34 protein-coding genes, 3 tRNA genes and 1 pseudogene (1 of these 38 running past the window's edge) are annotated in these 46,619 nt (G+C 57.6%); 11 read left to right on the top strand and 27 right to left on the bottom strand.

The genetic code is table 11. From position 1 onward, the window contains the following. The 4 genes from ACO5Z0_RS06465 to ACO5Z0_RS06450 form a co-directional block, all read right to left on the bottom strand. A partial coding sequence (locus ACO5Z0_RS06465) for a YDG domain-containing protein (RefSeq protein ID WP_485649623.1) occupies positions 1 to 3,431 on the bottom strand: 3,431 nt, incomplete at its 3' end. 105 nt (positions 3,432 to 3,536) lie between these two features. Beyond that, positions 3,537 to 8,153: a YDG domain-containing protein gene (locus ACO5Z0_RS06460; protein WP_485649622.1), complete on the bottom strand. Its 4,617-nt coding sequence runs from the start codon at positions 8,151 to 8,153 to the stop codon at positions 3,537 to 3,539. A 269-nt stretch (positions 8,154 to 8,422) separates the two neighbouring features. After that, the gene (locus tag ACO5Z0_RS06455) at positions 8,423 to 13,360 is read right to left on the bottom strand and encodes a YDG domain-containing protein (protein ID WP_485649621.1); all 4,938 of its coding nucleotides are present in this window, start codon (positions 13,358 to 13,360) and stop codon (positions 8,423 to 8,425) included. 807 nt (positions 13,361 to 14,167) lie between these two features. Beyond that, a complete protein-coding gene (locus ACO5Z0_RS06450; RefSeq protein WP_485649620.1) occupies positions 14,168 to 14,974 on the bottom strand; it encodes an ion transporter in 807 nt (268 codons plus the stop codon). Positions 14,975 to 15,035: 61 nt separating this feature from the next. Between ACO5Z0_RS06450 and ACO5Z0_RS06445 the strand changes: the two genes are divergently transcribed. From ACO5Z0_RS06445 to ACO5Z0_RS06435, 3 genes are read left to right on the top strand one after another with little or no spacing between them, the layout of a single operon-like run. Then, the gene (locus ACO5Z0_RS06445; RefSeq protein WP_485649619.1) at positions 15,036 to 15,341 is read left to right on the top strand and encodes a hypothetical protein; all 306 of its coding nucleotides are present in this window, start codon (positions 15,036 to 15,038) and stop codon (positions 15,339 to 15,341) included. Between the two features lie 11 nt (positions 15,342 to 15,352). After that, positions 15,353 to 17,101, top strand: a complete 1,749-nt coding sequence (locus ACO5Z0_RS06440; protein ID WP_485649618.1) for an ABC transporter ATP-binding protein — start codon at positions 15,353 to 15,355, stop codon at positions 17,099 to 17,101. Continuing rightward, the gene (locus ACO5Z0_RS06435) at positions 17,082 to 18,854 is read left to right on the top strand and encodes an ABC transporter ATP-binding protein (protein WP_485649617.1); all 1,773 of its coding nucleotides are present in this window, start codon (positions 17,082 to 17,084) and stop codon (positions 18,852 to 18,854) included. The genes ACO5Z0_RS06440 and ACO5Z0_RS06435 overlap by 20 nt, the downstream gene beginning before the upstream one ends. 97 nt (positions 18,855 to 18,951) lie before the next feature. On the opposite strand, the gene ACO5Z0_RS06430 is transcribed toward ACO5Z0_RS06435, so the two are convergent. From ACO5Z0_RS06430 to ACO5Z0_RS06415, 4 genes are all read right to left on the bottom strand, one after another. Then, entirely contained in the window at positions 18,952 to 20,571 is a 1,620-nt protein-coding gene (locus tag ACO5Z0_RS06430; RefSeq protein ID WP_442676659.1) for a peptide chain release factor 3, read from the bottom strand. 104 nt (positions 20,572 to 20,675) lie between these two features. Then, positions 20,676 to 20,750, bottom strand: a tRNA-Cys gene (locus tag ACO5Z0_RS06425). Between the two features lie 3 nt (positions 20,751 to 20,753). Further along, a tRNA-Gly gene (locus ACO5Z0_RS06420) sits at positions 20,754 to 20,828 on the bottom strand. Positions 20,829 to 20,834: 6 nt separating this feature from the next. Next, positions 20,835 to 20,911, bottom strand: a tRNA-Asp gene (locus ACO5Z0_RS06415). A 235-nt stretch (positions 20,912 to 21,146) separates the two neighbouring features. Here ACO5Z0_RS06415 and ACO5Z0_RS06410 point away from each other — a divergent pair. Then, the gene (locus tag ACO5Z0_RS06410) at positions 21,147 to 21,404 is read left to right on the top strand and encodes a type II toxin-antitoxin system HicA family toxin (protein ID WP_009645604.1); all 258 of its coding nucleotides are present in this window, start codon (positions 21,147 to 21,149) and stop codon (positions 21,402 to 21,404) included. Between the two features lie 12 nt (positions 21,405 to 21,416). Next, positions 21,417 to 21,758: a type II toxin-antitoxin system HicB family antitoxin gene (locus ACO5Z0_RS06405; protein ID WP_442672717.1), complete on the top strand. Its 342-nt coding sequence runs from the start codon at positions 21,417 to 21,419 to the stop codon at positions 21,756 to 21,758. Between the two features lie 123 nt (positions 21,759 to 21,881). Here ACO5Z0_RS06405 and sdhB read toward each other — a convergent pair whose 3' ends face one another. The 15 genes from sdhB to ispE all read right to left on the bottom strand — a co-directional run bounded on the left by sdhB (position 21,882) and on the right by ispE (position 34,656). Then, complete coding sequence (gene sdhB, locus ACO5Z0_RS06400; RefSeq protein WP_006191401.1) at positions 21,882 to 22,634, bottom strand: succinate dehydrogenase iron-sulfur subunit; 753 nt, start codon at positions 22,632 to 22,634, stop codon at positions 21,882 to 21,884. A 16-nt stretch (positions 22,635 to 22,650) separates the two neighbouring features. After that, complete coding sequence (gene sdhA / locus ACO5Z0_RS06395; RefSeq protein ID WP_442672718.1) at positions 22,651 to 24,453, bottom strand: succinate dehydrogenase flavoprotein subunit; 1,803 nt, start codon at positions 24,451 to 24,453, stop codon at positions 22,651 to 22,653. Positions 24,454 to 24,491: 38 nt separating this feature from the next. Continuing rightward, positions 24,492 to 25,124 (bottom strand): succinate dehydrogenase/fumarate reductase transmembrane subunit, encoded by a 633-nt coding sequence (locus ACO5Z0_RS06390; RefSeq protein ID WP_442672719.1) that lies wholly within the window; start codon positions 25,122 to 25,124, stop codon positions 24,492 to 24,494. 240 nt (positions 25,125 to 25,364) lie between these two features. After that, complete coding sequence (locus tag ACO5Z0_RS06385) at positions 25,365 to 25,922, bottom strand: Fe-S-containing hydro-lyase (protein WP_442672720.1); 558 nt, start codon at positions 25,920 to 25,922, stop codon at positions 25,365 to 25,367. Between the two features lie 26 nt (positions 25,923 to 25,948). Next, positions 25,949 to 26,791, bottom strand: a complete 843-nt coding sequence (locus ACO5Z0_RS06380) for a fumarate hydratase (protein ID WP_485649616.1) — start codon at positions 26,789 to 26,791, stop codon at positions 25,949 to 25,951. A gap of 216 nt (positions 26,792 to 27,007) precedes the next feature. Further along, positions 27,008 to 27,493 carry a metallophosphoesterase gene (locus ACO5Z0_RS06375; protein ID WP_442672722.1) on the bottom strand — a complete coding sequence of 162 codons (486 nt, stop codon included), beginning with the start codon at positions 27,491 to 27,493 and terminating at the stop codon, positions 27,008 to 27,010. Continuing rightward, positions 27,490 to 28,080 (bottom strand): RdgB/HAM1 family non-canonical purine NTP pyrophosphatase, encoded by a 591-nt coding sequence (gene rdgB / locus ACO5Z0_RS06370; protein WP_442672723.1) that lies wholly within the window; start codon positions 28,078 to 28,080, stop codon positions 27,490 to 27,492. Before rdgB ends, ACO5Z0_RS06375 begins: the two co-directional genes overlap by 4 nt. After that, on the bottom strand, positions 28,077 to 28,823 hold the full coding sequence (gene rph / locus ACO5Z0_RS06365; protein ID WP_442677022.1) for a ribonuclease PH: 747 nt from the start codon (positions 28,821 to 28,823) through the stop codon (positions 28,077 to 28,079). Before rph ends, rdgB begins: the two co-directional genes overlap by 4 nt. A 60-nt stretch (positions 28,824 to 28,883) precedes the next feature. Next, positions 28,884 to 29,540 carry a coenzyme F420-0:L-glutamate ligase gene (locus tag ACO5Z0_RS06360; RefSeq protein WP_485649615.1) on the bottom strand — a complete coding sequence of 219 codons (657 nt, stop codon included), beginning with the start codon at positions 29,538 to 29,540 and terminating at the stop codon, positions 28,884 to 28,886. Between the two features lie 12 nt (positions 29,541 to 29,552). Next, positions 29,553 to 30,095, bottom strand: a complete 543-nt coding sequence (locus ACO5Z0_RS06355; protein WP_485649614.1) for a hypothetical protein — start codon at positions 30,093 to 30,095, stop codon at positions 29,553 to 29,555. Positions 30,096 to 30,152: 57 nt separating this feature from the next. After that, complete coding sequence (locus tag ACO5Z0_RS06350; protein ID WP_442676538.1) at positions 30,153 to 30,593, bottom strand: acyl-CoA thioesterase; 441 nt, start codon at positions 30,591 to 30,593, stop codon at positions 30,153 to 30,155. 15 nt (positions 30,594 to 30,608) lie between these two features. Continuing rightward, positions 30,609 to 31,550, bottom strand: a complete 942-nt coding sequence (locus tag ACO5Z0_RS06345) for a ribose-phosphate diphosphokinase (protein ID WP_485649613.1) — start codon at positions 31,548 to 31,550, stop codon at positions 30,609 to 30,611. Positions 31,551 to 31,619: 69 nt separating this feature from the next. Next, positions 31,620 to 32,990, bottom strand: coding sequence for a bifunctional UDP-N-acetylglucosamine diphosphorylase/glucosamine-1-phosphate N-acetyltransferase GlmU (gene glmU, locus ACO5Z0_RS06340; protein WP_485649612.1), 1,371 nt, complete (start codon positions 32,988 to 32,990; stop codon positions 31,620 to 31,622). 78 nt (positions 32,991 to 33,068) lie between these two features. Then, the gene (locus tag ACO5Z0_RS06335) at positions 33,069 to 33,764 is read right to left on the bottom strand and encodes a GntR family transcriptional regulator (protein WP_442672730.1); all 696 of its coding nucleotides are present in this window, start codon (positions 33,762 to 33,764) and stop codon (positions 33,069 to 33,071) included. 28 nt (positions 33,765 to 33,792) lie between these two features. After that, entirely contained in the window at positions 33,793 to 34,656 is an 864-nt protein-coding gene (ispE, locus tag ACO5Z0_RS06330; RefSeq protein WP_485649611.1) for a 4-(cytidine 5'-diphospho)-2-C-methyl-D-erythritol kinase, read from the bottom strand. A gap of 267 nt (positions 34,657 to 34,923) precedes the next feature. Between ispE and ACO5Z0_RS06325 the strand changes: the two genes are divergently transcribed. The 6 genes from ACO5Z0_RS06325 to sstT all read left to right on the top strand — a co-directional run bounded on the left by ACO5Z0_RS06325 (position 34,924) and on the right by sstT (position 44,490). After that, a complete protein-coding gene (locus ACO5Z0_RS06325; RefSeq protein ID WP_485649610.1) occupies positions 34,924 to 36,885 on the top strand; it encodes an HAD-IC family P-type ATPase in 1,962 nt (653 codons plus the stop codon). 180 nt (positions 36,886 to 37,065) lie between these two features. Continuing rightward, positions 37,066 to 38,430 carry a cytochrome ubiquinol oxidase subunit I gene (locus ACO5Z0_RS06320; RefSeq protein WP_442672733.1) on the top strand — a complete coding sequence of 455 codons (1,365 nt, stop codon included), beginning with the start codon at positions 37,066 to 37,068 and terminating at the stop codon, positions 38,428 to 38,430. After that, positions 38,430 to 39,446 carry a cytochrome d ubiquinol oxidase subunit II gene (cydB, locus tag ACO5Z0_RS06315; RefSeq protein ID WP_442676533.1) on the top strand — a complete coding sequence of 339 codons (1,017 nt, stop codon included), beginning with the start codon at positions 38,430 to 38,432 and terminating at the stop codon, positions 39,444 to 39,446. The genes ACO5Z0_RS06320 and cydB overlap by 1 nt, the downstream gene beginning before the upstream one ends. A 7-nt stretch (positions 39,447 to 39,453) precedes the next feature. Then, entirely contained in the window at positions 39,454 to 41,100 is a 1,647-nt protein-coding gene (gene cydD / locus ACO5Z0_RS06310) for a thiol reductant ABC exporter subunit CydD (RefSeq protein WP_485649609.1), read from the top strand. Then, positions 41,093 to 42,721 (top strand): ATP-binding cassette domain-containing protein, encoded by a 1,629-nt coding sequence (locus ACO5Z0_RS06305; protein WP_485649608.1) that lies wholly within the window; start codon positions 41,093 to 41,095, stop codon positions 42,719 to 42,721. The genes cydD and ACO5Z0_RS06305 overlap by 8 nt, the downstream gene beginning before the upstream one ends. 515 nt (positions 42,722 to 43,236) lie before the next feature. Further along, entirely contained in the window at positions 43,237 to 44,490 is a 1,254-nt protein-coding gene (gene sstT, locus ACO5Z0_RS06300) for a serine/threonine transporter SstT (protein ID WP_485649607.1), read from the top strand. Positions 44,491 to 44,587: 97 nt separating this feature from the next. Here sstT and ACO5Z0_RS06295 read toward each other — a convergent pair. From ACO5Z0_RS06295 to pseG, 4 genes and pseudogenes are all read right to left on the bottom strand, one after another. After that, positions 44,588 to 44,827 (bottom strand): annotated as a pseudogene (locus ACO5Z0_RS06295) (integrase core domain-containing protein); the annotation flags it as partial. A 122-nt stretch (positions 44,828 to 44,949) separates the two neighbouring features. Then, positions 44,950 to 45,969: a pseudaminic acid synthase gene (pseI, locus tag ACO5Z0_RS06290; RefSeq protein ID WP_485649606.1), complete on the bottom strand. Its 1,020-nt coding sequence runs from the start codon at positions 45,967 to 45,969 to the stop codon at positions 44,950 to 44,952. A gap of 27 nt (positions 45,970 to 45,996) precedes the next feature. Continuing rightward, positions 45,997 to 46,467, bottom strand: a complete 471-nt coding sequence (locus tag ACO5Z0_RS06285) for a GNAT family N-acetyltransferase (protein WP_485649605.1) — start codon at positions 46,465 to 46,467, stop codon at positions 45,997 to 45,999. Next, positions 46,451 to 46,619, bottom strand: the final stretch of a protein-coding gene (gene pseG / locus ACO5Z0_RS06280) for a UDP-2,4-diacetamido-2,4,6-trideoxy-beta-L-altropyranose hydrolase (protein WP_485649604.1). 881 nt of this gene lie beyond the right edge of the window; only the last 169 of its 1,050 coding nucleotides appear in the window; the start codon falls outside the window, past its right edge — the gene reads right to left on this strand; its stop codon occupies positions 46,451 to 46,453. The genes ACO5Z0_RS06285 and pseG overlap by 17 nt, the downstream gene beginning before the upstream one ends.

Below are 46,619 nucleotides of genomic sequence, written 5' to 3'. Positions count from 1 at the left end.
AAGGTGACGGCTTTATCTCTGGCGGCATTCTTGTCGGCGTATTTTCCTGTGACGGTATCAAGTTCGATGCCCGTGCCCTCGCCCGTGACAAAGCCGTTGAGATTGTAGTTCGTCCCCTTCGTGAGCGACTGCGCGACGTTTGCCGTGCCGTCATACGTCTTGTCAAAGCGTGCGCCGCCCGTGAGCGCGAGATTCAGCTCCTTCGGCGTTATCCTGCCCTCACCCTGCGCTGCTGTGGCGGCGAGACTGTAATTCCCTGCATCCGAACCTCCGAGTGAGACACCCGTGTAGTCAATGGTTCTTGCCGCAGCGACATTATGGTCATTGTACGTCGCACCTGCAGCGGCTGCCGTTACATTATCCCCCGCGACGGCATTGTTCAGTGCCGCACTGAACTTCGATGCGTCTGCGGCTCTCGTACCGTCGTAGGTCTTACTCTGCGACGCGACTGTGCCAAGGGTCAGCTCACGCGCCGTGATCGTGCCCGCTCCCTGCGCCGTCGTCGCGGCAAGACTGTAATTCCCCGCATCCGCACCTGAGAGGGCGACACCTGTGTAGCCAATGGTGCTTGCCGCCGCGACATTCTTGCTGTTGTACGCCGCACCCGTGGCGGTCGCCGCCACGCTGTCGCCCGCGATGGCATTGGTGAGTGCCGCGTGGAACTTCCCTGCGTCTGCCGCAGTCGTGCCGTCGTAGATCTTTGTCTGTGCTGTGACTGTACCAAGGGTCAATGCACGCTTCGTGATTGTGCCTTTGCCCTGCGCGGTGTCGGCGATACTGTAGTTCCCCGCGCCTGTACCTGTGAGCGCAACTCCCGTGTAGCTGACTTTATTTGCCCCGGCGACGTTCTTGTCGTTGTACGTCGCGCCCGCAGCGGTCGCCGTCACGCTGCTTTCCTCGCCTGTGACGAGATTATTCAGCGTCGCTTGGAACTTCGACGTGTCTGCGGAGGTATTGCCGTCGTAGATCTTGCTCTGCGCCGCGACGGTGCCAACGGTCAGCTCGCGCTGCGAGATCGTGCCAGATCCCTGTGCCGTGGTCGCGGCGAGCGTGTAGTTCCCCGCGCCCGTGCCTGTGAGCTGAACACCCGTATAGTTGACGGTATTTGCCGCAGCGACGTTCTTGTCGTTGTACGCCGCACCCGTGGCGGTCGCCTTCACGCTGTTCTCCTCGCCCGCGACGACATTTCCGAGCGCCGCATGGAACTTCGATCCGTCTGCCAATGTATTTCCGTCGTAGGTCTTCGTCTGCGCCGCGACTGTGCCGAGGGTCAGCGCACGGCGAGAGATTGTGCCCGCCCCCTGCACGGTGGTCGCGGCGAGCGTGTAGTTCCCCGCGCCCGTACCACTGAGTGCAAGCGCGTAGTTGACTTTATTTGCCGTCGCAACATCCTTGCTGTTGTACGCCGCGCCCGTGGCGGTCGCCGTGACAAGGCTCTCCTCGCCGCTCACGACGTTATTCAGCGCCGCGTGGAACTGCGCGGTGTCTGCGTCGCGCGTGCCGTCGTAGGTCTTGCTCTGCGCCGCGACGCCGCTCATGGTCAGCACGCGCTGCGTAATGGTCGCGCCGCCGATGAGGTCATAGCCGAACTGGTCACTGTAGGCATCGTATGTGCCGACATCCTTCCCCGTATGGACGAGGGTGATGTGCGGGTCCGTTGTCGCAAAGACATTGCCGTCATAGACTTTCGCAAGGCGCTTCGTGCCCTTCATCAGTCCTGTGAGCAGCGGCATGGTCTTGCCGTCGTAGATGCGCCACGGCGTGCCCTTGCCGCCCTCGGTCGCAACGACGGCGTTGCCGTGCTCGTCCTTCCAGTCCGTGTATGTCGCCGCCAGTTTCATATCCGCCTCGGGAGCGACCTTGACATCCGTCGTCACGTCAGCCCCATTTTTCGATTCACCGACCGCCTGCCCTGCGCTGCCCGACTTCCATACGGCATAGCGAATGCTGCCGCCGTTCGCCTCTCCCACAATGCCGCCGACCTTCCGACGCCCTCTGACCGTCCCCGCATTCCATGCATTCTGAAGCCTGCTGTTCTCTATATATCCCGCAATGCCGCCGCTTTGAGCCACAGACCCCCTGATAGCGCCCGTGTTGCAGACATTCTGAAAAGTACTGCCTCGTTTCGCCACTCCCGCAATGCCGCCGACGGAGCTATCCCCTCTGACCGTGCCCGCATTCCATGCGTTCTGAATGCTGCCGCCCGACACCTGTCCTGCAATGCCGCCGATGGTATACGTTCCGTCGACCGTCCCGGCGTATGAGACGTTCCGAATGACAGCCCTCTCTGCATATCCTACAATACCGCCGACCATATAGTCCCCCTTCACATTGCCATCCCGGAGGGAAAGATTTTCGATGGTCGCCCACTTGACACTGCCAAACAGCCCGATCTTGATGTCATCCTGACGATTGATATACAGCCCCCGCAACGTGTGTCCCGCACCGTCCAATCGTCCCGTAAATGCGTTGCTCCCATCTCCAAGCGGCTGAAAGCCCTTGCCGCTGTTCCAATGCGTTGTCGCCGTCGCGTCGATGTCACCCGCGAGGATGTATCTGCCATCCCGTTTCGCATTGATATTCTGCAGGTCGTAGACGTCGTGCACGCGCATATAGTCATAGTCCGTATGCGCCGTGCCGCCAAGGTTCGCTACATCCCATCCGCGTGCGCTTGCAGATTTCGAGGTGTTCGGATGCGCATAGTCATAGAAGCTATGCGACACAGAACCGCCGCTCTCGTCGAAGTTCGCCGTCGCTCGATTGGCAACATCGTAGCCGATATGCGGGGTCTCGGCGCTGCGGATCTTGACGTTCGTCCCCGTGAGTGCCGTACCGTCTGTGTTCTGTATGTCATCCGTGTTGAGGACTTTGACGTTCTTGCCCTCGATGTAGAGTTTGCTCGTCTTTACCGTGCCGAGGTTCAGCACGTCGCCCATCTGTGCGGTCGCGGAGAGCGGGCTTGTGCCGTTTGCCTTGAATGCGGTCGTTGCTGCGGCAAGATCTGTGGGATTCGCCGTCGAGAGGTAGAGTGCGCCCGTATTGACCTGCGAATCCTTAGCGAAGAGAATGCCGTGCGGGTTGACGAGGTAGACGTTTCTGCCGCCCTCGATCGTGCCGTAGATGTTCGACGCACCCTCGCCCGTGACGAGGTTCAGATAGTCCTTTGTCTGCGTACCGTTATCGAAGCGTACCTTCTCGCCCGAGTCGATGGAGAAGTCCTCCCATTTGAGGATATTGTGCTCGGTCTTGCCAACGATGTCCATGACCGTGCCGCCCGTTGAAATATTCGCCTCTCCTGCGTTCGCTGCGGCGTTCGCGCCCTCGATGGGCAGAGCATACGCCGTCTGCGCGGCAAAGGGGGCGGCGACGATGCCTGCAAAGATGGCGCAGAGGATGGTGCGGCGCAGCTGCTTCTTCGATGATGTTTTCATATTGCTTCGCCCTTTCTTTTGGACAGGTTTCTTATATGTTCGGAAATGCTGGATTTCAGCGCTTCCTCGGAAAGTCTTCCGTCGCTTTCATCGGCGGCACGCACGTCAAAGGCGCATACCTCGGTTTTCCAAATCATTCTTTGCATCGAAGCGGTAGAGTCCGAGCGTCATGGCGCGGATGGGACGCAGTGTGCCGTAGAGGTAGACGGTGTCGCCGAAGCCATCGTCAAAGACGGGCTTCGCGTCCTGCACGAGTGCGGCAAGGATGCCGTTTGCGGTCGGCATGGCATTGACAGTGAACGCCGTCGCATTGCCTGTCGCCTGTCGGATGCGGTAGTTGCCGAGGACGCCGTCCGTGACGCCGCCGATGCGCCCTGTGACGCCGTAGCTGCCGGGCGTTTCGGTATTCTTCACTGTACTCTCAAACGTCAAGCCGTCCGCACCGAATACGCGCTCGTCCTCACCATCGACAAAGCCCTGCGCTTTGCCTGTGAAAGCAGGCAGCGGCTCTCCCTGCGTGACACTTGCCGCGTCGGCGGTCAGCGTGAGGTCGCGGTGCGTGATACTGCCCGCTCCCTGCGCTGTATTGGCGATGCTGTAGTTCCCCGCATCCGCACCACGGAGGTCAATGCCCGTGTAGTCGATGCGATTTGCCCCTGCGACGTTCTTGTCGTTGTAGGCTGCACCTGCGGCGGCGGCTGTGACATCGTCTCCCGCGATGGTATTACTGAGCGCCGCGCGGAACTTCGATGCGTCAGCGGCGGTCGTGCCATCGTAGATCTTCGTCTGCGCCGCGACTGTATCAACGGTCAGCGTGCGCTTCGTGATCGTGCCCGCCCCCTGCGCGGTGTCGGCGATGGTATAGTTCCCCGCGCCTGTGCCTGTGAGCTTGACGCCTGTGTAGTTGACCTTGCTTGCCTTGGCGACGTTCTTGTCGTCGTATGCCGCGCCCGCAGCGGTCGCCGTGACGCTGTTTTCTTCGCCCGCGACGACGTTATCGAGTGTTGCGCGGAACGCTGCTGCGTCTGCGGCTCTCGTGCCGTCGTAGGTCTTTGTCTGCGCCGTGACAGTGCCAACGGTCAGCGTGCGCCGCGTGATCGTGCCCTTGCCCTGCGCCGTGTTCTCGGCGAGGCTGTAGTTGCCTGCGTCCGCACCTGCGAGAGCGACGCCTGTGTAGTCGATGCGATTTGCCGCCGCGACGTTCTTATCGTTATACGTCGCACCTGTGGCGGTCGCCGTCACGCTGTCGCCTGTGACCGTGTTGTTCAGTGCCGCGCGGAATTTCGCTGTTTCTGCCGAGGTCGTGCCGTCGTAGGTCTTGCTCTGCGCCCCGACTTCGCCAAGCATCAGCGCACGCTTCGTGATCGTACCCGCACCCTGCGCGGTGTCGGCGATACTGTAGTTGCCCGCGCCCGTACCCGTGAGGGCGACGCCTGTGTAGTGGACGGTGTTTGCCCCCGCGACGTTCTTATCGTTGTACGCCGCGCCCGTGGCGGTCGCGGTCACGCTGCTTTCCTCGCCCGCGACGACATTTCCGAGCGTCGCGCGGAACTTCGATGCGTCTGCGGCTGTCTTGCCGTCGTAAATCTTGCTCTGCGCCGCGACTGTGCCGACGGTCAGCGCACGCTTCGTGATCGTGCCCGCGCCCTCTGCCGTTGTCGCGGCGAGGCTGTAGTTCGCCGCGCCTGTGCCGGTAAGCTGAACACCCGTATAGTTGACCTTGCTTGCCCCCGCGACGTTCTTGTCGTTGTACGTCGCGCCCGCAGCGGTCGCGGTGACGCTGTTCTCCTCGCCCTCGACGACATTGCCGAGCGTCGCGCGGAACTTCGACGCATCTGCGGTGGTCGTGCCGTCGTAGGTCTTGCTCTGCGCCGCGACGGTATCAACGGTCAGCGCACGCTTTGTGATCGTGCCCACGCCCTGCGCCGTGGTCGCGGCGAGCGTGTAGTTCCCGGCATCCGCACCACGGAGGGCGACGCCTGTGTAGTCGATGCGATTCGCCCCGGCGACGTTCTTGTCGTTGTACGCCGCACCCGTGGCGGTCGCCGTCACCTTGTCACCCGCGATGGCATTGTTCAGTACCGCGCCGAACTTCGATGCGTCTGCCAATGTATTTCCGTCGTAGGTCTTTGTCTGTGCCGCGACTGCGCCGAGCGTCAGCGCACGCCGCATGATCGTGCCTATGCCCGTGAGCGTGGTCTTGTTCAGCGTGTAGTTGCCCGCGCCCGTGCCCGTGAGCGTCAGCCCGTTAAACGTGACGGTTTTGTCTGCGGCGGCATTCTTGTCCGTGTATGTGCCTGTGCCCGTGACCGTGATGCCCGTGCCCTCGCTGCCGACAAAGCCGTCAAGGGTATAGTCTGTCCCCTTCGCGAGTGCCCGCGTGACGTTTGCATTGCCGTCGTAGGTCTTGTCAAAGCGCGTACTGCCCACGAGGTCGAGCGTCAGCTCTTTCGGCGTGATTGTCCCCACGCCCTGCGCCTTTTTGATGGTATAGTTCTTCGCACCCGTGCCCGTGAGCGCGAGATTTTTGAACGTCACTTCCTTATCCTTGCCTGCGTTCTTGTCCGCATACTTGCCCGTGACAGCACCCGCCAGTTCGACATCTGAGCCATCGTTGCCGACAAAGCCATCGAGACGATAGTGCTGCCCCTTCGTGAGCGTCCGCGCGGCGGTATCGCTCCCCCCGTCATAGGTCTTGTCAAAGCGCGTGCCGTTCGTAAAGCCGAGCGTCAGCTCCTTCGGCTTGACTGTGTACGCGCCGCCGGTGATGTCATACTGCTCGCTGTAGGCATGATATGTGCCGGCATCCTTCCCTGCCGCCCATGTGATACCGGGGGCGAGACCCGCAATCGTCGGAGCCGTGCCGTCGTAGACCTTCTCGCGGTTTGCAAGATGCTTCGTCTTGAGGAATGCCTTGAGCAGCGGCAAGGTCTTGCCGTCGTAGATGCGCCACGGCGCACCCTTGCCGCCCTCGGTGGCAACGTCGCTGCCCCATTCCGCGTATGTCGCCGCCTTCTTCATATCGTCCAAGCTGCGCTCTTTGACATCGCGCACTGTAGTATTTCCCTGCTCTCTGCCGATGCCCTTCCGGATCAAAGTGCCGCTCCCATCCTTTGCACTGCCCTCCTTCCATACGGCATGGCTGAGCGTGGCATCCTTCAAAAATCCCACAACGCTGCCGACGTGCGAATCCGTCTGTCCCGATCGTTGCTCCACGGTTCCCGTCTGCACGGCGTTCCGAAGGCTGCTGTATTCCTCTACCACGCCCGCAATGCCGCCGAGCATCTCATTTCCTATGACCTTGCCCGCATTCCGGACGTTCTGAACGGTGACGCTGAAAGGCGCATATCCCACAATGCCGCCGACAGCCTTGCGCCCTTCGACCGTGCCCTCATTGTAGGCGTTCTCAATCCTACTTCCTCCTTGTTCTAGCGTTCCCACAATGCCGCCGACCGCAGTACCGCTTCCATAGACCCTACCGCTGAAGGAGACGTTCCGTATGGTAGACCGTACTGCAGTTCCCACAATGCCGCCGACGCTTTCCGCTCCCGACACGGAGGCATCCTTCAGGGAGACATTCTCGACGCGCGCATACTCAATGTATCCAAACATCCCGCGCGAAACCTCCCCAAAAGTATCGTCCGGTGGATTAATGGTAAGCCCCGTGATCGTGTGCCGAGCGCCGTCAAATCGTCCCGTAAAGGCCCCCATGCTATTATCAGAACTGCCAATCGGCTGAAAGCCCTCGGTCCAGTTCTTTGTCTCGCTCGCGTCGATGTCGCCGGCGAGCATATATCTGCCGATAATCTTCTTATCCGACCCGGTAAACCCTGCATTCACCTTCTTCGCGTCCATGTGCTGCAGCTCGTAGACGTCATGCACGCGCATATAGTCATAGTCCGTATGCGCATCGGTGCCGTTCAGCTTTTTGACATCCCATCCGCGCGATTTTGCAGATGCAGCATGATGCGCGACATTCGTGCTCGCATAGTCGGAGACCGTCTTCGATGAAGTTACGCCGTTTACGGTAAAGTTCCGCATCGTGGTATTGGCGACATCGTAGCCGATATGCGGCGTTTCCTCGCTGCGGATGGTGACCGCGCTGCCCGTAAGCGGCGCATTGCCCGCCATGTTCTTCACATCATCCGTGTTGAGGACTTTGACGTTCTTGCCCTCGATGTAGAGTTTGCTCGTCTTTACCGTGCCGAGGTTCAGCACGTCGCCCATCTGCGCGGTCGCTGTGAGGGGGCTTGTGCCGTTTGTCTTGAATGCGTTCGTCGCTGTGGCAATGTCTGTGGGATTCGCCGTCGAGAGGTAGAGTGCGCCCGTATTGACCTCAGAGCCTTTGGCGAAGAGGATGCCGTGCGGGTTGACGAGATAGACGTTTTTGCCGCCCTCGATCTTGCCGTAGATGTTCGACGCGCCCTCGCCCGTGACGAGGTTCAGATAGTCCTTCGTCTTTGCGCCGTTATCGAAGCGCACCTTCTCGTCCTTTTCGATGGAGAAGTTCTCCCATTTGAGGATATTGTGCGCGGTCTTGCCCATGATGTCCATCGTCTTGTCGGCGGTAGTGATATTCGCCTCGGTCTTGTTCGTCGCGGCGTTCGCGCCCTCGATGGGCAGCGCATACGCCGTCTGCGCGGCAAAGGGCGCGGCGAGTGCGCCCGCGAAGATGGCGCAGAGGATGGTGCGGCGCAGCTGTTTGTTCGATGCTGTTTTCATATTGCTTCGTCCTTTCTTTTGGACAGGTTTCTTATATGTTCGGAAATGCTAGGGAATCACTGATAAATTCAGCCACCCATCTTCACACATCTGCGCTGTCCTCTCGTCGTCGACAAATCCTCGACGTAGCACCGCTACGCCTGTGGTTTGTCTCCTCGATAGATACAGCGCATCTGTGCAAATCTGGGCGACCTCATTTTATCAGCGCTTCCCTAGATTTCAGCGCTTCCTCGGCAAGTCTTCCATTGCTTTCATCGGCGGCACGCACGTCAAAGGCGCATACCTCGGTTTTCCAAATCCGTCTCTGCATCGAAGCGGTAGATGCCGAGCGTTGCGACGCGGATGGGACGCGCAGTGCCGAAGATGTCGACGGTCTGGCTGAAGCCGTCGTCGAATACGGGCTTTGCGCCCTGCACCAGCGAGGCGAAGAGTCCGCTCACCCCGGGCGCGACGTGGATGATGAACGCGCGTGCGTTGCCCGCCGCCTGCGTGATGCGGTAGTTGCCGAGGATGCCTCCCGACACGCCGTCAATGCTGCCTGTGACGGCGTATTTGCCGGCGGTGTCCGTATTGGCGACGGCGCTCTTGAACGTGAGACTGCCCGGGGCGAATACGCTCATGTCCTCGCCGTGGGCAAAGCCGTCCGCACGCCCCGTGAAGGCGGGCATCCGACGCCCCTGCACGGCGTGCTTCTCATCGGCGGTGAGGGTCAGTGTGCGGTGTGTGATCGCTCCCGCCCCCTCTGCGGTCGTGGCGGCGAGTGTGTAGTTCCCCGCGTCCGCACCCGTGAGCGCAACGCCTGTGTAGTCGACGCGACTTGCGCCGACGACGTTCTTGTCATTGTATGCAGCACCTGCAGCGGCGGCTGTGATGTCGTCCCCCGCGACGGCATTGTTCAGTCCCGCGCGGAACTTCGCTGTGTCTGCGGCTGTCGTGCCGTCGTAGGTCTTGGTCTGCGTCTCGACCGCGCCGAGGGTCAGCGCACGCCGCGTGATGGTTCCCGTTCCCGTGAGCGTGGTCTTGTCGAGCGCATAGTTGCCCGCGCCATCGCCTGTCAGGCGCAGTCCGTCAAAGCGCACGTTTTTGTCCGTGCCCGCGTTCTTGTCGGTGTATTTGCCTGTGGCGGAGCCTAGCTCGATGCCTGTCCCTTCCGTGCCGACAAAGCCGTCGAGGGTATAGTTCCCGCCCTTCGTGAGGGACTGCGTGACGTTCGCCGTGCCATCGTATGTCTTGTCAAAGCGTGCGCCGCCTGCAAGGGCGAGATTCAGCTGCTTCGGCGTAATCCTGCCCGCGCCCTCTGCGGTACCCGCGATGGTGTAGTTCGCCGTGCCCGTTCCCGTGAGGGCGACGCCTGTGTAGTGGACGGTGTTTGCCCGAGCGACGTTCTTGTCGTTGTACGCCGCACCCGTGGCGGTTGCGCTCACGCTGTTTTCTTCGCCAGCGACGACATTGCCGAGCGTCGCGCGGAACTTCGATGCGTCTGCCGCCGTATTGCCGTCGTAGGTTTTGGTCTGCGCCGCGACATCGTCAAGCGTCAGCATACGCCGCGTGATCGTGCCCGCGCCCTCTGCGGCTCCTGCGGCGAGTGTGTAGTTCCCCGCGTCCGCACCCGTGAGCGTCAGCCCTGTGTAGTCGATGCGATTCGCGCCGGCGACGTTCTTATCGTTGTACGCCGCACCTGTGGCGGCGGCTGTGATGTCGTCCCCCGCGACGGCATTGTTCAGTCTCGCGCGGAACTTCGCTGTGTCTGCGGCTGTCGTGCCGTCGTAGGTCTTGGTCTGCGCCTCGACTGCGCCGAGCGTCAGCGCACGCGGCGTGATGGCTCCCGTCCCCTGCGCGGTCGTGGCGATGGTATAGTTCCCCGCGCCCGTTCCCGTGAGGGCGACGCCTGTGTAGTGGACGGTGTTTGCCCGAGCGACGTTTTTGTCGTTGTACGCCGCGCCTGCGGCAGTTGCGCTCACGCTGTTTTCTTCGCCGGCGACGAAGCCGCCGAGTGTCGCGTGGAACTGCGCGGCGTCTGCCGAGGTCGTGCCGTCGTAGGTTTTGCTCTGCGCCATCACGCCGCCGAGCGTCAGCGCACGCCGCGTGATCGTGCCCGCGCCCTCTGCGGTCGTGGCGATGGTGTAGTTCCCCGCGCCCGTTCCCGTGAGGGCGACGCCCGTGTAGTGGACGGTGTTTGCCGCAGCGACATCCTTGCTGTTGTACGTCGCGCCTGCGGCGGTTGCGCTCACGCTGTTTTTTTCGCCGGCGACGACACCCGCGAGCGTCGCGCGGAACTTCGATGCGTCAGCCGCCGTATTGCCGTCGTAGGTTTTGCTCTGCGCCGCGACTGCGCCGAGCGTCAGCGCACGCCGCGTGATGGCTCCCGCCCCCTGTGCGGTCGTGGCGGCGAGTGTGTAGTTCCCCGCGTCCGTTCCCGTGAGCGTCAGCCCTGTGTAGTCGATGCGATTCGCCCGAGCGACGTTCTTATCGTTGTACGCCGCACCTGCGGCGGCGGCTGTGATGTCGTCCCCCGCGACGGCATGGTTCAGTCCTGCGCGGAACTTCGATGCATCTGCGGCTCTCGTGCCGTCGTAGGTCTTGGTCTGCGATTCGACCGCGCCGAGGGTCAACACACGCGGCGCGATGGTTCCCGTTCCCGTGAGGGTGGTCTTGTCCGTCGCATAGTTGTCCGCGCCCGCACCCGTCAGGCGCAGTCCGTCAAAGCGCACGTTTTTGCCCGCGCCTGCGTTCTTATCGGTGTATTTGCCTGTGGCGGAGCTTAGCCCGATGCCTGTCCCTTCCGTGCCGACAAAGCCGGTGAGGGTGTAGTGCGTCCCCTTCGTGAGCGTCTGCGTGACGTTCGCATTGCCGTCGTAGGTCTTGTCAAAGCGTGCGCCGCCTGCAAGGGCGAGATTCAGCTGCTTCGGCGTGATCCTGCCCGCGCCCTGCGCGGTACCCGCGATGGTGTAGTTCCCCGCGCCCGCACCGTGGAGCGTGACGCCTGTGTAGTCAATGCGATTCGCCGAAGCGACATCCTTGCTGTTGTACGCCGCGCCTGCGACGGTCGCCGATACAAGGTTTTCCTCGCCATTGACGACACCCGTGAGCCTCGCGCGGAACTTCGATGCGTCTGCGTCTGTCTTGCCGTCGTAGGTTTTGGTCTGCGCCGCGACATCGGCAAGGGTCAGCGTGCGCTTTTTGATCGTGTAGGCGCCGCCGATGAGGTCATACGTTTCGCTGTACGCATGGTATGTGCCGACGTTTTTCTCTGCATCGAAGCGGATATGGTCTGTACCGGTCAGCGCGGCGCCATCGTAGACCTTCTCAGCGTTCTTGACCCACTTCGTCCCCCGCATCAGTCCCGTGAGGAGCGGCGTCGTATGTCCCTCGTAGATGCGCCACGGCGTCCCCTTGCCGCCCTCGCCGGAGACGACGGCTTTCCCCTGATCGTCCTTCCAGTCCTGATAGGTCGCCGCCTGCTTTATCTGCTCCATGCTGCGTTTCTTGACGTACTCCGCCGTAGAATGATTCAGCAATTCGCCGACCGCACGGGCTTCCGATGGGGGGTCCGTTGGGAAGGTTTCCATCTTATCCGTGAACCCCCCCTCTCTCCATACGGCACCGCGAATCCGGCTGTTGTCCGCCGTCCCCACAATGCTGCCGACGCTCTTCGCTCTACTGCCATCCCATGCGGATGCCATTCGCTGCACGGTTCCCGTATGCAGAGCGTTCTGCACGGTACTTTCCTTTATCCATCCCGCAATGCCGCCAACCTGCGCTTTCCCTGTGACCGTCCCCTCATTGCAGACATTCTTAAGGGTAACTCGTTCCCCCGATCCTATAATGCCGCCGATCTTCTCTGACGCTTCTGCACTGACCGTCCCCTTGTTGCAGGCGTTCTCAATGGTAAAATTACTCCCCCATCCCACAATGCCGCCAATCGAATCAGCGCCAGCGAAGCACACCTTGCCGCTAAAGGAGACGTTCCGAATGATGCTCCCCGCCTCTGCATTTCCCACAAAGCCACCGAACCCAACAGTTCCCTCCACATACCCTTCCGAGATGGAAACATTTTCGATGACCGCCCCCCATGCCCGGCTGAACAGCCCGGCAGCGACCATACTTCGCTCAATGTGAAGTCCCGTGATCTTGTGCCCGACGCCGTCAAATCGTCCCTTAAAGGGATTGCTGTAGCCTTCTCCCTCGTCTACGCGTCCAACCGGCAGGAAGCCCCGGTAGTAGGTCTTACCCATGTATGTCGACGGATACCAACTGCGTGTCGCACGCGCGTCGATGTCATGCGCGAGCATGTATCTGCCGTGCCTCATGTCCACCCTCGCATCCATGTTCTGGAGTTCGTAGACGTCATGCACGAGCATATAGTCATAGCCGGAATGATCACCGCCGCCATTGAGCTTCTTCACATCCCACGCGCGCACGGATGCAGATGCGATGAGCCTCGGATTCGCATAGTCGGAAACCGTATACTGCTCATCTTTGCCATTCACGTTGATTTTGATCGTCGTTGTATTGGCGACCTTGTAGCCGATGTGCGGTGTTTGCTCGCTGTAGATCCGAACCTTCGCCTTCGTCCCTATACCGCCGATCGTACCACGAAGCGGCGTTCCATGCTCGTCCGTCACGTTATTCGTATCGAGGACGGTGACGTTTTTGCCCTCGATATAGAGGCTGTTCGCCTGCACCGTGCCGAGGTTCAGCACGTTGCCCGTCTGCGCAGACGCAGAGAGGGGGCTTGTGCCGTTTGCCTTGAATGTACTCGTCGCCGCCGCAATATCAGCGGGATTCGCCGTCGAGAGGTAGAGCGCACCCGTATTGACCTCAGATCCCTTGGCGAAGAGGATGCCGTGCGGATTGACGAGGTAGACGTTCCTGCCGCCCTGGATTTTGCCGTAGATGTTCGACGCGCCCTCGCCTGTGACGAGGTTCAGATAGTCTTTTGTCTTGGCGCCGCCGTCGAATTTTACCATCTCGTCCTTTTCGACGGAGAAGTCCTCCCACTTGAGGATGTTGTGATCGCTTTTGCCCGCGATGTTCATGGTTTTATCGGCGGTGGAAATATCCGCCGTTCCCGCATTCGCCGCTGCGTTCGTGCCCTCGACGGGCAGCGCGTAAGCCGTCTCTTCGGCAAAGGGCGCGGCGATGACGCCTGCGAAAATGGCGCAGACGACGGCGCGATAAAGCTGCTGCCTTTCTATGCGTTTCATGGCATTCTCCCTCTCTATGGAACCGATTCGAAATTATATTTTTTATACCATAATACAACGCTTATATGGCAAGCAAGCAAATTGCAAAAAGTGGTGGTATTTTATAGGAAAGAGGTCGCGAAAGCATGGGTACGGGCAGCTGTTCTAAGGCGTCTTTTATCAATGAAATCGCCCGAATTTGCGCAGAGATGTGACGGACTACGCGCAGGCGATTTGACGTAGCGGGGGCTATGTCGTATAATAGACATAGAAAAGGTGCTACCGGTAGACGGTCAGCCCCGCTCAAGAATAGTGAGAAAACCCGCCTAAACTTGCTAGGGTCAGGCGGGTTTTCTTATTTTGCCTTTAAAGCAACGACGCAAATCGTCACCATGAACATCAACGATAAATGAAGCCGCCCGCGCATTTGCGCAGGGCTGTGACGGACTACGCGCAGGCGATTTGACGCGGCGGGGGCTATGTCGTATAATAGACATAGAAAAGGTGCTACCGGTAGACGGTCAGCCCCAATCTACAGTGAGAGAGAATCCCCCGCCTAAGTTGGTCGCTCGTGGCGGGGGATTCTTATTTTGCTTTTAAAGCAACGACGCAAATCGTCACCATGAACATCAACGATAAAAAATCGTACAGTTCCATAAGCAGCGCCCCCTTTCAGGGGCTAAGAATCGACCGCCTACCGTCTTGGTAGCACCGAGTATATTATAGCATACGAAGGCAGCTTGTGGGCTGTCTTTTTTTGTTGTGGGGGATGGATAAAATGCAAAGGTTAATTGTAAAATGAATTCGGGCGACTTCATTTTATATAGCTTAGCAGCGCTTTTTTAGTAATTCCTCGATTTGCGCAAGGTGCATACGGATTTCTGCTTCCACTTCGTCGGCTTCGCGCACTTCGGAAGGTGCGTTTTCCGCCGCATCGGCTGCCTGCTTCTGCTTGACCGCTTCTGAAATGGTGCCGACGGCTTCGACCACGATGCCCACCATGACATTCAAGAGCGTAATGGCAGTAAGAAGGATGAACACCAAAAAGTATACCCATGCATAAGAGTACGTTGCCATGATCGGCCTTGCCACAGCGGTCGCCCATGATTCAAAGGTCATGACTTGGAACAGGGTGAACATGGAGCCGCCGATGTCGCCGAACAGCTCGGGGAACGTATCGCCGTACATCGTGCTGCCGAAAACCGCAAAGATATAGAATACGATGAAGAGCAGCAGAAGCGCCCACGTCATGCTGGGGATCGCCTTGAGCATGGACGATACGAGGATCTGCAGCTCGGGGAACTCCGCGAGTGCCTTGAGCAGTCGGAAGATACGGAAGGCTCGTATGACCGAAATGCTGGATGAGATGAAGATGATGGAGCTGAGGACGATGACGAAGTCGAAGATGTTCCAGCCCTCTGACCAAAAATTTCGCCGATAAACGAGCAGTTTTACAATCAACTCGACGGTGAAAATCACCAGACAGGCTTTGTCGATCGCTTCCAGAAACAAGACTTCTTCGGGGGACAGCGTCCGATCCGTCAATATGCCCAATACTGCGGCATTGAGGATGATGACAAAAGTGATGATCTTTTGCGTATGCTTCCAATGAAGCGCTTTTTCCAGTACGTTCATAATAAACTCCATTCCGCCGCTGTCGCCGACGGCACCATAGGAAGAAAAACAAAGGTGCGACATGCCTTTGTTCGGTATAGGAAGCGCGGATGTTTCAGCACAGGCGGCTGAATCGATCAACGCTTCTGCAGGCAACGACAGAAACATCCAAGGGATGCTTGCGCCATTGCCTAGTATAACACAAACCAACCGCTTTGAGAATCATCATTCCCCTCAAGATCGGCAACGCGATGATTCCTTTGCGTGGGCGCAGTCCTCTCAGTCAAATCCCTGCTCCCACGAGAAATATACAAAGATAAGAGAAAATTACCGCTTGTCACGCACTTCAAGCCGCTTTATAATTGATAATAAAATCAAATCTCTTTAGGAGGATTTCCTATGGAAAAAACAAGCCCTATGCGGCGGCTATGGCAGCTCGCCGCTGCGGAGCACAGACGGCTGCGCATGGCGATCGCACTGGCGGCTATCGGCGTACTCGCGGGGATTGTCCCCTACTGGGCGGCGGCAAAAATGATTACAGCGCTTCTCTCAGAAACGCCGGCAGCACCGCATTTCTATTTCATCCTATGCCTTGCCGCTTTCGTCGGCTACGCCCTGCGCAGCATCCTATATGCACAGGCTCTTGCGCTGTCGCACCGCGCGGCATTCGCAGTGCTGCGCGACATCCGCACGCGCATCCTCGAAAAGCTTCCCAAGCTCCCGCTCGGCGTCGTAATCCATCACGCAAGCGGCTCGATGAAGCATACGATCGTCGATCAGGTCGAAAGCATGGAGCGCACGATCGCCCATCTATGGCCGGAGTTGACAGCGAATACGTTCGGTCCCCTGTGCATCTTCGTCTATCTGCTCATCCTCGACGTACGCATGGCGCTTCTCTCGCTCGTCTCCATTCCCGTCGGTATGATCTTTATGGCGATTGTCATGCGCGACTACGAGGAAAAATATGCGGGCGCAGTACAGACGACGAACGAGATGAACGCCGCTGTCGTCGAGTACATCGGCGGTATCGAAGTCATCAAGGCATTCAACCAAGGCGCAGCTTCCTACGAAAAGTTTTCAGAAAAGGTGCTTGCAAACGCTTCCTATTATTATCGCTGGATGCTGCATTGCCAGCTGCCTATGTCCCTCGGGAAAGTCGTCTCCCCGACAATACTGATTACCGTACTGCCCGTGGGATGGCTTTTATATCAAGACGGCACGCTGCCGATGGACGTCTTTATCCAGACGATCATCCTCTCCCTCGGAATTGCAGGTCCACTGCTTGCCTCACTCAACTTCATCGACGCGCTGGCAAAAGTCGGCACGACCGTCGATGCTGTCGACGAGTTTCTCTCTGCCGAGGAGCAGCGCCATGCGGTGGAATCGCGCCCCATTGAGACGACAGACATCATCGCAGATCACGTCTCCTTCAGCTACGATGGAACGAAAAACGTCCTGAACGATATCAGCCTCATGATCCCAAGCGGAACACTGAATGCTTTCGTTGGAGAAAGCGGCAGCGGAAAATCTACGCTTGCGCGTCTCATCGCCGGATATTGGGATGTAAAAAGCGGCATGATCCGCATTGGCGGGCGCGATCTGAAAGACATCCCGCTGCCCGATCTCTATGATATGGTTTCCTTCGTCGCGCAGGATACCTATCTTTTCGACGACACGATCCGCGCGAACATCCGTCTTGGCAGGATCTCGGCGACCGATGCGGAAGTCGAGCGTGCGGCAGAGCTTTCGGGCTGCGCGGATTTCATCCGACGGCTCGCACACGGCTACGATACCGTCGTCGGCAGCGGCGGCAGCCACCTTTCGGGCGGCGAACGGCAGCGCATTGCGATTGCACGCGCCATGCTGAAGGATGCGCCCATCGTCATACTCGACGAAGCGACGGCTTACATTGACCCGGAGAATGAGGCGATCATCCAGCGTGCCGTTGCCCGGCTGATCACGGGCAAGACGGTCATCATCATCGCACACCGCCTCTCCACCATCACCGACGCAGACACGATCTTCCTCATCGCAGATGGTACAGTCTCAGCAAAGGGAACGCACGCACAGCTCCTTTCGGACTCTTCAGCATACCGCAGCATGTGGCAGGCGCATATCCGTGCAAAGGATGGTGAAGAAAATGCTTGACGCACTCCGAAAAATCTGGGCGTTTGCCGGCAGGGAACAAAGAAACCTCAATTATTCGGTTCTGCTCGGCGTGCTCTACGCCGTGTTCCACGCCCTGCAGATTGCGGCGCTCTACGTCGTCTTGAAGGGGCTTATCGAGCACGCGAATGGTACGGATACGGCGATACAGGCGCTTGCCATCCTCGCCGTCAGCATCCTCGGCAGATCCGCAGCCGAATACATTTCGCAGCTGCAGCGTGTCCATGCGGGCTACTTCATGGCAGCGAACAAGCGCATCGCCATCGGTGAGCATCTCAAGCGCGTCCCAATGGGTTATTTCAACGAAACCAGTCTCGGGCGGATCACGGGGGTCGCAACGACGGTACTCGGTGATGTAGAGGAAACGGCATCCAGGGTGCTCGTCCACACGCTGACAGGTTTTCTGAACACGCTCGTCCTCATCCCGATGCTGCTCATCTTCGATTGGCGCATCGGCGCAGTATTCATCATCGGCATCGCCGTCTATCTATGGATCACGGCGACTATGGAGACAAAGTCGCGTCTGCTCGCACCGAAACGGCAGGCGGCGCAGGCGCTGCTCGTTGAAGCCGTGCTTGAGCAGCTGCACGGTATGCACGTCATCAAGGCATTCAATCTCACAGGCAGAGGAGATGCGCGTGTGCGCCGTGCGCTTGCCGAAAGCGAACGCGCCAATCTTGCAATGGAGCGGCTCTTTACTCCCTATATAGCGGCACAGGAACTCACGCTGCGCTTTTTCAGCGTTCTGATCATCGCCGCCGCCCTCTATGCACATCTCACGGGAACAATGACGCTGCTGGACACAGTCATGTGCATCGTGTTCTCCTTCATCGCCTATAAGCAGATCGAGTCCGCAGGCAGCGCGCTTGCCCTGCTTCGCGCCGTATGCGCCTCCATCGACGAGGCGAACGAAACGGACGCCATACCGCAGCTCGATGCGGACGGCAAAGATATTGCGCCCGCACATCATGACATCACATTTGACCATGTATCCTTTTCTTACGGCGAAAAGCCTCTCCTCTGCGACATCTCTGCAAAGATTCCCGCGCGTAGTCTGACGGCGATTATCGGACCGAGCGGCTCCGGCAAGACGACGCTGTGCCATCTCATCGCACGTTTCTGGGATGTCGATGCGGGCGCCATCTCCATCGGCGGTCACAATATCAAAGAATATACGCTTGAATCTCTAATGGCGCAGATCAGCATTGTCTTTCAGCGCGTCAACCTCTTTTGCGACACGATCGAGAACAACATCCGCTTCGGACGCCCGCAGGCGACCCGCGCAGAGGTCATTGAAGCAGCAAAAAAGGCAGCGTGCCATGATTTCATCATGCAGCTGCCGGACGGCTACGAAACAGTGGTCGGCGAGGGCGGCGCGAATCTTTCGGGCGGCGAAAAACAGCGCATCTCCATCGCCCGCGCCATCCTCAAGGACGCGCCCATCATCATATTCGACGAAGCGACGGCAAATGTCGATCCGGAGAACGAGGATCGGCTGCAGCAGGCAATCGAAGCGCTGACGCAGAACAAGACCGTCATCATGATTGCCCATCGACTGAACACCGTTCGAAATGCCGCACAAATTCTCGTCGTCGCAGACGGCAGGATCGTTCAGCGCGGAACACACGAAGAGCTGATTGCCGCGCACGGCATCTACGCCGACTTTATCGCAGCACGCAAAGCTGCCGTCGGCTGGAAATTATCGTCTTCAACAGATCCGCACAAAAGCAGATGACAGCAAACAGAAAAACATTCTCTCGCCCTGACACGAGAGGATGTTTTTCTATGCATACATTCCTTTGTATTTCATGAAGTCTTCGTCATGGCAGCGCCTACGCTTCGTTTTGATCGGCAGGTACGGCGTGAAGCAGCAGATCGGGATTGTTGTCCGTGATCCAGCCGAGCGCCCATTCGTTGCTCACGAGCAGCACGGGATTGCCCCGACGGTCGCGCACAAACATGCCGCGGTCTGCGCCGCGCAAGGATGCAGGCGTGATCTCGCGCCCATCGGCAAATGTCATCCAACGCGCGACCTCGTATGGCTGCATCTGCAAGACGATATCAACATTGTACTCGTTCTTCAGGCGGTATTCGAGCACCTCGAACTGCAGCGTGCCGACCGTGCCGACGATGTAGGCGTCCGCGCCCGCGCCCTCCTGCACAAAGAGCTGGATCGCCCCCTCCTGCGTGAGCTGCTCGACGCCCTTGACGAACTGTTTGCGCTTCATCGTGTCTTTCGCCGAGACGCGCGCAAACTTCTCGGGCGGAAACACGGGGAAATCCTCGTACTTGAACTTGTGCGAGGCGTCCGTCAGCGTATCGCCGATCGAGAAGATGCCGGGATCGAAAAGCCCCACGATGTCGCCCGGAAACGCCTCGTCGATGATCTGCCGATCCTGCGCGAGAAACTGCTGCGGCTGCGCGAGCTTGATGAGCTTGCCGCTCTTTTCGTGCCAGACGCTCATGTTGCGCTCGAACGCGCCCGATACGATGCGGATGAAGGCGAGACGGTCGCGATGCGCGGGATTCATGTTCGCCTGGATCTTGAACACGAAAGCCGAGAAGCGCTCGTCCGTCGGCTCGATGACGCCGTCGGACGAAATGCGCGGCGCAGGCGCGGGCGCGAGGCGCAGATACTCCTCCAGAAAATTCTTGACGCCGAAATTCGTCATGGCAGACCCGAAGAACGTCGGCGTCAATTCGCCGCGATCGACCTTCCCGCGGTCGAAGTCCTCGCCCGCCGCATCGAGAAGCTCGATATCGTCGGCGAGCGTCCGGCGCTCCTCGTCCGTCAACTGTGCCATGAAAGCCTCGTCATCGATCGAGCCGCAGACGGAGACGCGCTCCGTCTGCCCGTGGCTAGCGTCGGCGGCAAAAAGCTCGACCTCACGCTTCGCGCGGTCGTAGACGCCCTTGTAATTGCCGTCCGTGCCGACGGGCCAATTCATCGGATAAGAGCGAATGCCCAGCACATCTTCCAGCTCCGCCATGAGGTCGAGCGGCGCCTTGCCGAAGCGGTCGAGCTTGTTGACGAAGGTGAAGATCGGAATATGGCGCTCGCGGCAGACCTTGAAGAGCTTCTTCGTCTGCGCCTCGACGCCCTTCGCCACATCGAGAATCATGACGGCGCTGTCTACCGCCATCAGCGTGCGGTACGTATCCTCACTGAAATCCTGATGTCCGGGCGTATCGAGGATGTTGATGCGGCAGCCCTCGTAGTCGAACTGCAGCACGCTCGACGTGACGGAGATGCCGCGCTGCTTCTCGATCTCCATCCAATCGGACACGGCATGGCGCTGCGTCTTGCGCGACTTGATCGAGCCTGCGAGGTGAATCGCTCCGCCGTAGAGCAAGAGCTTCTCCGTCAGCGTCGTCTTTCCCGCATCCGGATGCGAAATGATGGCGAACGTGCGCCTCTTCTCTATTTCCTTCTTCAATTCTTCCTGCGACAAAATACATCCTCCCACACCGTTATATTTGAAAAAAGACTGCCGCAGAATCTCTGCAGCAGTCCTAAGGAATCACCGAAAATCTGTGCTTCCTTCACCTATCGTTTTGGAGGCGACACCCAGAATCGAACTGGGGAATGAGGGTTTTGCAGACCCCTGCCTTACCGCTTGGCTATGTCGCCGTATGGAGCGGAAAACGAGGCTCGAACTCGCGACCCCCACCTTGGCAAGGTGGTGCTCTACCACTGAGCTACTTCCGCATGAAGTGGCGACCCGAAGGGGACTTGAACCCCTGACCTCCGCCGTGACAGGGCGGCATTCTAACCAACTAAACTACCGGGCCGACATCGCTGCCTTATGAGCGGCAACAAATAGTATTATACAGAGCGTTCGACGGCTTGTCAAGGAATCTGAAAGAAATATTTCAGCCTTTCGCTTCCCGTAAGTGCCTGCGTTCGCGTTTTAGCTAATTGCTCGATGCAAACCCGCATAGCCTCTCAGAAGTGACCGAGCAAAAGCAACTGAATCATAGTTGCATACAGCACTCCATTCTGCTATAATCTCCTTGAGGTGAAACCATGCCTACAAAAGATATACTGCTTGAAAAGATCTGCAGGAAACCCGCACCCGCGAATTTCACGGTGCGTGAGCTCGACGCCCTGATGAAGAAATGCGGCTGTGAAAAATTCCAAGGCGGAAGAGGCTCCGGCATCGGTTATTTTCATACGGCAAGCAAGCGCATCCTGCAGTTTGACGGCCCGCATCCCAGAAAGGAACTTTATCGGTATCAAATCAAGAAAGTCCTTGCGTTCTTGAAAGACATCGAGGAAATTTAAGGAGGATTCATCATGAATCTGTTGGAGTACAAAGGCTACCATGCGAAAATCTCGTTCGATGCACAAGACGCGCTCTTCATCGGCGAAGTGTTCGGCATCAACGACTCACTGAACTTTCATGGCGCGAGCGTCGCTGAACTGAAAGATGCTTTCCATCATTGCATTGACAATTATTTGGATATCTGCAAAAAAATTCAAAAGAATCCCGATAAGGAATTCAAAGGCAATTTCAACATCCGCATCCCGAGCGATCTTCATCGAAAGCTGGCACTGGAAGCGACGAGGCACGATGTGTCTTTGAACCAATTCATCAAGGATGTCTTGACGCAGGCAACGACAGTGCCGCAGGCATGAGCTGTTTCTCTCTAGGGAAAAACCATGATGCTTTCATAAGACAAGAGCGCGCTCCCCGGAAATCGGGAAGTGCGCTCCTTTTATCTTGGGACGATGGCGAAAGATTCGCCGTCGTTCCCCTCTTTAGTTGTTGAAAATATTCCGCAGCGCCTGCTTGTTGACGTCGCGGTTGAGCTGCGCGAGGTGCTTCGTGAGCTTGATCTCCTTCGGGCAAGCCTTCTCACAGTTCTGGCTGTTGCCGCAGCTCGTGATGCCGCCCTTGCCCATGAGGGCTTCGAGGCGCTTCGGCTCGTCGAACTTGCCCATCGGATGAAGGTTGAAGAGCAGCGTCTGCACGGTCGGCGAAGGACCGATGAAGTCGGACTGCGGGCCAACGTTCGGGCACGCCTCAAGGCAGCAGCCGCACGTCATGCAGTGCGAGATCTCATACGTCGTCTCCGCCGTGTAAGGGTTCTGCAGCGGGGCGTCGGGGTTGTCCCACGAACCGTCGATCTCGATCCAGCCATGAATGCGCTTCAGGCTCTCGAACATGACGGAACGATCGATGAGGAGGTCGCGGATGACGGGGAACGTGCGCGCCGGCGCGAGCGTGATCGGCTGCTCAAGTTCGTCGATGAGCGAGCAGCAGGCCTGACGCGCCTTGCCGTTGATAACCATCATGCAGGCGCCGCAGACCTTCTCCAAGCAGTTGCACTCCCAGTTGACGGGAGCGACCGTCTTGCCGTCGACCGTCACAGGGTTCTTCTGGATCTCCATCAGAGCCGCGACGACGTTGAGGCCGGGACGATAGTCGACATCGAATTCCTGCTTGTAGGGGCTGGCGTCAGGGCCATCCTGACGCTCTATGATGAATCTTACTTTCTTCTGTTCTGCCATTTGCTATCTCCTCCTCTTACTCTTTCTTCGCTACGGCGTAGTTACGCGCACGCGGCTTGATGAGCGAATGATCGAACTCGTCGTAGCTGACGATCGGCTCTTCCGTCTTCGGGTCGTAGTCGACGATGGAGATGCGCATGAAGTTCTTGTCATCACGCGGCATGAATACGAGCTCGTCGCCGTCCATCATGCGCTTGCCGTTCGCGTCGAGGGCGATCTTAGCATGAGCGCCGCGGCTCTCGTCGCGGCAGCGAGCCGCCTTCGTGATGCACATCGCGTAGAGGATCATATTGCGCAGCTGGCGCACGAACATGGCTTCCTGGTTCGCCCAATGCCCGCGATCCGTCAAGCCGATGTTGTCCCAACGCTTGAGGATTTCCTTGAGTTCTACGAGGCACTGGTCGAGACCGTTGTTGTCGCGCTCAATGGAAACATACTTGTACATGAGATCGCCAAGCTCGTGGTGGAGTTTGTGCGCGTTCTCAGGTCCGTCCATCTTGAGGATGCCTTCGAACTGGTCGACGACTTCCTGACGCGCCTTGTCAAGCTCTGCCTGCGTGAGGGCGTCGCCAAGCTCGCCGGCCTTCGCCATGCGCATGGCTTCGGGACCGGAGACCGTGCCGGAGTAAGCGGCGGAAAGGAGCGAGTTCGCGCCGAGGCGGTTCGCGCCGTGGTACTGGTAGTCGCACTCGCCCGATGCCATGAGGCCCTTGATGTTCGTGTGATGCAGGCGGTCGACCCAGATGCCGCCCATCGAATAGTGGACGGACGGGAAGATCTCCATCGGCACCTTGCGCGGATCTTTGCCGACGAAGTCCATGTAGATTTCGAGGATACCGCCGAGCTTGCGCTCCAAGTAGTGCGGATCGATATGCGAGAGGTCGAGGTAAACGCGGTTCTCGCCGTTGATGCCGAGACCCATGTGTACGCAGACCTTGAAAATAGCGCGCGATGCAACGTCACGCGGCACGAGATTGCCGTATGCCGGATACATGTCCTCAAGGAAGTACCACGGCTTGCCGTCGCGATAGACCCAGACGCGTCCGCCTTCGCCGCGGCACGCCTCGCTCATCAGGCGGTTCTTGTCGGAACCCGGAATCGCCGTCGGATGAATCTGGATGAACTCGGGGTTGCCGATGTGCGCGCCCTGCTGGTAGACAGCGGAAACAGCCGAGCCGTTGCAGATCGTCGAAGCCGTGCAGCGGCCGAACACCTGACCGGGGCCGCCCGTCGCGAGGATGACGACATCGGCGGGGAACGACTTGATCTCCATCGAGTTCATGTTCTGCGCGACGATGCCGCGGCAGATGCCGTCCTTATTTTTAATGATGCGGATGAATTCCCAGAACTCATACTTCTTGACGCCGCCTTTGACTTCCCAGCGACGAACCTGCTCATCGAGCGCATAGAGGAGCTGCTGCCCCGTCGTCGAGCCGGCGAAACAGGTGCGCTTGTTTTTCTGACCGCCGAAATTGCGGAGGTCAAGGTTGCCTTCGGGCGTGCGCGTGAAGGGGACGCCCATGCGGTCGAACATCTTGATGAGTTTCGGCGCCGCCTCGACCATGCCCTTGACAGCGACCTGATCGGCGAGGAAGTCGCCGCCGTAGACCGTATCATCGAAATGCTCGTATACGCTGTCATGCTCGCCCTTCGAATCCATGCAGGCGTTGATGCCGCCCTGCGCACACAGCGAATGGGAGCGCTTCACGGGGCAGTAGGAAAACAGGTCGACTTCGCCGCCGAGCTCACAGACCTTGATGGCCGCCATGAGACCCGAGAGACCGCCGCCTACAATAATGATTTTTTTCTTTTCAGCCATGTAGGTTCTCTCCTTATCTATACTTCACAAACAATCGATCAATGCATGGGAACGAAGTAGCTCACCATGAACGCAATCGTCACGAGGCTCAGAGCCACGCAGAGCATCATGGAGAAAAGACCCGTCATCTTCTGCGCACGAGGTCCCTTGACGACGCCCCACGTCATGAGGAAGGTCGTAATGCCGTTCGTGAAATGGAAGATCGCCGCGAGCATACCGATGAGGTAGAGAACGAAGACGATTGGGCTGCTCGTGATGTAGCTCTGGATCAGCTCGTAGGTGATCGGCGTGCCGAGGACACCTTTGACATAACAGCGCAGGTAGCCGACGTGCCATACGAGGAACACGAGCAGGAACCATGCCGTCCAGCGCTGGAAAGCGAAGTTCCAGTTGTTGAGGTAGCCGTACTTCGTCGGGTTGTTCTTCGCCTGCATGCAGATGTAGATGCCGTAGATCGCATGGAAGAGGAACGGGATGGCGACGGCGCCGATTTCAAGTCCGAGAAAGATCGGCTTCGGGATCAGCTCCATCATGGCGAGCTTGCCGTTCAGAGCTTCGGCGCCGCCCAGAGCCGAAGCATTGGTGAGGATGTGCTCCATGAGGAATCCTCCGAGTGCCAGCAGACCGACCAGAGAATGCAGGCGGCGGGCGTAAAAAGTTGTGTTAATCATTCTATACCTCCTATAAATTCTTTGCGCCCCGCCTCAAACGGGGGCATATACTGAAAGCGCCGAGGTGCGGCACTTCCTACAGGAATCGCCGATAAATTCAGCCTCGTCATCTTGGCGCGTTTTTTCCGCCCTCTCCGCGTCGGCAAATCCTCCACAGAGCACCGCTCTGCGTCCGGTTTGCCTGCTTGATAAGACGAAAAATCCGCACCAAGCTGACGGGCTTCATTTTATCAGCGCTTCCTATAACTTACGATACGGCGCCTGGCCGATCTCGTAGAAGTTATTTCCCTCGCAGTCGATGCCGACGATCGCCGGGAAATCGACGACGGTCAGACGCGCCACAGCCTCCGGACCGAGTTCCGGATAGGCGAGCACTTCGTACTTCTTGACCGACTTGGCAATCAGAGCCGCCGCGCCGCCGACAGCAACGAAGTACGTCACGCCGTTCTTCTTCATCGACTCGATGACCTTCGGATCGCGCGATCCCTTGCCAATCATGCCCGTGATGCCCTGCTCAAGCATCGTCGGCGTGTAGGCGTCCATGCGGCCGGAAGTCGTCGGCCCGCACGAGCCGATCGGATCGCCCGGCTTTGCCGGTGTAGGTCCAAGGTAGTAGACGATCTCATTTTTCCAGTCCACAGGGAGCTTTTCGCCGCGCGCCAGAGCCTCGCACATGACCTTGTGCGCTGCGTCGCGCGCGCTGATGATCGTGCCCGTGATGAGCACGCTGTCGCCCGCCTTGAGTTTCTTGGACTGCTCCACCGTGAACGGTGTTTCAATACGAATCTTTTCAGCCATTTTTCTTATCCTCCCATCCCGAGCAATTAAAGGACGCGATCCTTGTGGCGCATCGCATGACAGCAGATCGTGACGGCGACGGGCAGTCCCGCAATGTGTGTCGGACCCCATTCGACGTTGACGGCGAGAGCCGATACGGAGCCGCCGAGCTGAGGACCGATGCCCGTCTTGTTGATCATTTCAAGCAGTTCGCCTTCGAGCTTCGCGTACTCGGGCATAGGATTGCGCTCGTTGATGGAGCGAACAAGAGCTTTCTTCGAATAGTAGGCGGCGCGGTCCATCGTGCCGCCGATGCCGACGCCGACGACCATCGGCGGACAGGGGTTGCAGCTTGCGTGCAGGATGATGTCGAGCACGGCTTTCTTGACGCCTTCGACGCCGTCCGCAGGAACGAGCATCTTGACGCCCGACTTGTTCTCACTGCCGAAGCCCTTGGGTCCGACCGTGATCTTGAGCTTGTCGCCCGGCACGATGCTCGTATAGATGACGGCAGGCGTGTTGTTCTGCGTATTCTTGCGGTTGAAAAGCGGCTCGGCGACGACGGACTTCCTCAGATACCCTTCCGTGTAACCCTTGGCGACACCGACATTGACCGCCTCTTCGAGATCGCCGCCTGCGATGTGCAGATCCTGACCGATCTCAAGAAATACGATCGTCATGCCGGTGTCCTGACAGATGGGGCGATCCTCGGCTTTAGCGATCTCCGCATTGCGAATGATCTGGTCGAGCACGTCGCGTCCGACCGGCGACTCCTCTGCATCGCGCCCGCGTTTCAAAGCCTCATAGACATCGTCCGGCAGATAGTAGGCAGCTTCTTTGCACATCTCGGCAACGGCTTCCGTAATCTGTTTCGCTTCGATTGTACGCAAGATAAACCCTCCCATAAGAAATTATAATACTCACATAGCTCCATCATATCATATTTTCATCGCACATTCAACACCGAAACCCTTGAGTTTCTTGAGTTTCTGCGGGAAAAAGATGAATCCTGTTCGCTTTTTTTGCACACCGAAAACAGGAGAAAAAGCGACCGTATTTCTCCCCCGATGTTCCTGCCGTTCGCTTGACGGCAAGCCTTCCTGTCGTCAAGCTCTTCCCATGCGGATAAGTTCAACCTGCGGCGGCTTCCCCGCCTCAAGCTCGACAAGCATGAAGGACGGCCGTGCCTCATCACGCGGACGCGCCACACTGCCGGGATTGAGAACGTAAACCTCGCCTGAGACGTCCTGCGCCACATGTGTATGCCCGTAAACGGCAATATCTGCGCCGCCCGCCTTTGCCGCTTCGACGAGCATCTCCAAGGTGGAGCGCACGCCGTAGATATGACCGTGTGTGAGAAAGATCCGATGTCCCGCCGCCTCGACAATGATCTCGTCGGGCGTTTTGCCATCCGGCCAATCCGTATTGCCCGCGACATTTTCCACACGAGCCGCCGAAACGAGTGCGAGGTACGCTGCATCGGGCGCACAGTCGCCCGCATGGAGCCACAGGTCAACCTTGCCCGCACGCTCTACGGCACGGTCAATGGCACGCCGATCGCCGTGACTGTCGCTCATGACGCCGATCTTCATACCAGTTTCTCCTTGAGCTGCGCTGCCATGAGGCGAAGCGCCGCACCGCGATGACTGACCGCCTGCTTCTCGGAAACCGTCAGCTCCGCCAACGACTTGCCGCTCGCGAGGTAGAAATACGGGTCGTAGCCGAAGCCGCCCGTACCGCGAGGGCTTTGCCGCACGCGCCCGACGCATGTTCCCTCCGATATAAGCTCCGTGCCGTCCGCATCATAGAGGACGAGCGCACAGCGAAAAGCAGCCGCGGATTCGACAGCGCCCTTCTTTTGAAGTTCCGACACGAGCTTTTCGTTGTTCGCCGCATCATCATGCCGCCCCGAGTAACGCGCCGAGTGAACGCCCGGGGCGCCTCCCAAAACTTCGACCTCAAGCCCCGAGTCGTCAGCGAGGCACGCACACCCCGTCTCTTGCGCATAAAAACGCGCCTTGATTCGCGCATTCCCCTCGAAGGTCGAAGCGTCCTCAACCGCATCGGGAAGCTCTCCGAAATCCTTGAGCGTCAAAAGCTCCACAGGAAGCTTTTGAAAAGCCGCAAGGATTTCCCTCACCTTACCCTCGTTCTTCGTAGCGACTACGATTTTCTTCATCCGATTCGCCCCACTTTCCAGACAAGCTCGCCGCCGAGCGCGTCTTTCTCCCTTGCAATCAATTCGTCAATGCCCTTTTCCGCCAGCGCGAGGAGATCCGCCAACTCCCTGCGTGAGAAGGAACGTCCCTCGCCCGTGCCCTGCACCTCGACAAAATCATAGGCTCCCGTCATCACGACGTTCATATCGACGAGCGCCGCGCTATCTTCCTCGTAGCAAAGATCGAGAATCGGCGCACCGTCCTTCGCGATGCCGACGCTGACCGCCGCGAGGAAATCCTTGACGGGAAACGTCTTACCCTTCTCATAAAAACTCGCGCACGCTTCGACGAGCGCGACGAAAGCGCCCGTGATCGCTGCCGTGCGCGTACCGCCGTCCGCCTCAATGACGTCGCAGTCCAAGGCGATCGTGCGCTCACCGAGCGCAGCGAGATCGACGACGGAGCGCAGCGAACGCCCGATGAGACGCTGAATCTCCTGCGTGCGCCCCGACTGGCGGCCTTGACACGCCTCGCGCGGCGTGCGCGTCGAAGTCGCGCTCGGCAAGAGCGCATACTCCGCCTTGATCCAGCCCGTACCCGTACCGCGCAAAAAGTGCGGCACGCGGTCCTCGACGGACGCCGCACATATCACGCGCGTGCGTCCCATCTCGATGAGCACCGAACCTGCCGGTCCCTTCTGGAAACCGCGCGTAATCTTCAAGGGGCGCAGTGCGTCAGCGGCACGTCCGCGTATTCTCTGCATGACGCATAATTCTCTCCTTCCTTATTCGTAAAAAGGCAGGGCGTCAAGCCCTGCCCCATCTCAGCCATCCTGATACTGCCGGAAGTTTTTTATAATACAGATCGGCGTTTTTTGCGACGCATTGCCGAATGGATTGTCGATGAGAAGCTTCGCGACAAGTTCCCCTCTCGTGCCGTCCGTCACACCGACGATGCGCGAACGCTTGAGGTCGTTGACGTCGGCGATGACGGCGCCGAAGCAGCCGAGCCTCTCTTTGAGACGCGCGACGACGTCCTCAGGATCGCGCGGTCCGTAGACGATATGCTTGTCAAAAGGCGGCATCGTACCTGTCACATCGTCGATAAGCGCCGTCTGCTCGCCGCCCCACTTGTAAAAAAGCCCGCTCTTTCCCACAAGCTTGCCCAAAGATCCCGCGAAGAGCGCGGCGACGACGCGCCACTTTCCCTCGACGTCCATCAAGGACTGCATACCATGCGGACTGGCAAGACTGCCGACATCCGGGATGAAACGGCAGCAGAACTGCGCGGCACGTGAGATCTTCAGATCCTCCGGACGCACGATGCGCCCCTGCGTGATGGCGACGACGCTTTCCGCCACGGAAATCACGTCATCCTTGCCGATCTTGCCGCGCGTATACTTCTCCGCGCAGTCGACGATGTCATCCCTGTCCGTCAAAATGCGCGTGGGAACGGGCAGAATCTCTACTTTCTCTTTCATATTCGCCCCTCCTCAATCGTCTGCCAAAGTCACGCTGACAAGCGCTGCGACTTCCTGCGCCCGCACGGGAATCGTCGCCTTCGAATATCTCCAAGGAGTCCTGCCCGTTTCTTGGTAAATAAGCTCCGCTGAAAAATCAACCATGTGCGAAACCGCCTCTTCAAGGCTCATGCCTTTTCGTGCGGTAAGCGTCAAATACGCCTTGACGAAGATGCTCTCGCCCTCCTCAATGAGCACCGCCTCGAAGTAATCGTCCTCACGCGGCGCGCCCTCTCTCTCGGCTCTGCCGCGCACCTCGATGCCGTCGTATTGCTCATACGGAAGAAGCGGACGCACAAAAGCGTCCATGATTGTGCCAATCTGCTTGCCGACATTGGCGAACTCAAGTTTCGTGACGAGCGTCACACTCACGTCATCTTGCGCCGTGACCGCAAGGGGCGTGCGCTCCGTGAGCTTCACGACAATCTCCTCCGAACCCTCGCGGGCAAAGAAGAGCTTCACCGCGATGATGAAAAAAAGTACCACGGCAAGAACAATACCTACTGCAATATACAAATCCCAAAACCTCCCAAAGCCCTCTTTGAGGAAACGCTGATAAAATGAAGCGCTTCCTCAAAGATTTTTCGCGTCCTTCGGTGCATCTTCCCCTGCCAACGCAAGCTGGAGTTTTTCGTAGAATTTCGCAGGCAATTTCGCGATATTCCCCGTTTCCCTGCTCGTAAAAACATTCTGCGTGTGTCCGCGAACGAGCAAGCGATCATCCGTCGCCCGCCGCACCTCGTAATCGAACGCCATCTTGACTTTCGTCAACGCTGTCGGACGTGTAACGACGACGAGTTCATCGTCAAAATGCGCGGATGCTACGAATTTCGCGCTGACGTCGGTCAGCGGAAAAACGTAGCCGGCGTCCATCAAATCGCCCAGGGTGATGCCGAGCGTACGCAGGAACTCAACCCTGCCGATCTCAAACCAGCGGATATAATTCGCATGATGCACGACGCCCATAGCATCGGTATCGTAAAAATTCACGCGATGATATGCCTTTACTTCCATGACGCCCTCTCCATCTCAGCGAAACAGATGGCTGACCGAGCGATGCTCCTGTATGCTGATGAGCACGTCGCCGATGGCGTCTGCCAGCGTGAGCACGACGATCTTATCCGACGTCTTATCGCCCAGGGGAATCGTATCCGTGACGATCAGCTGTTTAAGCGCCGAAGCATTGATGCGTTCGATTGCAGGATCCGTCAGAATCGCATGGGAGCAGGCGGCGTAGACTTCCTTCGCGCCAAGGTTTTCGAGAGCTTTGGCGCCCTCGCACAGAGAGCCTGCCGTATCGACAATGTCGTCAATGAGTATTGCGGTCTTACCCTTGACATCGCCGATGAGGTTCATGACCTCCGCCACACCGGGCTGCGGGCGGCGCTTCTCGATGATTGCGATGGGCGCGTGCAGACGATCAGCGAGCTTGCGTGTGCGCGTGACCCCGCCGAGGTCCGGGGATACGACAACGATGTTTTCGAGTGCGCGCTCCTGAAAATACAACGCAAGGACAGGCGCTGCGCCGAGATGATCGACAGGGATATCAAAGAAGCCCTGAATCTGCCCGGCATGAAGATCGACCGTCACGACGCGAGATACGCCTGCCGTCTCCATGAGATTCGCGACGAGCTTCGCCGAGATCGGCTCGCGTCCGCGCGTCTTGCGGTCTTGACGCGCATAAGCATAGTACGGCACAACGGCGGTGATGCTGTGTGCGGAAGCTCTTTTGCAGGCGTCCGTCATGATGAGGAGCTCCATGAGGTTGTCATTGACCGGCTGCGAGGTCGGCTGGATGATGAAAATATCCTTGCCGCGAATGCTTTCGCTGATCATCACCTGCGTTTCCCCGTTGTTGAAATGGCCAACGTATGCATCGCAAAGCGGCACGCCGATATGCGCCGCGATTTTCTTCGCGAGTTCCGGATTGGCATTGCCTGTCATGATACATAGGTTATCAAGGTTTGTCATTTTCTGGTAGCCTCCATTTTTGCAAAAGATGCTTCTTCCTTTAAAAAACAGCCGCAGCGTGCGACGTTCTTACTGTTCTCTGCGCTTGTCCGCCCAGCCCGCAATATTTTTCTGGCGGGCGCGTGCGATGGCAAGATCGCCTGCGGGAACATCCTTCGTGACGGTCGAACCTGCGCCGATGTAGGCATTGTCACCGATATGGACAGGGGCGACAAGGTTCGAATTGCAGCCGACGAAAGCGCCGTCGCCGACCTTCGTGCGGAACTTCTTTCTGCCGTCGTAATTGACGGTGATCGTACCGCAGCCCATGTTGACGCCCGCACCGATATCCGCGTCGCCGATATAAGAAAGGTGCGGCAGTTTCGTACCCTCGCCGACGGACGAGTTCTTGACTTCGACGAAGTTGCCGATCTTGACGTGCGCGGCGATCTTCGTATCGGGACGGATATGAACGTAGGGACCAAGCGTCGCACCGTCTGCAATTTCACATTCGTGTGCATAGCAAAAATGCGCTGTGACGTTCGCACCAACCCGCACATTTTGAAAACGCGCCTGCGGACCGATCGCACAGCCCTCGCCGACGACCGTCGCACCCTCAAGCCATGTGCCGGGATAGATGACGGTGTCACGCCCTACGACGACATCGGCGTCGACGTAGGTCGCATCGGGATCAAGAAGGGTCACGCCCGCCGCCATAAGCGCTTCATTCTTGCGGCGGCGCAGAATCTTTTCCGACGATGCAAGCTGGGCGCGCGAATTGACCCCCAGCGTTTCCTCGTAGTCGTCAGCGGCGACAGCGAAGATTTTCTCCCCCTTCTTTCGAAGAATCTCAAGCACATCGGGCAGGTAGTACTCCCCCTGCGCATTGTCGTTTCCAACTTTTTTCAGCGCGGCAAAGAGCGCGGGCGCTTCAAAGCAGTAGATGCCGGAATTGATCTCGCGCACGGCGCGTTCCTCTTCCGTCGCATCCTTGTGCTCGACGATTCTTTCCACCGTACCGTCCACAGCACGGATGATTCTGCCATATCCTGCTGCATCCGGCATTACGGCAGTCAAAACGGTCGCTTTGGCGCCGGACGCTGCGTGCTCTTTCGCGAGCTTTTTGAGAAGATTTCCCGTCAAAAGCGGCGTATCGCCGCAGAGGACGAGCACCGTACCTTTTTCTTCGCGCAAGAGCGGCTCTGCCTGCAAGACGGCATGTCCCGTGCCAAGCTGCTCCGTCTGCCTGACGAATTCCGCCTCGCCCGCAAGCGCTTTTTCCACCGTCTCGCCGCCGAAACCCACGACGACGATATTGCGTCCAGCCCCCGCTTCCTTCGCGGCATCAAGCACATGCGCGAGCATCGCTTTGCCGCCCGCCTTATGCAGCACCTTGGGCAAAGACGATTTCATGCGCGTCCCCTTGCCCGCCGCCAGTATGACCGTTGTCAAATCTGCCATTCGTTCAGCCTCCATTGCTCAAAAAACATGTATACATCATACATTTGTTATTTCCCAAAATTTCCAAATCCAAGCAGATCAATCAACCTCGCGCTTCGCTGCTTCCATACTCAGAAGAAGTGTGCGTTCCGCCCGCTCCATGTGAGCCTCCGCCGCCTGCTTTGCCCCCTGCACGTCGCCTTGCGCAATAGCATCGACGATCTCTCTGTGTTCTTCAAGCGTTTCCTTGAGTCTGCCCGGAAACGACATAGAAGCAGAGCGAAAGCGCGTGAGCTGCTCACGCAAATTCGAGATGATGCCGACGAGACGCGTATTGCGGCTCGCCTGATAGAGGAGGTCGTGAAAGCGCATATCCGTTTCCACGATCTTTTCCATATTTCCCTCCTCGATATGACTGCCGATGGCGACGAGAAGCCGCTGCAAGCTCTCAAGCTCACTCTCCGTGATACGCTCTGCGGCAAGACCGCAGGCGAGCGAGTCGAGCGTCGTGCGTATTTCAAAGACATCGTTGACATCGCGAATCGAAAGGCTCGCGACGTAGGTGCCGCGGCGCGGCATCATCACGACATAGCCCTCAAGTTCGAGCTTTCTTATCGCCTCACGCACAGGCGTACGGCTGACGCCAAGCTCTTCGGCAAGCTGGATCTCCATGAGCCTTTGCCCCGGAGAGAGCGTACCGTCTTTGATCGCATTGCGCAGCGCCTCGGCGACCACTTCGCGCAAAGGCTGGTAGCTGTCGAGGCGAATCGGCGCGAGCTTCGTTTTCTGTCCCATCAGTTTCCCCCCGCACGAATTTCGCATTTCAAAGTATATGCGCCCCCTGCGTTTTTGTACAAAAGACTTCAGCGTCCGTTTCTTCGCGCAGCTTTTTTGCCAAACTTTGCGCGCCCTTCTCGTTTTCCATCAGTGCAAAGACCGTCGGTCCCGAGCCGGACATCATGGCGGCGAGAGCGCCGCCCGCCGTCATGATGTCCTTCAAGGCGCGTATCTCGCGATGCTCCTCTATGGTAACACTTTCAAGCACATTGCACAACTCTTGACATACCAAAGAGCGATTTCCTGCAGAGACGGCGGCAAGCATTCTCTCCGTATGCGGATGCCGCACCGCCTTTTGAACATCGTAGCGTCCATAAGCCCAAGCGGTTGACACATCGATGGGCGGCTTGGCGAGTACGACGAAAAACGGCGGCAAATCTTTGAGCCGACGCAGCACTTCACCGCGCCCCGTCGCAAGCTGCGTGCCGCCCCTGAGGCAAAAAGGGACATCGGAACCGATCTCAGCGGCAAGTGCGGCGAGTTGCGCTTCGTCTAAACCTTGTGCAAAAAGCGTATTCATGCCGATGAGCACAGCCGCTGCATCCGCAGAACCGCCGGCAAGTCCCGCCGCCATCGGAATCTTCTTCTTCAGATGAATCGCTGCGCCGCCCGCAAGCGAAAAACGGCGCAAAAAGAGCGCCGCCGCACGCCACGCGAGATTGCTCTCGTCCGCCGCGAGCGCCGCGCCCTCAACCTCTAAGGAAACGCCCGCCGCCGTCTTTTCCAGCCGCACCTCGTCCGCCAAGGCGACGGACTGCATGACCATCTCTACTTCATGATAGCCGTCCGGACGTTTTCCCAAAATATCGAGCGTCAAGTTAATCTTCGCCCGAGCCAAAAGTTTCAGCAAATGAAATGCACGATCCTTTCCATAAAATATCTTGTGAAAGTGGTTTTGCCTTACCTCATTTAGTATAGTATGCTGTTGCAAGGAATCACGAATAAATGCAGGCATCCGTATTCACACAGATGCGCCGCCTTTAAATTCTATCAATTTTTCTTCTTTCCAGCAAGTCTTAGAGAAAATTTTGGTAGGAATTAACCAACAAAAGGGCGAATCAAGTATAGAAAAGAATCCGTCCACGGAAACTACACCTCGGCGAAAGAAGGAATTCGTATGGAAGAAAACTCGACTGTGCAGGATGAGAACGCCTCTGCCAAGAAGAAACTGCGCACTTCGTTTCTCATCGTCTTGACCTTGACACTTTTGGCATTCGCTTTCTCCCCCGGACTGCTCGCCGCCGTCACATTCGGCGTTGACCTCGGACCGCTCTCCCCCGACGAAGAGCCGCTCCTTTTCGCAGGCGTAGAGTTCGTGCTCGCTGTCTTTATGCTGATCGCCTGCAAGGACATCATGCGCCGCGGCTTCAAGATGCTCTTCAAGGCGCCGTCTGCCGACTCGCTCGTCGCCATCAGCGCCGTCAGCGCCATCGCGGCGAGTCTGCTCCTCACGGTGCAGATGGCGCTGACGGGCGAGATGCTGTTTCATCAGCTGCTCTTCACGCCGCTCGGCATACTCCTGACCTGCACACTCGGCGGCAAGTACCTTGAGGCGCGGCTCAAGGCGCGGGAGACGGCGCTTGACGATGCGGGCGTCGTGCCGCCGGGCGCTGAAGAGATGCTGGCTGAACACGAAGCTGAACGCCAAAAGCGCGAGGAAGAAGAGCGGCGGCGCAAGGAATCCGAGGAACGCTACCGCAAGCTTGAAGCGCTGCGCGCCGAGGAGCGCCGCCTTGCAGAGCAAGAGGCACGGCGCGTGCGCGGCGAAGAGCCGCTCGAAGAAGAGGAAAAGCCTCTCCCAACGAACGAGCAGAGCTCGTCTGAAGAAGCGCCCGATCTCCCGAAGCCAACGCCGCTTTTAGCCATCACGGACAGCGCTGCTCTGCGCTTTTTCGCTTTCGGTCTCCTCCTCGCCATCGCCGACGCCGTTCTCTGGCAAACGATGGGACTCGACGCCATCCACACGACGATCTTCTTCTTCGCCGTCCTTTTCTTCGCCTGCCCCGCCGCGCTCTTCTTCGCCGCTCCGTTCGCCGTACCCGAAGCGCTCAAAAAATGCCGCGCACAGAAGATTCGCGTAAAAAACGCCGCCGCTTTTGACACGCTCAAGCACGTCAGCGCCATCGCAATCTCGAAAAGCGGCGGCATCACGCAAGGCAGACCCTTCCTCGCCACCATCGTCGGAGAAGGGCTCTCCGACAGCACAATTCTCGGACTTGCTGCAAGCGTAGAAAACGGCAGCGCCCATCCGCTTGCACGCGTCCTCGTCGCTTCCGCCGTCAGCCGCGGCGCACGCCTCATGCGCGTATCAGCATCGAGCAGCATCCCGGGCAAGGGCGTCGAGGCGCTGATCAACGGCAGACCCGTGCGGCTCGGCAAACGCGCATGGCTCGAAGAGGAAGGCGTCGAAGTCAGCAGCTCCCTCACAGTGCAGGGCGACCAATTCGCCGCGCGCGGCAAGACTGCCGTCTATCTCGCCACAGGCAAGAGCGCCAAAGGCATCCTCGTATTCTCCGATGAACTTCGCGCCGACATGCCGCGAACCATCCGCCTCCTCGAAGCTCTCAACATAGAGACTGTCATGATAACGGGCGACTGCCGAAGTGCGGCAAAACGCGTGGCAAAAGATGCCGGTCTTACCGTCTATCGCTTTGATCTTTGCCCCGCCGATAAGGCAAAAGAGGTGCAGATGCTGCAGACGCACGGGCATACCGTCGCCCTGCTCGCCGCCAAGAAGCAGGATGCAGAAGCCGCCGAAAGAGCCGACGTCATCCTCGCTATGAACGACGATGAAATCGACCCCGACATCCTCATCACTTCGAACGACGCTTCACACATTCCCCAGCTCATCCACCTCGCGAAGCGCACGATCACGACGGTGCGCCTCGCACTCGCGCTCTCGTTTCTCGCCGCCGTCCTCGCCGTCGTCTTGCTGCACGCCTCGCTCTTTTTCCTCGGCGATCTGCGCTTTTTACCGCTCCTCGCCGTTCTCTCCATGCTTGGCGGCATCATTGCATCTACGCTCGCGCCAACGTACCTCAGGAGCTTCAAATTTACGCCGCATACGCTTGACTACTGAAGAAATCCACATGAACGCCGCGCGGGGTTCACAGATAAAAATTTCTTTAAGCTTTATGGAAATTTCCTTATCTTAAAATTTAAATTCACCGATATATTTATGCCTTGTTTTTTGGCGTCCTATGTTTTATAATGAACGCACAAAAAAATAATTATTTTCTGAAAGGAAGGGGTATTATTTATGAGTACGGCTGTCCTATCTCAATGGCAGTTCGCCATCACCTCAACGTATCATTTTCTCTTCGTCCCTCTGACGCTGGGTTTGACATTCTTCCTTGCACTCTTGGAAACCTGTCATGTCCGCACACAAGACGCGCAGTGGAAGCGCGAAAGCAGGAAACTGCTGCACTTCTTCGGCACGGTTTTCCTCATCAACTTCGCTATGGGCGTCGTCACCGGCATCGTGCAGGAGTTTCATTTCGGCATGAACTGGTCGGAGTACGCACGCTTCATGGGCGACATCTTCGGTGCGCCGCTCGCTTTGGAGGCGCTTTCTGCATTCTTCCTTGAGTCGACGTTCCTCGGCATCTGGATCTTCGGCTGGGACAGGCTCTCGCCGAAACTGCACTGTCTAGCGATGTGGCTCGTCGCTATTGGCAGCAACCTCTCAGCCCTTTGGATCATCGTCGCCAACTCCTTTATGCAGCATCCGACAGGCTACGCCATTGAGGGCAGCCGCGCTGTCATGACGGACTTTGGCGCGCTTCTCTCAAATCACTATGTCATCGGCGAGATCACGCACACGTTCTTCGCTGGCATGTCGACGGCGGGCGTCCTGCTCACAGCCATCACCGCCTACAAGATCCTGCAGGGCGGCGTCGCCGCTGATCTCTTCACGAAGGCGATGAAACCCATCTTGACCTATACGCTCATCGGTCTTTTGGGCGTCGCCTTTGCAGGACACATGCACGCGCAGTATCTCAAAGAAGTACAGCCCATGAAGCTTTCTTCCATGGAAGCTCTCTGGGAGACGGAAGATCCCGCGCCGTTTGCCGTCTTTGCCATCATCAACGAGGACAAGATGCAGAACGACTTTGAGATCACCATCCCCGCCATGTTCTCCTTCATGGTCTACAACACGCCTGCCGGTGAGATCAAGGGGATCCGCGATCTGCAGGAAGAAGCGGTGGCGATGTACGGATCCGATAACTATGTACCGAACGTCACGGCGCTCTTCTGGGCGTTTCGCATCATGGTCGGCGCAGGCGGTCTCATGATCCTCATCACGGGCGTCGCGCTTCTTCTCGCGCGGCAGGGCAAGCTCGCCGACAAACGCTGTATGCTCAAAGTGCTGCTCTACAGCCTGCCGCTTCCTTTCATCGCCAACTCCGTCGGCTGGTTCGTCACCGAATCCGGCCGTCAGCCTTGGATCGTCGTCGGACTTCAAAAGACGGTCGACGCCGTCTCTCCGAACCTCACCGCGACGGATATCTGGCTGACGATCATCGGCTTCACGCTCATCTATCTCGTGCTCATCGTCTTTGCACTGGGCGTTGCCGTCCGCTTTATCAAAACCAGCCCTTCGCCGGAAAGGAGTGAAGCATAATGGATTTGAACATCTTATGGTTTGTCCTGATCGTCGTGCTCTTCACAGGATTCTTCTTCCTCGAAGGCTTTGATTACGGCGTCGGTATGCTGCTGCCCTTCATCGGCAAGACGGATGAAGAGCGCCGCATCACGCTGCGTACGATTTTGCCTGTATGGGATGGCAACGAAGTCTGGATGATCACGGCGGGCGGCGCGAGCTTCGCGGCTTTTCCGCATCTTTACGCGACGATGTTCAGCACATTCTACCTCGCGCTCTTCCTTATGCTCGTCGCGCTCATCCTGCGCGGCGTCGCCTTTGAACTGCGCGGTCACAGGGATTCCGCCGCTTGGCGCAGCGGCTGGGACAAGTGCATCGTCTTCGGCAGCGTCGTGCCCGCTTTCCTCTGGGGCGTCGCCGTTACCGATCTCATCGCCGGGCTTCCGATCGACGCAAACATGACGTATACGAGCGGCTTCTTCGGTCTGCTCTCGCCCTACTCCATCGTCGGCGGCATCGCTTTCGTCTTTGTCTTTGCTTTCCACGGCGCGGCATTTTTGACGATGCGTCTTGCAGACAAGCATCTCATTCTGCGCGTACAGGACGTGGCGAAAAAAGCGGGCGCACTCGCTGTCGTATTCTTTGTCCTCTGCATGGGACTCACATACGTCTACACCGACCTCTATGCGAATCCCTTCGCCGCCGGTGCGCTCATTCTGGCTGCTGTCGTCTTCCTTGCATCCTATGCGAACGTGATAAAGAAGGCATCGACTGCCGGCTTCGTCTGCAGCGGTCTCGCCGTTGCTCTGACAGTCGTTGCGTTCTTCCTCGGGCTGTTCCCGCGCCTCATGGTGTCGAGTCTTTCGCCCGAATTCAGCTTGACGATCTACAATGCCTCGTCAACCCCCTACACGCTGACGATCATGACATTTGCCGCCGGCTGCCTCGTGCCCGTCGTGCTTGCCTATCAGATATGGACGTATTACATCTTCCGCAAGCGTGTGACGGCTTCCGATGCCAACCACCACGGTTATTGAGCGATCCATGAAGAAAAACCTGCTTTTTCACACACTCAAGGAAAAAAAGCATATCGTTCTTGGCCGCGCCTTGCTCGAAGTGCTTTCGGGCATCTTCCTCATTGCCGCGGCATGGGAAACGGCTTCCATCGTCAACGGAGTTTTCCTCAATGGCGCGGGACTGCACGAAACAGCATCAGATTTTCTGATGCTGTTTTTGTGCGTTCTCATCGCCTCACTCCTGCGATTTCCCAAAGGACACCTGGAAAATCGTCTTTCCGCAAGCGCGCGTTTTTTCTGCCGCAAGGCGCTGCACCGTGCGCTTCTCGCAGAAGGGCGCGATACGACAGGCATCCTAACCTTGACATTAGAGCGCGTCGACGCGCTCACCCCGTGGTTTCGCACCGTCCTTCCGACAGCGATTTCCTTTGCTGTCCTCGTACCATCCATTCTCATCGTCAGCGCCGTACTCGACCCGCTCTCGGCGATCCTTTTCCTCGCGACGCTTCCCATCGCGCCCTTCCTGCTCATGCTCATCGGCAAGGCGACGCGGCGTGCAAGCGAACGTCAATGGTCAAAGATGGAGGCATTGACGACAGGCTTCGGTGAGATGATCCGTGCAGCGATGACCTTGAAGATTTTTCGCCGCACCGAGGCAGAAGGAACGCATCTCGCAAAGAGCAGCCGCTCCTTTTCCGAAGCCTCTCTCAGCGTCCTGCGGCTCGCTTTCGTTTCATCTTTCGCGCTTGAACTCACCACGACGCTCTCGATCGCACTCATCGCCGTATCCATCGGCCTGCGGCTCATCGAAGGGCAGCTCGATTTTCACACAGCATTCTTCGTGCTGATTCTTGCGCCGCTCTTTTACCAACCCCTTCGGGAAGGCGGCATCGCCTTTCACGCAGCAATGGATGCACGCACGGCTGCGGAAGCGCTCGACCCGTGGCTAGCACCGCGCGATGAAGCTGCAGACGGCAGGCACGAGCGGCTGCTCGTACCGCCTCGCCTTCTCGCCGAAAAGCTCACCTACCATTATCCATTGGCACAAGAATCCGTCTTGACTGATCTCGACCTCGACTTCCCCGCAGGAAAGAATACGGCGCTCATCGGCGCAAGCGGCGCAGGCAAGACGACGGTACTGCGTCTGCTCGCAGGCATTCTCACGCCTACGGAAGGAAAGATTCTCCTGAAGGACGGCGCAGGCAACGGTGAAACCTACAACCTCGCGCACCTCTCTGCCGCCTCACGGCGCTCACTCATCACCTATGTGCCGCAGGAAACGCATGTGTTCAACGCAACGCTTGCCGAGAACATCAGCCTGTGGCAAGAGGGAGCAACGGAAGACGCCCTGCGTGCCGCACTTGAACAGGCTGCGCTCGGCGACTTTCTCACCGCACTGCCTATGGGACTTGACACACCGCTCGGCGCAGGCGGGCATCCGCTGTCTGCCGGCGAGCGTCGCCGCTTGGGTCTTGCGCGAGCCTTTTTCCAAGCGCGTCCCCTCGTAATCTTGGACGAAATCACGGCGGGGCTTGACAAAGACACGGAGGCGGCTGTTCTCAGAGCCATCCAGGCGTTCTCGCACCGCCGCACCTTGATTCTCGCCTCGCATCGCCCCGCGCTCATCGCTTGGGCAGACCACGTCATAGATTTGGGAGGAATGCCGAATGACTGAAATCTTACGTCTTATGCGCTTGGCTTCCCCCGCGAAAGGACTTCCCGCGCTCCTTGCCGCTTTTCTCGCCGTGCTTTCCGGCCTCTCGCTCATCGGCGCCGCTGCATGGATCATCGCCAGCGCCGCACTCGCGCCGCCTCTTTCCGCGCTGACACTCGGCATCACCTGCGTGCGTGCCTGCGGCGTATCGCGCGCCGTCTTTCGTTACCTCGACCGCCTGCTCTCCCATCGCCTCGCATTCGCCTGCTACGAAAAGCTGCAGCTCGCAACCTACCGTCAATCCGTGGAAAAACTGCCGCTCCGAGAGGGAACCATGCGTGAGGGTGAATTTCTGCATGATCTTCTGACAGGCTGCGAAACACTGCGCGACTTCTACCTGCGCACCGTACCGCCGCCCTTGCTCGCAGGTCTGCTCACACTCCTCACCTCTCTCTCTCTCCTGCCATTGAGCGCTCTCGGCGCAGGTCTTGTCGCAGCGCTTTACCTTCTGCATCTTAGTCTGCCGCATCTCATGCTTAAAGAAGAGCACCTGCGCACCGAGAGCGCCGCCTACCGCAGCACGCTTCTCAATCTCGTCGATGGACGCACAGAACTGCACCTTGCAGGCGCAGTTCCCCATGCCCACAGAACCCTCGACTCTGCCGCCCAAATCTTCCAAAGAAAACAAGATGAAAAGCTTCAAAAGCGCGAATGGCTCTTCACACTGCTTGATACTCTGCGCGTCAGCCTCTGGGTCACGCTCATGCTGCTTCTCCTCCCCTCTGTCCAAACAGGTGCGATCAGCGGCATCGAATATGCTGTATGGGCGCTCGTCCTGGAAACCGCCCTCGCCGAATACCGCGCCCTGCCTGCTGCCGCACTCGGCACAACCGCCGCCATACAGGCGGCAGCAAACATCCTGCCCAAAGGCATACATAGGGCACAATCAAATGGCGTACAGGCAAAAGAAGCTGCGATTCAGCCATGCACCGAAAATGACACCCCCATCTTAGAAGCGCAGAACATCAGCTTTGGCTATCAAAAAAACCTTCCCGTCCTAAAAGATCTCTCCTTTTGCATAAGACGCGGCGAACATACAGCGATCATCGGTGAGAGCGGTGCCGGCAAGACCACTCTCGCAAGCCTGCTGCTGCGTCTATGGGAAGTTGACAGCGGTACCATTCGCTTCAACGGTACGGCATATACAGCTCTGACCGCAGACACGGTGCGCTCCCTCTTCGGCGCTGCGCTGCAGGGCAGCTACCTCTTCCGTACATCCGTACGTGCCAACTTCCTGCGTCTGCACGAAGAAATCACGGAAACGGCTATATGGCAGGCGCTCGAAACAGCGCAGCTCGCCGATGTCGTCCAAGCTTTGCCGCAAGGTCTTGACGAACCGCTTGGAGAAAACGCATCACGCCTTTCAGGAGGACAGCGAAGCCGCCTCCTAACCGCTCTGGCGCTTGCCGCCGACGCTCCCCTGCTGCTGCTCGACGAACCGACTGCAGGGCTCGATGCCGCACGCGGTGCAAAACTCCTCACCGCCATACTCGCAGAACTCGACAAAAGGGGCGGCACGCTCATCGTCATCACACACGATCTGCCGCTCTTAGAGCGCATGAATCAAGTGATTTCGCTTTAAGGAAACGCTGATAAAATGAAGTTGCCCAGATTTGCACAGATGCGCTGTGCCTATCTAGGAGACAAACCGCAGGCGTAGCAGAGCTACGTCGAGGATTTGTCGACGACGAGAGGACAGCGTAGATGTGTGAAGATGGGCGGCTGAATTTATCAGTGATTCCTTAAGAGCGCATCGCATCCGGGTGACTTCATTTTATCCGGGTTTCCTTAAGCACAAAAGAATGCCCGAGATTTATCATCCTCAAATCTCGGGCATTCTTTCATCGTATTATAGCTTCCTAGAAGAAGGATTTCTTATCTGTGTCCACTGTAAAGATACATAAAGACAGAAAAACCTTGCAACTTCTCCTTCTTTATAATATACTATCAAAGTACTCTGCAACCATTTAACATGAAAGTCCAAGAAGTCAAACCCAAAGGGCGCAGACGGATTGGATATCTTTCATTAAGGACGGCGCACAATGTCCACAAAGCGGACGTTTGTGCGTGTAATTTATCATCAAAGGAGGAATTTCCTTGCTAGGCTCTATCGGCAGAAAATATCAAGAAACTGCCCTGATTAAACTCATCGCCATCGGTCTCGTGCTCGGTATCATCGTTGCCGTCACCATGCCACAGGTCGTACCTGCGATCGCCATCCTCGGCGATCTCTTTGTCAAAGCGCTCAAGGGCGTCGCGCCCGTCCTCGTATTCGTGCTCGTCATGAACGCTATGGCGCAGAAGAACGCTGACGCCAGCGCTTCCATGCGCCCCATCGTACGCCTTTACATCATCAGCACCTTCCTCGCATCCTTGGTCGCCGTCACTTACTCCTTTCTCTTCCCAACGACGCTCCATCTCGCAGTCGCCTCATCTGAAGTATCGCCGCCGAGCGGCATCGTCGAAGTTCTGCACAACCTCATCTTGAGCGTTGTCGACAACCCGCTGCATGCCATCGTGACGGCGAACTACATCGGCATCCTCGCCTGGGCAGTGCTCGCCGGCGTTGCGCTTCACTCAGCAAACGATTCGACGAAAGAAACAATAGCCGATCTCGCCAAAGCCGTCACGAAGATCGTGCAGTGGGTCATCCGCTTCGCCCCCTTCGGCATCTTCGGGCTTGTCGCCAATGCCATCGGTGAAAGCGGTCTTGAGGCGCTCATCGGCTATGCGCAGCTCCTCGCCGTCCTATTGGCGGCATTCTTCTCCGTCGCGCTCATCATGAACCCTCTCATCGTCTTTTTGCACATCCGCCGCAACCCCTTCCCACTCGTCTGGACGACACTTAGAGAAAGCGGCATCTATGCCTTCTTCACACGCAGCTCTGCGGCAAATATCCCTGTAAATCTCTCCTTATGCAAGCGTCTCGGACTTTCTGAGGACACCTACTCCCTCTCCATTCCGCTTGGTGCAACGATCAACATGAGCGGCGCCGCCATCACGATCGCCGTCCTCTCACTCGCCGCCGCGCACACCCTCGGCATCGAAGTAGACATGCTGACCGCGCTGCTTCTCTGCGTCATTTCGACCGTCGGCGCCTGCGGCGCTTCGGGCGTCGCGGGCGGCTCGCTTCTGCTCATTCCCGTCGCCTGCGCAAGCTTCGGCATCCACAACGACATCGCCATGCAGGTCGTCGGCGTCGGTTTCATCATCGGCGTATTGCAGGACTCGTGCGAAACGGCTTTGAACAGCTCCAGCGACGTCCTCTTCACCGCCACCGCTGAATTTGCAGAACGCGCCAAAGAAGGCACCCTCGCCGCCGCCGATCTCATGCCGCGACACGAAGGATAACTTTCCATCATCAATATAATTATGACCACAACAGTCAGCATCTAAAGACACCGACTGTTGTGGTCAAATATTTTTGTAACATGAGTGTCCAATAAACTTACGACGAATATATCGCCTCGAATGGCGTACGATATCCGTTATAAGAATGCGAACGTACATGGTTGTATGTGGTATAAGCAAACTATTCCACTGCGCGATATAGAGATTCCTCATCTTGATACTCGTGAAGATAAATTTCTTCGTTCTTCAGCGTATTGGAATAGCGCTCCATAGGGGCGTTATCATACGGGCATCCAGCCTTGCTCATGCTTTGCGTCAGGTCGTGTTCTTCGCAAAAGTTTCCTGTAATGACATCATCAGAGAGGCGCTCTATACATAGTTCCTCATGTCTTACAGAAACCTAATCAAGCGATCTGCACCTTCAGGCTCAACCTCCTGGGGCTTCATGGTAAACCAGTCTCAGCCCAACAAATCCCATGACATCGGTGTTCCGCGCTTTACATCGCACCTTACCTTTTGCCCGATCAGTGCATCATAATGCTTTGGCGAAAGCCCTTGTCCGGGGCGGATGCGGCGCAGATTCTTCTCCGTCAGAACTTCTCCCGCTCTCATGTCCTCTGTAATGTATAGGCTGCGCCGAAATTGCAGAGACTTCTTCTCCTGCTCTGCCAATTCATAGCGCACCTCACCCATTGCAAGTGCGGCAGCACGACATTCACGCACGAGCTGCGCCATCTCATTCGGTTCGAGTGAGAACGCAGCATCAACACCGCCATCGGCACGAGACAGAGTAAAGTGCTTCTCGATCACAGCTGCACCAACTGCGACGCTTGCCACGGCGACGCCAATGCCGAGCGTATGATCGGACAGCCCCACCTCACATCCGAAGAGCTCACGCATGTGAGGAATCGTGCGAAGATTCGTCCCCTCGGGAGAGGATGGATAACTGCTTGTACATTTGAGCAGTGTCAGTTCCGTACAGCCGTTGTCCCTTGCCGTCTGAACAAGGTCGGCAAGCTCCGATACGGTCGTCATTCCCGTCGATACGATCATGGGTTTGCCCGTACGTGCAGCTTTCCGAATCAGCGGAAGATCCACATTCTCAAAAGATGCAATCTTATAGCACGGTACGTCGAGCTCCTCAAGAAAATCGACAGATGTATCATCAAAGGGCGTACTAAACCCAATGATCCCAAGCTCTTTGCAGCGATCAAAGATCGGTTTATGCCACTCCCACGGAGTATGTGCCTTCTCGTAAAGCCGATAGAGTGACTCACCTTTCCACAGACTGTTTTGATCCGCAATAAAAAACTCTCCCGTATCAATATCAAGCGTCATGGTATCTGCAGTATAGGTCTGAATCTTGACCGCATCGACTCCTGCAGCAGCTGCCGCATCGACGATGGCAAGAGCACGCTCAAGCGACTGGTTATGATTGCCCGACATCTCTGCGATGATAAAGGGGGTATTTCTCTGCATAATGCATCCTCCCTATATAATATCCGTTCACCCGACAGTTTTTTCATATCGAAGAAGATCATTTTCACGACTCTCATGATAATGTAACGATGCAAAGACTCTCTGAGAAGCAACGTTCTCCTCTTTGACGTAACCGACGAGAGCCAGACACACACGTTGCGCTCTCAACTTGTCTTCTGCCATCTTCAATATCATACGTCCATACCCAGAGCCTCGATGAGTTGCATCAATGCTGTAGCTGATCAGAGCCATCTTATTTTCAACTGCCAAACGAATTTGACCAACTGGCACAAAATTCGCCATTAAGATAAAAAAATATTGCGCTTTCGCTGTCCCGAGTACACTCTTCAACCATCGGACATGATCCTCATAGACGAGCTTCTCACTATGAAGCGAATTTGCACGCGTCTCCTTCTCGTTACGCCACTGAAAAAGCATATTTGCATCCGAAAGTTCAACAGGACGCAGGGATAGCTTTCCTTCATCTATCACAATCATTCACATCCAATCTGCAGCTTCGCTGCATCTCCTGCAGAACTTGCGGCATGATACATTTCTGCACAGCCGCCGCAACATCCCCCACCGTCACCTCATCCCATCGCCCGAGATAATAGATATATCCCGCCTCTGCACAATCTCGACAGATCTCA

It is taken from the genome of Selenomonas sp., from assembly GCF_057272215.1.
This window is presented reverse-complemented; position numbering and strand designations above follow the sequence as displayed.

Bases quoted from the DNA above. Each gene is read 5' to 3' on its own strand.
- ACO5Z0_RS06460 (WP_485649622.1), bottom strand. From the start codon at position 8,153: ATGAAAACAGCATCGAACAAACAGCTGCGCCGCACCATCCTCTGCGCC.
- ACO5Z0_RS06455 (WP_485649621.1), bottom strand. From the start codon at position 13,360: ATGAAACGCATAGAAAGGCAGCAGCTTTATCGCGCCGTCGTCTGCGCC.
- ACO5Z0_RS06450 (WP_485649620.1), bottom strand. From the start codon at position 14,974: ATGAACGTACTGGAAAAAGCGCTTCATTGGAAGCATACGCAAAAGATC.
- ACO5Z0_RS06445 (WP_485649619.1), top strand. From the start codon at position 15,036: ATGCCTTTGTTCGGTATAGGAAGCGCGGATGTTTCAGCACAGGCGGCT.
- ACO5Z0_RS06440 (WP_485649618.1), top strand. From the start codon at position 15,353: ATGGAAAAAACAAGCCCTATGCGGCGGCTATGGCAGCTCGCCGCTGCG.
- ACO5Z0_RS06435 (WP_485649617.1), top strand. From the start codon at position 17,082: ATGGTGAAGAAAATGCTTGACGCACTCCGAAAAATCTGGGCGTTTGCC.
- ACO5Z0_RS06410 (WP_009645604.1), top strand. From the start codon at position 21,147: ATGCCTACAAAAGATATACTGCTTGAAAAGATCTGCAGGAAACCCGCA.
- ACO5Z0_RS06405 (WP_442672717.1), top strand. From the start codon at position 21,417: ATGAATCTGTTGGAGTACAAAGGCTACCATGCGAAAATCTCGTTCGAT.
- sdhB (WP_006191401.1), bottom strand. From the start codon at position 22,634: ATGGCAGAACAGAAGAAAGTAAGATTCATCATAGAGCGTCAGGATGGC.
- sdhA (WP_442672718.1), bottom strand. From the start codon at position 24,453: ATGGCTGAAAAGAAAAAAATCATTATTGTAGGCGGCGGTCTCTCGGGT.
- ACO5Z0_RS06390 (WP_442672719.1), bottom strand. From the start codon at position 25,124: ATGATTAACACAACTTTTTACGCCCGCCGCCTGCATTCTCTGGTCGGT.
- ACO5Z0_RS06385 (WP_442672720.1), bottom strand. From the start codon at position 25,922: ATGGCTGAAAAGATTCGTATTGAAACACCGTTCACGGTGGAGCAGTCC.
- ACO5Z0_RS06375 (WP_442672722.1), bottom strand. From the start codon at position 27,493: ATGAAGATCGGCGTCATGAGCGACAGTCACGGCGATCGGCGTGCCATT.
- rdgB (WP_442672723.1), bottom strand. From the start codon at position 28,080: ATGAAGAAAATCGTAGTCGCTACGAAGAACGAGGGTAAGGTGAGGGAA.
- rph (WP_442677022.1), bottom strand. From the start codon at position 28,823: ATGCAGAGAATACGCGGACGTGCCGCTGACGCACTGCGCCCCTTGAAG.
- ACO5Z0_RS06360 (WP_485649615.1), bottom strand. From the start codon at position 29,540: ATGAAAGAGAAAGTAGAGATTCTGCCCGTTCCCACGCGCATTTTGACG.
- ACO5Z0_RS06350 (WP_442676538.1), bottom strand. From the start codon at position 30,593: ATGGAAGTAAAGGCATATCATCGCGTGAATTTTTACGATACCGATGCT.
- ACO5Z0_RS06345 (WP_485649613.1), bottom strand. From the start codon at position 31,550: ATGACAAACCTTGATAACCTATGTATCATGACAGGCAATGCCAATCCG.
- glmU (WP_485649612.1), bottom strand. From the start codon at position 32,990: ATGGCAGATTTGACAACGGTCATACTGGCGGCGGGCAAGGGGACGCGC.
- ACO5Z0_RS06335 (WP_442672730.1), bottom strand. From the start codon at position 33,764: ATGGGACAGAAAACGAAGCTCGCGCCGATTCGCCTCGACAGCTACCAG.
- ACO5Z0_RS06325 (WP_485649610.1), top strand. From the start codon at position 34,924: ATGGAAGAAAACTCGACTGTGCAGGATGAGAACGCCTCTGCCAAGAAG.
- ACO5Z0_RS06320 (WP_442672733.1), top strand. From the start codon at position 37,066: ATGAGTACGGCTGTCCTATCTCAATGGCAGTTCGCCATCACCTCAACG.
- cydB (WP_442676533.1), top strand. From the start codon at position 38,430: ATGGATTTGAACATCTTATGGTTTGTCCTGATCGTCGTGCTCTTCACA.
- cydD (WP_485649609.1), top strand. From the start codon at position 39,454: ATGAAGAAAAACCTGCTTTTTCACACACTCAAGGAAAAAAAGCATATC.
- ACO5Z0_RS06305 (WP_485649608.1), top strand. From the start codon at position 41,093: ATGACTGAAATCTTACGTCTTATGCGCTTGGCTTCCCCCGCGAAAGGA.
- pseI (WP_485649606.1), bottom strand. From the start codon at position 45,969: ATGCAGAGAAATACCCCCTTTATCATCGCAGAGATGTCGGGCAATCAT.
- ACO5Z0_RS06285 (WP_485649605.1), bottom strand. From the start codon at position 46,467: ATGATTGTGATAGATGAAGGAAAGCTATCCCTGCGTCCTGTTGAACTT.